Raw genomic sequence first — 57,671 nt, 5'->3', positions numbered from 1 at the left:
ATCACTGCCTTCATTGGTCTCACAGTATTCGTGTACATCATGCCAGGAATTAAACCAGGCCAGTTCAGGTACATCAACCACACGTTTGCCCTGTTTCAGCATCGCAGCGGCATCAACAAAACGGTTTAATTTGACATGATCGGCTTGCAGGCTGACTTTATCGCCACGTACTAAACCGGCAAGTAATAGTTCCATAGCACGCGCATTGGTCCGGCATAGAATCGCATCGCGTAATTTAGTGTGCGGTTTATTGACGACTTTGGAGTTTAAGTGCGGATTACCGAGTAGGGGCACGGTTTCATTCAATGCTCCCAAAATCGCATTGGCATTTAACGCAATTTCAGGCCCGAAACGGAATGAAGTGGTCAGACGAGATTCGGGTAGCGGCAGCTGCTGCATGGCATTCACTGCGCCACGCCAGGCATAAATCTGCTGATGCGCATCGCCGACATAGATGACCTGAGTGCTACGCTGTTTCAGCAAAATTCCTAGCATCAGTGGGTCGGCATCCTGTGCTTCATCAAACAGCACATAGTCGGCAGGAATATTGGGCTCAGACAATGCCCAAAGTTTCAGGTAAATATCATGCCCAATCCCGGCCTGATGATTGGGATCAATTGACTCTAACCAACGCCGTTCAACTGCTGGATAAAGTTTCTTTTGCAATGCTTCAATATCATCTGGGTGTAGCCAGCTCGGTGCCTGAATATGTCGCGGGGCGGGATATTGCGAACTGGTTGAGCAGAAATAGCCAACTGCATTCGCGACCAGACTGGCCAGACGCGAAGGCATCAGTACATATTTTTCATAACGTCCGCCCATCATCCGGCGCAAGGTCATCGGTTCAAGGCGATATTCTTTGGCAATAAAGCTTGGACTTAAACGCGGTAGGCGTAGTTTATCCGTGACTCCACGTGGAACACTGCGAAAAGCCAGGGAGTGGAAAGTACGGCAGTCCACACCCCGATGAAACTTGTTTTGTGCTTCTGAGGCAATGGATTTATTAAACGCCAGATACATGCCGCGCCGTTCCGGCATGGCATCACTGATCATTTGCAGGGTCGTGGTTTTACCTGTGCCCGCATAGGCAATGACTTTAAAAGATTTTCCCAGACGTGCGTTATCAATGGCAGTGGCCTGCTCATAGGTTGCTTTGGGTTTTTGCAGATCAGACACAGGTAGATTCATTCACGACTTAATGTTGACGATTGGCTTTTTCAACCAGACCGGATAGACCCTGACGGCGTGCCAGTTCATTCAGGACCAGTTGTGGATCAAGGTCAAAATAACCAAGCATGACAATGGTATGGAACCACAGATCAGCTACTTCATAGATCAGGTCATTCTTGTTGTCTTCAGAGGCTTCAGTTTTGAAATCTTTAGCCGCGATCACGGTTTCGAAGCTTTCTTCACCGACTTTTTCCAGAATCTTGTTGAGGCCTTTATGGTACAGCTTGGCCACATAAGAGGATTCCGGATCGGCTTTCTTACGCTCTGCCATCATCTCGCCCAAGTATGATAATACTTCAACCTGTTCAGACTGAGCAGTTGAGGCATTCATAGCAAGGGTATGTGGATTTGTTGATTTTTCACCGTAAATTGCTGCTGGATCTTTAATTTGTACATCCACAATTTCCCAGCCATTCGGTGTCAGTTTACGATAGAAACATGATTCACGGCCGGTATGGCAGGCAATACCACCATGCTGTTCAATCTGTAAAATAATCACGTCCGCATCACAGTCCAGACGGATTTCATGCACAGTCTGGAAATGACCAGATTCTTCACCCTTATGCCATAACTTGTTACGTGAACGGGAGAAATATACCGCCTGATTTTTTTCAGCAGTTAAAGCCAGCGCTTCACGGTTCATCCAGGCGACCATCAATACACGACCAGTTTGATGGTGCTGGGCAATGGCAGGGATCAGACCTTGTTCGTTAAATTTTACTTCATCGAGCCATTGCACGTTGTTCATAAGGGTTTCCATTAATTGAATCAGAATATAAAAAGATGGATAGGAAATATCCGTCCATAGTGTACGTGATCTCGACGCATTTGCGGCAAAAATCTGTGCCTGAAAAGACAGGATGTGTCGTTAGGCGCATTCAGATTATAAACCTGAGCGGTTGAATCTCTAAAGTGCAGAAATAAAATAGCCGCCCTTAGGCGGCCAGAATATTGTTGAAGAAATTACCAGTGCTCGCCCGGGAAGATCCGCGCATAGGCCTTTTGTACCCAGTTCAGTTTTTGCGGCTGACCCACTGATGCTGAAGAGCTTGGGAACAGGTTATAACCGATCGACATCAGGACATTGTTGATGTCTGGTGCAATCGCATAGGTAATCGAAGCCAGACGTCCCAAATTGGTTGCGACTTTCTTCGGACGTTTCACAATCGCATAAGCAACCAGTTCAGCTGCCTGTTCCGGAGACAGGGTAGGCACATATTTATAGATCTTGGTCGGTGCAATCATTGGCGTACGAACCAAAGGCATATAAATCGAAGTGATCGCAATTTTATGTGAATGGACTTCTGCAGACAGACAGCGGCTGAAAGCATCCAGTGCCGCTTTAGATGCGACATAAGCCGAGAAGCGGGTGGCATTCGCCAATACACCAATCGAGCTGATATTGATGATATGACCTGCACGGCGAATCATCATTTGCGGCAGGATATTCATCACCAGACGTACTGCACCAAAATAATTTAGCTGCATGGTACGTTCAAAATCATGAAAACGATCCACTGATTCATGCACCGCACGGCGAATCGAGCGACCCGCATTGTTAATCAGGATATCGATATGGTCGACTGAAGCAATAATCTGTTTGGACACTTCATCAATGGATTCCATATTGTTGAGATCACATGGAAATACTGAAGCTTTACCGCCTTTGGATTCAATTTCTTTTTTTACTTGTTCTAGGGTGTCTTTGGTACGTGCGACCAGTAAAACATGTGCGCCAGCATCTGCCAGCTGATGTGCCGTCGTTAAACCTATACCACTGGATGCGCCTGTTATGAGAACAGTTTTACCTGCAATACGTTTTTCCAATTGTCTCTGTAGTCTAGTTTTCACGTTTGTTATCCCTAATTTGAAGACTGCGTTCAAATTATTTTTATTAAAAAATCAAAGATGGCTCTAACAAAGATAAGAGCGAAGATGAGTACTAATATGATAACTAATTATTTAAGAAAATCTATACATTAAACTATTGAAAATAAAATAAAAATTAGAGTAATTGCTCTATTTGTGTTCGCCGTTTCAATTGATTTTTATCATGAAAATAAATCACAAAGCAAGTGATTGTATTCAAAAAATAAATAAAAAAACTCCAGCATTTTTGCTGGAGTTTTCTGCTTTAAAATGGCGCTTAAACTGCTGCAAGAGATTGTTCCAGATCCGCAATCAGGTCATCAATGTGTTCAATTCCAATCGATAAGCGAACCATATCTTCACTCACACCTGCTGATTTGAGCTCTTCAGGATTGAGCTGGCGGTGGGTGGTGGTTGCAGGATGACAGGCGAGACTCTTAGCATCCCCAATATTGACCAGACGGGTGAACAGTTGCAGGGCATCGATAAAACGGGCACCGCCTTCACGGCCACCTTCTACACCAAAAGTCAGAATGGCAGACGGTTTACCTTTCACATATTTTTGTGCCAAAGCATGCTGCGGGTGATCTTTCAGACCGGCATAATTGACCCATTTTACTTTTGGATGTTGTTGCAAATATTCTGCAACCTTCAGCGCATTTTCGGTATGACGTTCCATACGCAGGCTCAAAGTTTCCAAGCCTTGCAGAATTAAAAATACATTTTGCGGGCTGATCGCTGCCCCGGTATTACGCAGAGGTACGACACGAGCACGCGCGATATAGGCAGCTTCACCTAAAGCTTCGACATAATTGACACCGTGATAGCTTGGATCAGGTGTATTCAGAGCAGGGAAACGCTCGGCATGTTGCCCCCATGGGAACTTGCCACTATCCACGATAATACCGCCGATCGAATTACCATGACCGCCAATGTATTTGGTGAGTGAATGCACCACGATGTCGGCACCGAAATCAAAAGATTTTTGTAGGACTGGGGTGGCAACCGTATTATCAACGATGACTGGTACGCCATATTCATGCGCAATCTTGGAAATCGCTTCGAGGTCAATAATATTGCCCAGTGGGTTTCCAATTGATTCCACAAAAACCAGTTTGGTCTTGTCATCAATTAGGCCACGTAATGCTTCCGGGTCTTGATAATCAAAGAAGCGAACTTCGATCCCTTGTTTAGGCAGCGTATGCGCAAACAGGTTATAGGTGCCACCATATAAAGTGGACACCGAAGCAATATTGTCACCCGCTTCAGCAATGGTCTGAATCGCATAGGTAATCGCAGCCATACCCGAAGCTAAAGCCAGCGCACCAATACCACCTTCCAGAGCTGCAATACGTTGTTCTAGCACCGCTGTGGTAGGGTTCATAATGCGGGTATAAATATTGCCCTGAACTTTCAGGTCAAACAGATCGGCACCGTGCTGAGTATTGTCAAAGGCATATGAGGTGGTTTGATAAATTGGCACTGCCACAGCTTTAGTAGTAGGTTCCGGGCTATAGCCTGCGTGAATCGCTAAAGTTTCTGCTTTATGAGTCATGATCGTTGGTCTTCTTGTGTTTTTAGCTGTAATGAAACTGCTCAAATATTAGCACTTGAAATATGAAGAAAAGTGCATATTTATTCAAATGAATATCTTAATTAACGATATAGCATCAATAAAATAATGCAAGTTTAGGTGTCAGAAATGCTGTTTGAAAAATAAACAGGATTAAACTTGTAACAAGGCATTAACTTCACGTGAATGGCTTATGTTTTGAAGACTTTCTGCGTATAATAGCCGATTATTTTTTCGCTCATGATTGAGCAGGGGGAGTTTGTTTCTTCCCCCATTTGGTTTTTCAATTGAGGAGTCCTACGTGGCCCAATATATTTATACGATGAACCGAGTGTCCAAGATGGTTCCGCCAAAGCGCGAAATCCTCAAGGATATCTCCTTATCATTTTTCCCAGGCGCAAAAATTGGTGTGCTTGGTCTGAACGGTGCAGGTAAATCTACTTTGCTTCGTATTATGGCGGGCGTAGATAAAGATTTCTCTGGTGAAGCACGTGCGCAACCGGGTATCAAAATTGGTTACCTCGAGCAAGAACCACCACTTGATCCAACCAAAGACGTTCGTGGCAACGTTGAAGACGGCGTACGTGAAGCACTTGATGCATTAGAGCGCCTTGATCAGGTATTTGCAGACTATGCAGATCCAGATGCAGACTTCGATGCACTAGCAAAAGAGCAGGAAAAACTGGAAGCAATTATCCAGACTTGGGATGCGCATAACCTGAATAACCAGCTGGAACAGGCTGCAGCAGCATTAAATCTGCCTGCATGGGATGCAGATGTAACCATGCTTTCAGGTGGTGAACGCCGTCGTGTTGCATTGTGCCGTTTACTGCTGTCTAAACCAGACATGCTGCTTCTCGACGAACCAACTAACCACTTGGATGCAGAGTCTGTATCTTGGCTGGAACGCTTCCTGAAAGACTTCCCGGGCACCATCGTAGCGATTACGCACGACCGTTACTTCCTTGATAACGTGGCCGAGTGGATTCTGGAGCTTGACCGTGGACATGGTATTCCTTACCAAGGTAACTATTCTTCTTGGCTGGAACAGAAAAATGCGCGTTTAGAACAAGAGAACAAGCAGGAAGAATCGTTTGCTAAAGCATTGAAAAAAGAACTTGAATGGGTTCGTTCAAATGCGAAAGGCCAGCAGAAGAAAAACAAAGCACGTATGGAGCGTTTCGAAGAGCTTAACTCTCGTGAATTCCAGCAACGTAACGAAACATCTGAAATCTATATTCCACCTGGTCCGCGTCTGGGCAACAAGGTGGTTGAAGTTGAAGGGATTAGCAAATCGTTTGGTGACAAACTGCTGTATAAAGACTTGTCTTTCACAGTACCACCAACAGCGATTGTCGGTATCGTAGGTCCAAACGGTGCAGGTAAAACTACATTGTTCCGTATGATGACGGGCGAACAGCAACCCGATACTGGTACAGTGACTTTGGGTGATTCTGTAAAAGTTGCTTATGTGGGTCAGATTCGTGACACCCTGGATGACAATAAAACCGTTTGGGAAGAAGTGTCTGGCGGTCTGGATATCCTGAAAGTGGGTGATTACGAAATTGCATCTCGTGCTTATATTGGGCGCTTTAACTTTAAAGGCCAAGATCAGCAAAAACGTGTAGGTGAATTGTCAGGTGGTGAGCGTAACCGTTTACAACTTGCGAAAATCCTGCAACAAGGTGCGAACGTAATCCTGCTCGATGAACCATCAAACGACTTGGACGTAGAAACTTTACGTGCGTTAGAAGATGCGATTTTGGTCTTCCCGGGCTGTGTGATGGTGGTATCGCATGACCGTTGGTTCCTGGACCGTATTGCGACTCACATCTTGTCATTTGAAGATGAGACTCCAGAATTCTTCACCGGTAACTATACCGAGTTTGAAGAGTATCGCCGTAAGAAATATGGCGATGATCTGGCAGCGAAGCGTCAGAAATATCGCAAAATTGGTGCTTAATCAAAGCGCATAAAAAAACCAGCTTTCGGGCTGGTTTTTTTCTTTAATATTGGACACTCATTTGGCTATAAGTATTTGATAACAGTTGTGCAGCTTTTAAATGACCTTGCTGTTTAGCCTTATTCAGCCATTCCTCAGCATGAAAATAATTCTGATCTAAACCTAGACTACCTTTAAGAAAGTGTTTACCCAGTCTATATTGCGCTTCGGCGTGACCACGTGTTGCTGCACTTAAGTAGTTCCAGAAAGCATTGCGTTGATAATTTTCTTGCTGCTCTAGCTGCGTAATTTGAAATTGTTCAGCTTGGCGTTGCTTTAAAATATGGCAAAGCTTTTCAAACTGTACAGCTTCCAGATAATAGGTGTCTGCTTCAGAAATATAATTTTCCATTTCTGAACCTGTTGGCTCATCATGAGAAAACAGAAAATGTATGACTTTTTTAAGTTTAAGCATTTTTATTCCTCACCTTTGCCATTATTAACAATTAATTAAACTATCCACTAAAGACTACAATATAAAGCGGTTTTATTTCGGTAATGAATTACATGCTTTTAGTCTCATGTTGATATTTTTGTGTATTTAATGAGCAAAAACAAGCAGTAGAAATAAAAAAACTTCATTTTAAAAGTGAAGCAAATTGGAAGAAATATGAATTTGTTGTTCTAGTCGACATTTTGATATTAGGGGTTAGAAGATTTAGTTTTACTAATAAAAAAATCTTGCATAAACATGCAAGATTTTTCGGCTTTGAAAATGAGTGAACTCTAGAAATCAGATTTCCCACTCATGATTGCATTCACGGCATTTCCATTTCTTTTGGCTTTGCATGAAAGCCTGCATGGAAATTTTAAAATCAGGCAAATCTTTATAGAACATGAAGCCTGCGATCAGACAGATAATAAACACGATCACAGTAGCGGTCTGTAAAGTCGTACCTGCACCATCTCCAAAAATCCACATCGCGATGCTAATGATGACCAGCAGCAATAATACAAACAGGGCAGGCACCAGCATGATCAGGCTTTTAGGCACGACTGGGCGCGCCGCCGGTTGACCTGGCTGAGCAACGGGCATGATTTTTGGGCTTTGACATTTAGGGCAACGATATTGCATTACTACTCCAAAATTCTAAATTACTGATTATTTTATCGGAAGATACGCAAAAACCGAAATACCGCCAATATAAAACAGACAGACAATAAAAAACCCAAGTCACAATGCTTGGGTTTTTTATTAAGATGTTGCCATCTTGAATATGGCGTCCCTACGGGGATTCGAACCCCGGTTACCGCCGTGAAAGGGCGATGTCCTAGGCCTCTAGACGATAGGGACAAATGAGGCAAATACACAGGTAAAGCAAGACTTATTTGGTGGAGTCAAGGAGGATCGAACTCCTGACCTCTACAATGCCATTGTAGCGCTCTACCAACTGAGCTATGACCCCAGTCTGTGTGAGCGCTATATTATGGATATAACGCTTAGACGTCAACTAAAAAATAAATTAAGCTTGATCAACTGCTTCATTTTTCGGCAGTTTCAGACTCTCATTCAGTTTTTCCCAAGCTTTTACTTCTTTCTTGCTAGGAGCACCGACCACTTCCAGCGCGTGGCGCAGACGGGCAAAAGTTAGATCCGGACCAATAGTGACCATGGTCTGCATGACTGGGGTAGAAGCGGTTGAACCGGCAATCGCAATAAAGAACGCTGGCATAAAGTCACGTAATTTAATGCTCATCTGATTCGCCAGATCCATCAACGTTTGGCTAACAGTGTCATTGTTCCAGGTGAACAGGCTTTCTAGACGCCAGATCGCAAATTGCAGGCTTTGACGCACTTGTTCTTCAGAAAGTTTTTTGCTTTCGAACTGTTCTTTAGTCAAAGTCGGGAAATGGTTGAAATAGTGCGCTGACCAGTTCACTGCTTCAGACAGCAGATTGATCCGTGGTTGAATTGCAGCAGCGATTTCTTCCAGTTTGGCACGGTCTGCTTTCCAAGCCAGTAAGGTATCTAACAGTTCAGCAGGAGAGAGAGCTTTAATCCATTGGCCATTTAACCAGTTGAGTTTCTCAATATCGAAGATAGGACCACCCAGAGAGACACGGTTAATGTCAAAGTGTTCAATCATTTCAGCCAAAGTGAATTTTTCACGCTCATCTGGCATTGACCAGCCCATACGGCCTAGATAGTTCAGCAATGCTTCTGGCAATACGCCGATATCTTTGTAGTAGTTAATTGAGGTCGGGTTCTTACGTTTAGACAGTTTTGATTTGTCTGGGTTACGCAGTAGAGGCATGTGGCACAGGACTGGCATGTCCCAACCAAAGTATTTGTACAGCAACTGATGTTTCGGTGCAGATGGAATCCATTCTTCACCACGAATCACATGCGTAATTTGCATCAGGTGATCATCAACCACGTTTGCCAAATGGTAAGTTGGCAGACCATCCGTTTTTAGCAGAATTTGCATGTCGACTTGCGCCCATGGAATTTCTACTTCACCACGGAGCATGTCATTAAAGGTACATACCCCTTCAGTCGGCACTTTCATACGGATCACGTGCGGTTCACCAGCTGCCAGACGACGTGCCACTTCTTCTTTAGACAGTTTTAGACCGCGGCCATCATAGCGTGGAGTTTCGCCACGAGCCTGCTGTTCAGCACGCATTTCATCCAGTTCTTGCGCTGTTGCGAAGCAGTAGAAGGCATGACCTTTATCTACCAGTTCTTCTGCGTATTTTTTATAGATGCTCATGCGTTCTGACTGACGGTACGGTGCATGTGGACCACTGACATCTGGACCTTCTGACCAGTTCAGGCCTAACCAGCGTAGGGAGTCCAGAATCATTTTTTCAGATTCAGGAGTAGAACGCAGCTGATCCGTATCTTCAATACGAAGAATGAATTCGCCACCGTGCTGTTTGGCAAAACACAGGTTGAACAGGGCAATATAGGCAGTTCCCACATGCGGGAAACCGGTAGGAGAAGGTGCAATACGAGTACGAACAGTCATAACCGGATCTAATCTTAAATATAAAATTGCAGCTATTATAACGAAAAAGCCACATCACTTAATGCTTTATTCAACATTGAATGATGCGGCTTTTCAGGATGAGCAAAATATAACGAATGTGGAGAACTAAAACTAAGTCTTATGAATTGCTCGGAGAAAAGATACTTTGCACAAAGCGGGTAAAGCGCAAGTTTTGAGCTGCAAAAAAGCTTTGAGTCGGATTTGATTTGAACGCAGTCAGCGCTTTAAGTTCATCCTCAGTATGAAAAGCATTTTTATCAGCTTTATGTTGCTGAATTGCTTTTTCAATTGGTGAGGTTTTCACTTCAATTGCACTTACAGAGGCTTTAGGTAGCTCTGTTTTCACAACTACGGCATGGCCAAGTTGAATCGAGAACAGCGTGATAAGACTTAGGATGCTGGCTGTAAATATTTTAAATTTCATATCCAAACTTCCTCCTTGGCTTTGGTTAATCTTGTTTTGTTAAAAATGTTGTTATAATACTGGCTACAATCTAATCACATTCAGATATGAAAAAGTAGAACCAAGTCACATTTTTTACAAAAAACTAATATTTCTCTGTGGAAAATTACTAAATCTCAGGATTTCCACATTTAAGTTGCCTATTTGTAACAGATAACTGTGTAGAGATCGTGAAGAACTGTCTTATATTGTAGCAGGATATTAAATTTTTAGGGGAAAATGTATCCGAAATGAATTGTGAGCATATATATCAAAAATAGAATATGATTGGATAAAATATTATAAACACATGATTGTTAAGTAATTTTTTTGTTTATATAGTGCTGAGTAAATTAGCAATGAGTGCCCATCATGAAAAAGATAATAACTTCTACTATCTCCAAGTGAAAGAGGACTCCACCCGTCAGTCAGGGTGGAGGTGAATTTCACAAATTTCAACCTTGTTGATTCTGAATATATTGTTTGATTATTTCCAAAGGCGCACCACCACAAGACCCTGCAAAATATGATCTTGACCATAAAACAGGTTTTGTATAATTCCCTCTCAAGTCTAAAAACTCATTTCGCATTCTTCTACTTGTTACAGACTTTAAATTATTAACCAATTTGCTTAACTGTACCGTTGGTGGATACTGAATAAGCATGTGAACATGGTCGGATTCACCATTACATTCCTTTAATTCAGCATCAAAATCTTTACATATTTCAGTTGCACACTCATTGAAATATTTATGATGCAACTCACCTAGTATTTTTTTTCGATATTTCGTTATAAAAACTAAATGAACATGAAGATTAAAGGCTGAATGTCGGTTTTTATATATCTCACTCATTGAAAAAATATACCTAAAATGTTAGAATCAGCACCATATTACCAGATACACACTCATTAATGAAAATCAATAAAGCGTATAAATTTAGGCTTGAGCCTAATGTCGAGCAAGAGGTTATTTTAAATAATCTCGTTGGCTCTGCACGCTTTGTTTGGAATCAAATATTAGCAATTTCATTTGAAATGTTTGCTCAAAATAAACACATTAATGCGGTGAATCTAGTAAAAAAGATAACAGCACTGAAAAAGAATCCTCAGTTTAGCTTTTTAGATGGAAATTCAAATGCTGTGTCACTTCAACAAAAAGTTCGTGATCTTGCATCAGCATGGGGGAAGTTTTTCAACCCTAAAGAACATGCTCGACTAAAAGAAAAAAAGCGCAAACCTAAGAAACCTAAATTTTTTAAATTGGCTGATGGTACTGAGGTTCAGTTGCGCCCACTTATGCCTAGATTTAAGAAAAAATCAGACGGTTATGATTCCATTCGCCTTGTACAATTCGATAAATACTGTTGGGTTAAAGGAAATAAACTCAAACTCCCTAATGGCGTAGGTGTTATTAAATTCAGGAAGTCGCAAGAGATTCTAGGCACAATAAAAAATGTGACGATCAGTAAGGTGTCAGGACGTTGGTACGTTTCATTCTGTACTGAAACAGAACTTACTGAAATGCCGATCCACCCATCAAAATCAGCGATTGGTGTTGATCTTGGTGTTAAGAAATTAATCACTACCTCAAATGGTCAGGTCTTTGACCCGATCAATAGCTTTAAAACCAATCAGATTAAATTAGCTAGACTTCAACGGAAGCAGAGAAAGAAAGTTAAATTTAGTCAAAATTGGAAAAAACTGAATTTTAAAATCAATAAACTACATCATCACATTGCCAATATTCGTCATGACTACTTGCAAAAAATCACTACAACGCTCAGCAAAAACCACGCAATGATTGCTGTTGAGGATTTAAAAGTAGCAAATATGTCGAAGTCAGCAAGTGGCACAATCGAAAATCAAGGAAAGAATGTAAAAGCTAAGTCAGGCTTAAACAAATCAATCCTAGATCAAGGTTGGGGCATGCTCGTTAGTATGTTGGAATATAAGCAACAATGGCGAGGTGGATTACTTGTAAAAGTTGATCCGAAGTACACAAGTCAAACCTGCTGTGAATGTGGTCATGTAGCAAAAGAAAACCGACAAACTCAAGCTAAATTTGAGTGTGTCGGATGCGGTTATGTTGCGAATGCGGATTTAAACGCATCTCGTAATATATTGTCGGCAGGACATGCCGTTTTGTCTGTGGAGGGTGGATGCGGTAAAGGTCGCCCTAAGAAGCAGAAAGCAAGCGAAATCCGTGAGGAAGTCGCCTAAGAGCTTTGCTTTTAGAATCCCCCACTTGAGTGAAAACGAAAGTGGTGGGAGTATGTCAATTATATTCACCAAAAGGGCAGGAGCTGGCAGCGAAATATTACTTCCGTCCACGTGATGCTAAAGCAGCAGCAAAATATGCGGCGCAATTCCCAAAAATCCAGACTTTTACCATTGATAAAGTCTTTGGCGGCTGGGCAAAAGCGCAGAAAACCCATTTTGTGAATGGAGCCATCTACGATCAAATCTCTGCGGAAAACCGTAAATAATTCTAATTACTGAACCATAAGTAGAAAGCGGATAATTTATTATCCGTTTTTTTTATATCTAAAGCATAAAATGCTATAAAAATAGAATAAGCCTTTAATTTAGATATTTTTATTATATAAAACATGAAATTAAAACAAAAAATAACTAAATATTACCCTGTATGCACTTTGTTTGCTCAATTGCGAAAAATAATTTTATTTCATATAGTTATATCTAATGAAGATAATCTCCCGATGCTCTTATGAAAACTCAATTAAAATCACTGGTTAGTGCTGCCTTATTGGCAACAGGTCTGACATTTACTGCAACTGCGAGCCAAGCCGCGGATCGTGAATTCCTGAACGTTTCTTATGATGCGACCCGTGAATTCTATGACGAATTCAACAAATCTTTTGGTGCCTACTGGAAAAAACGAACCGGTATTGATGTGAACTTTAAACAGTCTCACGGCGGTTCAGGTAAACAGGCCCGTTCTGTGGTTGACGGTTTAAAAGGTGATGTGGTGACCTTGGCATTGGCAAACGATATTGAAGAGATCGTAAGATCTGGTCAGATCCAGCCAGGCTGGCAAAAAGAGTTCCCGCACAATTCTGCACCTTATACTTCAACGATTGTCTTCATGGTACGTAAGGATAACCCCAAAGGAATTAAAGACTGGAAAGATCTGACTAAACCGGGTGTAGAAATTATTACACCAAATCCGAAAACTGGTGGCTTGCCACGTTGGGTTTATCTGTCAGCTTGGGGTTATGCAGAGAAACAGCCGGGTGGTAGCAAAGCCAAAGCCCAAGAATTTGTCGGCAAGCTTTATAAAAACGTCAAAGTGATGGACTCTGCTGCACGTGCATCGATGACCACATTTGCTGAACGTAATATTGGTGATGTGTTGTTAACTTGGGAAAATGAAGCCCTAGTAACACAAAAAACTCTCGGTAAAAATAAGTTTGATATCGTTTATCCATCTTTGACCATTCTGACTGAACCCTCTGTAGCCATCGTAGATCGTACCGTAGATAAAAATGGCAATAAATGGTTAGCTAAAGGTTATATCAACTATCTTTACTCTCCACTTGGTCAGGACATGGCAGCACGACATTTCTACCGTCCACGTAATGAGAAAGTATTAGCCAAATATTCATCACAGTTCCCAAAAATTAAAACCTTTACCATTGATGAAGTATTCGGTGGCTGGGCCAATGCACAGAAAACTCACTTTGTGAATGGCGCAATCTTCGACCAGATCTATAACTCGAAGCGTTAATCTGTTGATTAGAAAATAAATTTAAAATATAAAAAAGCTTCCTCGATGGAGGCTTTTTTATCGGCTGTCGAAAAATAAAAACGGTTTTCTCTATAGAAATTAATATTTATCTACAAAAAGTCGTTTGGAGCTTTAGCTAAACAGAGTGATAATGTGCAGTTAAATTTTTCGCCCTATTGATTGAGTTTTTATGTCACATATTTCTGTATTACTTCACGAAACGATTGATGCCTTACTGGCTGGTCGCAATACGGGAATTTATGTGGATGGAACCTTTGGTCGCGGTGGGCATACACGTTTATTACTTTCCAAATTAGATGAAAATGCACGCGTCTATGCTTTCGATAAAGACCCGCAAGCATTGGCTGTTGCCGCAGAACTGGAACAGGGAGATTCACGTTTTAAAATTATCCATGCCAGCTTCGCTGATTTAAAACAGGCATTAGCTGAGCAGGGTATTGAAAGTGTAGATGGTGTGATGGCTGACTTAGGGGTGTCTTCACCGCAGCTGGATCAGGCAGAACGCGGTTTCAGCTTTATGAAAGATGGCCCGCTGGATATGCGTATGGACAACTCGCAAGGTCCGACTGCAGCAGAATGGCTGGTGGATATTGAAGAAGAAGCACTGGCCAATGTGATTTTTCAGTATGGGGAAGAGCGTTATAGTCGTCGTATAGCCAAAGCGATCAAGGCTGCCGGATATATTGATACCACAGCCAAACTGGCGGAAATTGTGAAAGTTGCCCATCCAAAATGGGAAAAAAATAAACATGCTGCCACCCGAACTTTCCAGGCAATTCGTATTGCTATTAATAAAGAATTAGAAGATATTGAAACTTTCCTCCCTCAAGCGGTTGAAATTTTAAAACCAGAGGGACGTTTGGCTGTGATCAGCTTTCATTCATTAGAAGACCGGTTGATTAAACAGTTTATTCAAAAAGAATCAACGCTTGAAGAAGATTCAGGCTGGGGAATGCCGCAACAACAAAAGGATACGCGACGTTTAAAGAAAATCGCCCGGGTCAAGGCAAGTGATGAGGAAGTTAAAGCCAATCCTCGTTCACGTAGCGCATGGCTGCGCGTGGCAGAACGTTTAGCTTAATAGGCACATCATGAAAACTGAAGTGGTTGATAAAAAAACAGAAAAGTTATGGCTGAAAAAAGTCATTATTTACCTCATATTGATATTGATGGTCTTCATCAGTGCGGTATTTGTCGTCTTCCAAGTCTTTGAATACCGTCAGGATAACCGCAAACTAAGTACCTATCTGCGCGAACGGGATGACCTGAATGCAGAGTGGGGACGTTTGCTGATTGAACAGCAGACTTTCGGTGCGACCGCGCAGATTGGTACCCGTGCAGTGACCCAGTTAAGGATGTATTCACCTCCGATTTCACAGAGTGTCGTGATTTCCTTACCACAACCTTCAGATGAGAAAAAATAAGGCTAGCGCTCGAACATGGTAGACAAGAGAAAGAAGCAACCGGTACGTAAAAAGCAGTCCGTCACCGAGAAAAATGCCTTAAATGTTTATATCAACCGTTTTTACATCATGTGGGCCGTGGTGCTGCTGTGTTTTGTGACACTAATCGGCCGAGCTTTCTATGTGCAGATTATTAATAAGGATTTTCTGCAAAATAAAGCCAATGCCAATATTTTACGAACCAATACCATCAAGGCCATGCGTGGCGTAATTTATGATCGTAATGGTATTCCACTGGCGATCAGTACGCCGATTATGAAAATCGTGATTGACCCACGTGACTATTTTGATAATAAAAGACTCTATGATGAAACCATGCTGGCGCTACAGAAAGAGCCGAATAGCCGTAAACTAAAACGCCAGCTCCCAGATAAAAACCTGAATCTGGATGAGCTGGCTGATGCAGTGGGCATGGATCGTGCTGAATTGCGCAAAAAGATGGAAGAGCGTCCACGTTCACGTTATCTGATCCTGAAAAAAGAAGTGCCGCCACAACAGGCGGAACTGATCATGAAGCGTAATTTCCAAGGTGTGTATACCGAGAAAAACTATAAGCGCTATTATCCTCAGCCCCAGCCAAACTCCCAGATTATTGGTCTGACCAATAGTGAGGGAATTGGGATCGAAGGTCTGGAGATGCAGCTGAATACCCGTCTTGCCGGTCAGGATGGTGAACAGCAGATTATCCGTGACAAAAAAGGCAACCGGGTTAAAGAACCGGAAGTGATTAAAGAAGTTGAGCCAGGTGAAAACATTACCCTGAGTATCGACTCACGTTTACAGTACATTATGTATCGTGAACTGACTGCAGCAGGCGTCGCCAATAATGCCCGCTCCGCAACAGCGATTGCAGTCGACGTCAAAACCGGTGAAATTCTGGCAATGTCTTCTTGGCCCTCTTATAACCCGAATGACAAGAATGGCTTATTAAATAAAGACGCAATGCGTAATCGTGGCGCTGTCGATTCCTTCGAGCCGGGTTCAACCATGAAGCCGCTAACTGTGGCGATGGCTCTAGAGAGCGGGAAATATACGGCCAATTCGGTCATCAATACGAGTCCAGGTAGTATGCGGGTCGGAAACCACACTATTCGTGATACGCATAACTATGGTCAGTTGACGTTGGGTGGGATTATCCAGAAATCATCAAACGTCGGGGTAGCTAAATTAGCTCTGTCACTGCCGTATGAAACTTTACCGACTTTCTATAAACGTCTTGGTTTTGGTCAGCGTTCCGCAGTGAAATTTCCGGGTGAAAGTTCCGGTTTGATTCTGCCGCCAAGTAAATGGAATGTATCTGAAGTAGCAACTATGGCCTATGGTTATGGTCTGAATGCGACTGTGCTGCAACTGGCTGATGCCTATGCCATGCTGGCGAACAAAGGTGTGAAAGTGCCTTTAAGCCTGTATAAATTAGAAGAACAGCCACAGGGCGAGCAGATGATTGATCCACAAATCGCAGAACAGGTTCTGCTGATGATGGAAACAGCAACTCTGCCTGGTGGTACAGCAACCCGTGCAACCGTACCTGGTTATCGTGTTGCAGGTAAAACCGGTACTGCGCATAAATTGCGTGCCGACCGTAAAGGCTATTCAACCAGTGAATACCGTGCTTTATTTGCTGGTGTAGCACCCGTGAGTGATCCGCGTATTGCTATGGTGGTGGTCGTGGAAAATCCGCAAGGGTCTTATTATGGTGGTACGGTATCTGCACCTGTCTTTGCCCGTGTGATGCAGGAATCTTTACGCCTGCTAAATGTCCCGTTGGACAAACCTTTAGAATCTCCCAAAGTCCAGTAAATAGGTGATCAATGTCCATTACATTTCAAGATCTCTACGCCGTTCAAGAACCTGCTGAGTGGATGCGACAATCCTTTCAGGGTTTCGAACTGGACAGCCGCAAAGTTAAACTGGGGCAAATTTTTATTGCCCTGACCAGCTTGTCTCAACCTGAAAAAACCGCAGAATATGCCAAAAAAGCCCTGTCATTGGGTGCACTGGCCGTAATTTCAGAACAAGAGCTAGGTGTTACTCCAGCTTTGGTAGTACCCAATGTCCGTCACTTGATGGGCGAGTGGCAAAAGCGCTATCTGCAAGCGACTCAGCCAGTCAAGGCTGCCCGTATTCTGGCCGTAACTGGTACCAATGGTAAAACCACAATTTCCCGTCTGGTTGCTGAGTTGCTGATGCTGCAAGGCAAAGCTTGTGCAGTTATGGGGACTACTGGGAATGGTATTTTGCCGAATCTGGAAGCCTCTTCTCATACCACCCTTGATGCCCTGCAATTGCAAAATGCCTTGCATGCTTATGCACAGGCAGGTGCGGAATTTGCTTCAATTGAGGCGAGTTCGCATGGTCTGGAGCAGGGCCGTCTGAATGGGTGTGCGATTGAAATTGCGGCTTATAGCAATTTAAGCCGTGACCATCTCGACTATCACGGTACGTTGGAAGCTTATGCAGAAGCAAAATCGCGTTTATTCAGTTTTGAATCTCTGAAAGTTGCAGTTATCAATATTGATGACGCACATGCAAAAGTGATGCTGAATGCTGCAAAAGCCAATCCGAATCAGCCGAAAATTCTGACTTATTCTTTGTCACAAGCAGCTGATTATCAGGTTCAGGATATCCAATACAGTATTTCCGGTGCTGAATTTAAATTGATCACTGCACAAGATACATTTACTGTGCATAGTCCTTTGCTGGGTCATTTCAATATCGAAAATCTGGTTGCGAGCCTGGTTGTGGCAGAGCAAGCCGGTTTTGCATTAGCCGATTTAATTGCAACTGTGCCCGAGCTGAAAGGTGCTCCAGGCCGTATGCAGGTGATTCGTGATGATGAACGCCTGTTTGTGGTGGATTATGCGCATACTCCAGATGCCCTGACTCAGGTCTTGCTTACGCTGAAGCGCCATGTCAGCCAAAAACTCTGGGTTGCTTTTGGTTGTGGCGGTGATCGTGATCGTGGCAAACGTCCGCTGATGACTCAGGCGGCCCTCGAAGGTGCTGATATTGCAGTGCTGACTTCGGACAATCCGCGTACTGAAGATCCAAACCAGATTTTCGCTGACATGAAGCAGAGTATCGATTTTTCAGGCAAAAGCTATCATGAAATTCATGACCGTCGTGAAGCAATCCGCTTTGTAGTCGACCAGGCGCAGCCAGGTGACATTGTGGTGATTGCCGGTAAGGGACACGAAAATTATCAGGAGATTGATGGGGTGCGACATTGGTTTGATGATGTGGTCGAGGTACAGGCCGCGATTGATGCCCAGCATCATAACCGTGATTTAGCATTTCCAGCGCATTAGGATTTCACATGCATACTTCAACAACAAGTACCGTGCCTCTAGAGTCATGGACAATTGAACAGTTACAGCAAGCCACTCAGGGTTATTGGCTGAATGATAAAAAACCTGAAGGCCAGATTAAGCGGATTTTAACTGATTCCCGTCATGCCGAAGCAGGTGATGCTTTTCTGGCATTGAAAGGTGAGCGTTTTGATGCGCATGACTTTATCGCCCAAGTGGCTGAGAAGGGCTGTGGCGTCGCAATTGTCAGCCAACCTGTTGATGCAGAGATTTGCCAGCTAGTAGTTGAAGACACTCGTCTGGCACTGGGTCATCTTGGCGCTTATCGTCGTCAGCAAAACTCACAGCTTAAAGTCATTGCTTTGACAGGCAGTAGCGGTAAAACCACGACCAAGGAAATGCTGGGCAGTATCCTGTCACGTCTGGCACCGACTTTAGTCACTCGCGGTAACCTGAATAATGATTTGGGTGTCCCAATGATGTTGCTGGAACTGCGTGCTGAACATCAGTATGCGGTGATGGAGCTGGGTGCGAGCCATCAGGGTGAAATTGATTACACTTCCAATCTGGTACAGCCGCATGTGGCCGGTATCATTAATATCGGTACTGCACACTTAGGTGAGTTTGGTGGCCGTGATGGGATTTGTCGCGCTAAATCTGAAATCTATTCACATATTTCTGAAACTTCGATTGTGCCTGCAGCGGATGATTATGCCGAGCAGATTCGTGCAGCCGTCAAAACCGAGAAGACTCTAAGTTTTGGTCAGGGCGGTGACGTCTACGCGACTGACGTAGAACTACATCCGCAATCTGTGACTTTCACGCTAAATACACCGCAAGGCAGTAAAACCGTAAATCTGCCATTTGCTGGTGAACACAATGTGCAAAACGCAACTGCAGCAGTGGCTTTTTCTTTGGCGATTGGTATCAGTCTGAATGATATCGTGGCTGGCCTTGAACAGGCCGTTGGTGCCAAAGGTCGTTTGAACTTTATTCCGCACAAAGAATTTTTATTTATTGATGATACCTACAATGCCAATCCAAGCTCGATGCGTGCAGCGGCTGAAGTTTTAGCGCAGCAGCAGGGTATTCGAGTGATGGTGACCGGTGATATCGGTGAACTGGGTTCATCTGCCGCGATCGAGCATTATAAACTTGGTCGGGATCTGGTATCGGTCAAAGGCATTAATTTTGTGGTGGCTGTGGGTGAATTTGCTCCAGCTGCACAAGAAGGTGCACGTAGTACGCAATATGGTAAGAAGATGCAGGCTTTCCTGAATCAGGAGCAGGCTTTACCATTTTTAATTGATTTGATTGAAACACATCATCCCCAGCCAATGTCTTTTCTATTTAAAGGGTCGCGTTTTACCCATATGGAAACATTAATGGCTGCATTGATGGAGAAACTCTAAATGCTGTTATGGCTATTTGACCAGCTGGCGGGCTTTGATAGCACGTTTCAGGTGGTTCGTTATTTAACTTTACGTGCTTTGCTCAGCGTTTTGACTGCTATGACTATCGGTTTGGTCTTGGGTCCGATCATGATTCGCAAATTGCAGGCACTAAAATATGGTCAGGCAGTAAGTTCGTTTGCTCCTGAGAATCATGCCAAGAAAATGGGCACACCGACCATGGGTGGGGTATTAATCCTGCTCTCGATCGGGATCTCCACCTTACTGTGGGCGGACCTGACGAATCCTTATGTCTGGATTGTGCTCTCGGTGATGGTGATTTTTGGTGCCGTTGGTTGGGCGGATGACTGGATTAAAATCCGTTATAAAGACAATGCCGGTTTACCTGCACGTAAGAAATTCTTCTGGACATCAGTGGGTTCTTTGGGTGCTGGTATTGCGCTGTATGTGATCGCCCAGCAGCAACCGAATCCGGTAGTGACTGCCAATATGCTGGATGTGTTAATTCCATTCTTTAAGGATCACACCATTCCATTGTCTGTGATTCCGCTGGGAATTGGCTTCATTATTTTCACTTACTTCGTGATTAATGGTGCATCCAATGCCGTAAACCTGACTGATGGTCTGGATGGTCTGGCAATTATGCCAATTGTCCTGGTTGCGGCAGGTTTAGGGGTATTTGCTTATCTGGCAGGCGATGTACGTTTCGCTAACTACTTACATATCCCTTATGTAAAATATTCTTCTGAACTGGTAGTGATCTGCGCTGCGATGATTGGTGCCGGTCTGGCATTCCTCTGGTATAACGCTCACCCAGCTCAAGTGTTCATGGGTGATGTAGGGGCGTTATCTTTAGGTGCAATGCTGGGTACGATTGCTGTGATGGTGCGTCAGGAAATCGTGTTTGCGATTATGGCAGGTGTATTCCTGGTGGAAGCAATTTCAGTCTTCCTGCAAATCGGTTCATTAAGAATGCGTAATAAACGGGTATTCCTGATGGCACCTTTGCATCACCATTATGAAAAGAAAGGTTGGCGTGAAACTCAAGTCGTCATCCGTTTCTGGATTATTACGATTATGCTGGTAGTTTTGGGTCTAATGACCTTAAAATTACGCTAAGAAATGCATTTGAAAAAGTCGGCGCATGCCGGCTTTTTTGTTTTGGAGAAATTAAAAAATGAACCTACTGATGTGTCCTGTTTGTCGTGAGCAGTTGCGCTTAAATGAACGTACATGGCGCTGTGACAATCAGCATAGCTATGATGTGGCCAAGCAAGGTTATGTGAACCTGCATGTGGTGCAGCATAAACATAGTAAAAATCCGGGCGATACGCCTGAATCTGTGCAGGCACGCCGTGCATTTCTGAGTGCAGGCCATTATGCGCCTTTGCAACAGGCTGTGGTCAAGAAAATCCGTGAGCTGCGGATTGAAAATCTGCTCGATATTGGTTGTGGCGAAGGCTATTACACCAATGCCATGCAGGCTGAAGTCATGCAATGTGTCGGCGTAGATATTGCCAAAAATGCAGTTCAGGTTGCAGCTAAACTGAATAAAGAAATTACCTGGGTGGTAGGGACAGGGGCAACCTTGCCGGTATTGGATCAATTCATTGATCTGTGTACCAGTTTATTTAGCCCGATTCCGAAACAGGAAATCTTGCGGGTATTAAAGCCAAAATCTTATTTGATGGTAGTGACGCCTGCACCACAACATTTGTACGCGATGCGTGAAGCCTTATTTGAGGAAGTGAAAGCACACGAGCCACAGAAATTTGTTGAGCAGTTGCAGGATGTATTTAATCTGGTAAGTGAACAGGTGATTGATGCGCCAATGACTTTGCCTCAAGCGGATTTAAAAAACCTGATTGCTATGACTCCCTATGCTTATAAAGCCAAACCTGAACGCCGTTTGGCACTTGAGCAGCAGGATCAATTCAATTTAATGGCCCAATTCCAGATTTATGTATTTCAGAAGAAATAAATTTAAAATCTAGAAATAAAAAAATCCCTCAATAATGAGGGATTTTTTATTGGTTCAGATTATTCAAGTTCTTCAATCAAGTTTTCCAAAGGATCCACCACCACCCGATTTGGTTGTAGTGGCTGGTCTCTTGGTGCCACTCTTTCATCATCCGGTATGCGGATTTCCTGATCAGGCAAATCTTCAAAATCATTGCTTTGTCGCTTAGGTGCTACAACGGGGGCAGGGCGATACAGAGGCGTCGCTAAAGGTGGAGAAGACGGATCATGCTGTTCCTGCTCACCTTGCACTACTTTATTACGGTTAATAGGTGCTTTAGCATTACGATCCAGGCGAACCCAAGCTTCTGGTGTACCTTTTAAGGCATTACCCATAAAGTCGGTCCAGATTGGTAAGGCTGCCACGCCACCGTATTCACGGCGACCTAAAGTTTTTGGCTGGTCGAAACCGACCCAGGCAACGGTGACCAGCTTGCCATTAAAACCTGCAAACCAGGCATCTTTGGCATCATTAGTGGTACCGGTTTTACCCCCAATATCGCTACGACCAATTCTTAAAGCAGCACGTCCCGTACCATGCTGAATCACATCACGCAGGATATTGGCCATATCATAAGCAGAACTAGATTTTAAAATACGTTCTGCCTGACGGTAATTACTGTCTTCAGCCGAGATTTTTGGTGTCTCTGGTTTTTGCGCTAGGGTCTTGTTATTGATTTCAATTGCTTCATCATCAGGAGTGAGTGCGCCTGTTGGTTGAGGACTTTCTTCCTGAGCATTAATACACGAGATGCAGGCATATTCAGGCTTAGCCTCAAAAATAGTCTTGCCATAGGCATCTTCGATCCGCGTAATAAAATGTGGCTGAATCCGATAACCGCCATTGGCGAACGTAGCATAACCAGTAGCCATTTGGATTGGTAAAACCTGAGGTGTACCTAGAGCAATGGTATAGTTCCGTGGAATCTGGTTATCCTGCAAGCCAAAATCCATAAATAACTGACGGGTACGTTCAATACCGACGGTTTGTAATAGACGAACTGAAACCGTGTTACGTGACAGATATAAAGCACGACGTAAAGGAATCATCCCTAAATAACGGCCATCCGAATTACGCGGACTCCATTTACCAATAGTAATCGGTGCATCATTGACCATAGTGTGTGGAGTCATACCACGTTCTAAAGCCAGAGCATAAACAAAAGGCTTAATGGTTGAACCCGGTTGACGCCAGCCTTGAGTCGCGCGGTTAAATTTGGATTGATAAAAATTATAACCACCGACAATGGCTTCAATCGCACCATTATTCGGGTTCAAGGCAATTAATTGGCCCTGTACCTGAGGCGTTTGTACCAGTGCCCAGGAACTTTTATTCTCATTAGGCCTTAAACGAACAATATCTTTAACTTTGACAATCTGTGATGCTCTGCTTGGTGCGGCACCTACACTATCTGCACTACGATAAGGACGGGCCCAGGACATGCCTGACCAAGGCACAGTTACGGTTGTACCATCCTGCATCAACGCTTCAAAGCTATTATTATTGACCTTGGTCACTTCAGCAGGGTAAGTGTTGGCATAGACACGGAAATTTTGCAGGGGCTGATCATGAGCCTCAGCACCTCGCCAGCCATGACGACGATCATAAGCTTCTAAACCGTCCTGTACCGCCTGTTCAGCATAAGCCTGACGTTCACTATGGATCGTCGTGTAGACTTTATAACCTGAATCTATGGCCTGTTCACCAAAATTTTCTACCAGTTCGGAGCGAACCATTTCACCGACGTAGGGAAATTTGTTACGCGTACTGCGGTCAGGCATATCCAGGTTAATCGGTTCAGCAATGGCTTCCTGATATTGGCTTTGATTCAGATACCCCAATTGCAGCATGCGACCTAAAATCCAGTTACGGCGTTCTAATGCACGTTTAGGGTTGGCCACCGGATTATAACGAGAAGGTGCTTTAGGTAGGCCAGCAATCATTGCCATTTGCGCAATCGAAAGCTCATCTAAACTTTTGTTGTAATAGATTTTCGCTGCTGCCGCAATGCCGTAAGCATTTTTCCCCAAGAAAATTTTATTGACATATAAAGTCAGAATTTCTTCTTTACTTAAATTCTGTTCTATTTTACGTGCCAGGAAAATTTCAGTCAGCTTACGCTTTAAAGTACGTTCGGGACTTAAATAGTAGTTTTTGGCGACCTGCATGGTAATGGTCGAACCGCCAGTCTGTACATCAGAGCCGGTAATAGTTTCACTGACTGCACGTCCTAAGCCTTTAAAGCTGATCCCGCTGTGTTCGAAGAAACTAGAATCTTCTGCAGCGAGGAAGGCGTGAATAAATTCTTTCGGAATCTGTTCATAATTCACAGGAACAGAAAGCTTGCCACCATACTCTGCAATGAGCTCATTATCTGAGCTAAAAACTTGTAAAGGCTTTAATAAAGGTGCCTTTTTAAGCGTAGACATTTCAGGCAAAGATGGGGCAATATAGAGATACATGCCATAGAAACCCATCGGAATTGAGATCAAAATAATGATAATGATCAAAAAAAATGGATGAACAAGGCCTGAACAAGATAGCTTTTTCATAACAAGTAAGTTTTAATAAGAGCTAATGGCAAACTAATTACCGGTCAGTATATCCTTTAGATATACATATTGTTAGATGAGTTATTGTATCTGTATAAAATTATAGGCCGGCACAGATTGGTGAGTTTGTTTTTATTGGGGATAAAAAAATAATAGGAATTGTATTGTGCGCAGGTTATATCGTAAGCCAAATAAGGGGTTAATAGGAGTCGATATTAGTTCGACTTCTGTTAAAGTTTTAGAGCTCTCTGTAAAGAACGGTCGGTACTGGGTAGAAAGTTATGCTTTAGTCCCATTACCAGAAAGTAGTGTCGTTGAAAAAAATATTTTAAATCCAGAAGCGGTGGGTGATGCGTTGGGGCGTGCGATTAATTTGGCCAATACCCAGTCCAGTCAGTCAGCCTTTGCGATTCCAACTTCTATGGTCATCACCAAGATCATCGAAATGGATGCCGATATGTCGGATGATGAACGTGAAATTCAGATTCGTGAAGATGCCGAACAATATATTCCTTTCCCACTTGATGAAGCCAGTCTGGACTTTGAAGTTCTGCCAGACCGTTTAACCAATCCGAACCGGGTCAATGTCCTGTTAGTAGCGACCCGAATCGAAAATGTTGAAGCGCGTTCTGAAGTACTGCAAATTGCCAACCTCAATCCAAAAATTGCAGATGTCGAAAGTTTTGCATTAGAAAATGCATTCAAGGTGTTTTCGGATACCTTACCGATGGGGGTAAATACTGTCGGGATCCTGGATATTGGTCATAGTATGACGACCTTATCCGTCATGCAAAATAACAAGATCATTTATACCCGTGAGCAGGTTTTTGGTGGCAAACAGCTGACTCAGGAAATCCAGAACCGTTATGGATTATCTTTTGAGGAAGCAGGGCGTGCTAAAAAAACCCGTGCCTTACCGGATGATTATGACATCGAAGTGCTGGAACCTTTCCTGGATGCAGTCGTGCAGCAGGCAGCGCGTTCATTACAGTTCTTCTTCTCTTCATCTCAGTTTAACGAGATTGACCATATTTTATTGGCAGGGGGGAATGCCAATATTCCAGGTCTGGCAAAACTATTACAGCAAAAACTCGGCTACCGGGTCACAATTGCCAATCCATTCCTGCAAATGGGCTTTTCTCCTCAAATTGATATTAAAAAAATTGAAAATGACGCGTCCTCACTCATGGTTGCATGTGGTTTGGCATTGAGGAGTTTTGATTAATGGCAAAGATTAACTTACTCCCTTGGCGCGATGAGCTAAGAATTAAAAGAAATAATGAATTTGTAGCGATTTGCGCAGGGGCACTTTTTCTAGGATTGGCAGCAGCAGGTTCAACCTGGTTCTACTATGATCAAAAACTTCAGGATCAGGAACAGGCCAACCAGCTGGTGGTCAGTACTAACCAGAATCTGGATGTACAGCTGAAAGCATTGGATGGTTTACAAGACCAGCGTAATGCAATTGTTGAACGTATGAAGCTGATTCAGGGTCTACAGACTCAACGACCGATCGCAGTTCACCTGATTGATGAAATTGTACGGGTCACACCAAGCAATATGTATATTACCAAATTCCAGCGTACCGGCGATAAATTCACCATTGAAGGTAAGGCAGAAAGTCCGAATACAGTGGCTGAATTGCTACGTAATCTGGAAGCTTCCACCTGGTATCGTAATGCATTTATGAATGCTTTTCTGGTTGCTGAAGAGCCAAAAGATAAAGCGCCATCCTCAGTGATTCCTCGAGTAGAAGAATCTTATGGCAGCTTTACGGTCACGGTTGATCTGGATCAAATTGCTGAGCCAACACTTAAAGAAGGACAAACACCAGCCACAACTACAGCGGAGGCATCATCATGAGTAATGACGGATTCGATGAATTAAGCCAAGACGTAGTGGCTGTTCCTAGAAAAAAAATGACAGTTGAGAAATTCTTTCAACAATTCAATACACTAGATCCAAATAATTATGGTAGCTGGCCATTATCAGTCAAAATTACCTGCTGGATCTTTATTGTTATTCTGGTTTTTATGCTGGGGTATTTCGGGTTTATTCGCGGCAAGATAGAAGCAATTTCACAAGCCAGTGCTCAAGAACAAAACCTGTTAAATGAATTCCGGGAAAAGGAATCCAAGCTGCGTAATTTACAGCAGTATCAGATTCAGTTGCAGGAGATGGAAGCACGTTTTAATCAGCAATTGGAACAATTGCCGAAAGAAACTGAAATTCCAGGTCTGGTGGAAGATATTAACCTGAGTGGAGTGAACTCTGGACTGAAATTCAAGAATATTCGTCTTGAACCTGAAATCAAGCAGGAATTCTTTATTGAACAGCCAATCGCGATTGAAGCCACTGGGGATTATCATGCCTTTGGTTCTTTTGTGAGCAGTATTGCAGGGCTTTCGCGCATCGTTACACTGCATGATTTCACCATTACAGGAACTGAAAATAAAGAAAAGAAATCTGAAATTCCTGTTATTGATTATGTAGTGAAAGCGAAAACCTACCGTTATGTAGGCAATGCAGATGCTTCATCTACTTCAGCTACAACTGATACGCAGGGAGCTCAGTAATGAATATCATTAAAATTACTTCAGCTTTAACGCTCGGATTTTTATTGGTGGGTTGCGAATCAAGAATTGATGCAGTCAATCAGGAAATGGCCAATATTCGTAATCAACCACCATTACCAATTGAACCGGCGCCGGATTTTATTCCGACAGAAATGTTTAATTATGCAGCTCATCAGCTGAAAAGTCCTTTCCTGCCAAGCTCTTTAGCAGCCGAATTGAAAATTATGGCAGGTAAGCGGGTTTATCCAAACTTGTCACGCCAATTACAGCCTTTAGAGAGTTATCCACTGGAAACTTTAAGCATGAAAGGCAGTATGCGGAATCAGGCGGGGCAGATTCTGGCTTTGATTCAAACGCCTGATGGGGAAATTGAACGGATACAACGTGGCAGCTATATGGGACTTAATCACGGTCGTGTAACGAGAATTACGCCGACACAGATTGACTTGATTGAGATTATTCCAGATGGCCGTGAGGGATATGTGGAACGTCCACGAAGTCTGGTTTTGATTGGGCCAGCGCCATAAGTTTTAAGGAATAAAAATGAATAAGAGTATTAAAGAATTTATTTTTGGGGATGCTAATACAATGAATCATGTGTTTCGTCAGTTTTCTATGGGGGCTGTCGCGATTGCTGTGATGCAAGCAGCGAGTGCGCAAGTTTCAATGACCAATGTGGTGCCAATGCAGATTCCTGGACAGGGAACTGAAATCCGGGTGATGTTTAACGGTCTGCCACCTCAGCCTCAAGCTTATCAGCTTGAATCTCCATCACGCCTGATTCTGGATTTTAATGAGGCACAACAAAATCTAAAACAGTCTAGTATTCCAGTCGCAACTGCTGAAGCCAGTTCAGTGGATGTTAGCTCGGATGCACAGCGTTCTCGTTTGACAGTGAATCTTGCTAATGCAGGTGCATTTACGACGCGTGTGGAAGGCAATACCTTTATTTTAAAAATTAATTCTGCCACTCCAGTCGCTATTGCTCAGCCTGTACAACAGCAGGTCGCTCAGGGGATTACTAATATTGGTTTCCAGCGGGGTGCGCAAGGTGAAGGACTGGTGGTAATTGATCTGGCAGGTCAGAACACACCAGTCGATGTACAGCAGCAGGGAACCAAAGTGATTGTGCGGACTCTGGGCTCCAAGATTCCGGCACATTTGACCCGACGTTTGAATGTGAATGATTTTGCCACGCCTGTTTCAACCGTAGATGCAGTCAATCAAAATGGTTCAGGTGTAATTACTATTCAGTCTGCAGAAAGTTATGAATATATGGCTTTCCAGACGGATAATAAGCTGACGATTAGTTTGAAGCGTCCAGAAGTTAAGGGTCCATTACGTCCTAAATCAGTCGCTTATACAGGCAAGAAAATTTCCCTCGATTTCCAAGATATTGAAGTTCGTCGAGTTCTACAATTATTAGCCGATTTTACCGATATCAATATGGTTGCTGCAGATAGCGTACAGGGTAATATTACCTTACGCCTCAAAGAAGTGCCTTGGGATCAGGCTTTAGATATCGTGTTAAAAACCAAAAATCTAGATAAGCGCCGTAATGGTAATGTCATCTGGATTGCACCAGTAACAGAGCTGATTAAGGCTGAAGAAGAAGAAGCTAAGGCTTTAAAACAAAGCGTTGCGCTTGCACCAATTCAAACTGAATATATGCAACTCAGTTATGCAAAAGCAGCAGATATTGAAAAACTGATTACTCAAAATAAAAGTGCATCAGGATCAGGTAATTCAAGTAATAGTACTAATAACGATGATAAAGAAAGTTTATTAAGTTCACGTGGCTCTATCTCTATTGATGCTCGTACCAATACCATTATTGTGAATGATACCCAGCCATTTATTGATAAAATTCGCAATATGGTCGATCTACTTGATGTGCAAGTGAAGCAGGTGATGGTAGAGGCGCGTATTGTCCGTGCAACCACTGACTTTACCAAAGAAATGGGGGTGAAGTGGGGAATCCTATCTCAAGGGATTACCAATAATAATCACCTTCTTGTAGGGGGGAGTGACACTACTCTATGGGATTTGAGAGATCCTCAAGAAAGTGATTTAGGGGGATTTACCTATGATATTCAACGCCCGGATAACCTAAATGTAGACTTAGGGGTAACCAGTCAAGGAGCAAGCCGTATTGCTTTTGGCTTAATCAGCCTTTCAGATTTTATGCTGGATCTTGAACTTTCTGCACTACAGGCAGACGGTTATGGTGAAGTGATTTCTACGCCGAAAGTGCTCACTGCTGATAAGCAAAAAGCAACTGTGGCTTCTGGTTCGCAAATTCCATATCAGTCCGCAGAAGGTGGTGGTGCTAATGCAGTTTCAACTACTGAATTTATTGATGCAACTTTAAGTCTGGACGTTACACCAAGTATTACCCCAGATGGCAAGGTACAGATGGAGTTGAATATTACCAGTGACTCACCAGGAAATCCGACACCCACTGGACAGTTAACGATAAATAAAAACCAGATCAATACTAATGTACTGGTTGATAATGGTGAAACAGTAGTGTTAGGGGGTATTTTTGAGCAAGAAACTCGAAATGCACAAACTAAGGTGCCTTTCCTGGGCGATCTACCTTATTTAGGCCGTTTATTCCGTAAAGATGTAAAATCAGATAACAAGCGTGAGTTACTGATTTTTGTTACGCCTCGAATTGTTAATGACAGTGTTTCAAGAAATCATTAATATATTTTGAATTTAACAAAATGAATAGGTGACTCCTTGCCAAGCAAAGAGTTTGAAACCCTGCCAAATATCTATTTGGTAGGGCCGATGGGGGCCGGTAAAACAACAGTAGGACGACATTTAGCAGAACTGTTAGGACGAGAATTTCTGGACAGCGATCATGAAATTGAGCGGAAAACAGGAGCTACAATTCCCTGGATCTTCGAAAAAGAGGGTGAAAAGGGTTTTCGTCATCGTGAAACTGTTGTCATTGATGAGTTAACCTCACGTCCACAGCTGGTGCTTGCGACTGGTGGTGGCGCAATTACTCAGGCTCCTAATCGGGATTATTTAAAGCAGCGAGGCATCGTTGTTTATCTTTACACTCCAGTTGAAATTCAGCTTCAGCGAACCTATCGCGACAAAAACCGTCCCTTGTTACAAGTTGAAAATCCTGAACAGAAACTTAGAGATCTGCTTGCAGTGCGGGATCCGTTGTACCGGGAAGTCGCACATTACATTATTGAGACCAATCAGGGAGCTGCACGAGATCTGGCGCAGCGTATTCTGAATCTCATCCTTCCAAAAAAATAAGTTCAGTTGAAAAAGTGGTCATTCCCTCATGAAAACCTTATATGTCGAACTCGGTGAACGTCGTTACCCTATTTTTATTGGCAGTAACTTGAATCCTCAGGAATTGCTTGAGCCCTATATTCATGGCAAGCAGGTGATGATTGTCAGTAATGATACGGTGGCACCACTCTATCTGGATCGCTATAAGGCTGCATTGGAAAATCTGGGTAAAACTGTGGCGACCTGTATTTTACCGGATGGCGAGAAATACAAAAATATTGAGCATCTAAACCTGATTTTTGATGCATTGCTTGAGGCGGGTTTTAACCGCGATTGTACAGTTCTGGCACTCGGTGGTGGTGTTATTGGAGATATGGCCGGCTTTGCTTCTGCCTGTTTCCAGCGTGGTGTCTATTTTATTCAGGTGCCAACGACGTTACTCTCTCAAGTGGATTCCAGTGTGGGGGGTAAAACCGGCATTAATCATCCACTGGGTAAAAATATGATTGGTGCTTTCCAGCAGCCACAAGTGGTGCTGGCAGATATGTCACAACTTGCAACTTTGCCGGATCGTGAACTGTCTGCGGGTCTGGCTGAAGTGATCAAATATGCCTTACTCGGAGATGAAGATTTTCTGGTCTGGTTAGAAGCCAATATGGAAGGTCTTATTGCCCGTGATGAGCAATTGCTGGCCGAAGCGGTTTATCGTTCTTGTGCACATAAAGCTCGTATTGTAGCCAATGATGAAAAAGAGCAGGGTGAGCGTGCTTTACTTAATCTCGGTCATACATTCGGTCATGCGATTGAGTCTTATCTGGGTTATGGTGAATGGCTGCACGGAGAAGCGGTAGCAACCGGTATGGTGATGGCAGCAGATTTATCCCATCGCATGGGCTGGATTTCATTAGAAGACCTTGAGCGTACAAAAAAAATCATTTCTCGTGCGCAATTACCTATTGTTTGTCCTAAAATCCCACTTGACGATTTCTTGGCTTATATGGCTCACGACAAGAAAGTTTTAAATGGGCAGCTTCGTCTTGTATTATTGCAGCAACTTGGAAAAGCAGTCATTACTCGAGACTTTGATGTCGAGTTGATGCAACAGGCGATTTTAGCTCATCAGGCATAGGTTTAAATTTTTATGACAGCATTACGTACCCCTTGGCAAAAGATTCAGCATTATTTCTGGCTGGTCTGTGGCGTATGCTGTCTATTTGCTGCCTTGGTTTTTTGGGCTATTACCGATACAGATGAAGTGGTAGAAGTAGAGAAGAAGCCGGAAACGGAAGTTGAATTACAGATTCAACCAGAAAAAGTGGCCTCAATGACCCATCTTGGTGCACTTTCTGATGAGGTTAAGCCTCTTGCTCTCAATACTCGGATTGTTGTCAATGTTAGTCATGAGCCTGAATTCCGCGGAACCAAATATATTGGTGAAGTAAAGAAACAGCATGCGATTGAGCTATTTCGTGTAGGTAATGAAGCCATTCTAAAAACCTTCCTGAAAAAGCAGCAGGATCGTAAGCCTTTTGTTTATTTAAGGCTTTCGGGTGAGAACCAGCCTGAACAATATGTATTGTTATATGGTCTGTATAAAACCGCAGCAGAAGCTCAACAGGCTTTATCAGTGCTCAATCTGAATCTGCCTAAATCCGTCCAGCCTAAAGTTGTGGCCATGCAACAATATGCCAGTCTAGTCAACAGTATGGGTTCGGAAGAACTGGCAAGTAATCAAAAACTTTATGAAATTCAGTTGAAAAATGTACCTTTACCGAAAGTCGATGAATCCGTACAGATAAGACCGAAAGCTCAACCTTCAGCACCTGTGGTCACCCCTAAAGAAAGCACCACGAGTACCACGATTGTTCGACGTGATCAGGAAGGTAATGTAGTAGATGTACAGAAATCTCAAAGTCATGTCGAAGGAAGTCCGCGCTCATCAAATGGCAATTCTCGACCTCAAGAAAACGAGATTAGTGATCCATTTAACTAGGCCGGTCTAAAATAGCGCACGGACACTTTATCTTTATTATAAATGTGCGCTTTTGGTGCAAAAAATACGCACCATAAATAATCATAATTTTCCTTTTGTAGGCTAAATCTTTGTCATTTGTGTTGTTTTGATTTTTGCTCCTTAAGTTGGCATGAAATTTGCTTTATTGGTGCATGAATTGAATTAATCTCCCTGTTTTGGCGCGAAAATGATTCGATGAATAGGCGTAATTGTCATCTTTGTTGCTTATTTTTATCTTATCCATCAGCAAAATGAATGTTATTTTTCATGCATTCCGTCTGAAAAAGGATTATGTTGAAAAGATACTCAATGATATTTTGCTCTATAAAGCTGCTTAGCTTGCCGAGTAAATCAGACAGTCACGCACAGCAGAATTTAGATTGTTTAATAGCCTATCGGGCTTAGTGAAAAGAAGGGTACGCTATGCACATGCCATCGCCTAATAATGTAGCTCCCGCTCAAGGTTTATACCAACCGGATGAGTTTAAAGATAACTGTGGTTTCGGTTTGATCGCCCATATGCAGGGTGATGCCAGTCATGATCTGGTCAAGACCGCAATTCATAGTCTAAGTTGTATGACCCACCGTGGCGGTATTGCTGCTGATGGCAAGACCGGTGATGGTTGTGGTCTATTGCTGGCAATGCCTAAAGAATTCTTCCGTGAAGAGGCCAAACGCTTAAGCGACATTACCTTAAGTGAGATTTTTGCTGTGGGTACAGTATTCCTGAATCTGGATCCAGCATTAGCCGCACATGCAAAACAAGTCCTGACGAAAGAAATTGAAGAAGAAGGCTGTCGCGTTATCGCATGGCGTGTTGTACCGACGAATAATGATGCGCTCGGTGAGATTGCAATGCAGTCTTTGCCGGCTTTTGAGCAGGTCATCGTGAACTGCCCAATCGGTGTGACTGAAGTTGAATTCAACCGTAAATTGTTCCTTGCGCGTCGTCGTGCTGAACAGCAGTTAACCAGTGATTCATACTTCTATGTGACGACCTTATGCTCAACTGTAATCAGCTATAAAGGTCTGATGATGCCAGCAGCTATTGCTGACTTCTATACTGACTTGGCTGATGAGCGTCTGGCATCACATATCGTGGTCTTCCACCAACGTTTCTCTACCAATACATTGCCACGCTGGCCATTGGCTCAGCCATTCCGTTACCTGGCACATAATGGTGAGATCAATACCATTACGGCTAACCGTAACTGGGCAATGGCGCGTACGCCTAAATTTGAAAACCCGTTACTGCCAGGTCTGACTGAGCTGAGTCCAATCGTAAACCGTACTGGTTCAGATTCATCTAGTCTGGATAATATGCTGGAAATCCTCGTGGGTGGTGGTATGGATTTGTTCCGTGCGCTACGTATGCTGGTTCCACCTGCTTGGCAGAACGTTGAAACGCTTGATGCTGATTTACGTGCATTCTATGAGTTCAACTCTAAACATATGGAAGCATGGGATGGCCCTGCTGGTTTAGTTATCCAAGACGGTCGTCATGCGATCTGTATGCTGGATCGTAACGGCTTGCGTCCGGCACGTTGGGTCATCACTAAAAATGGCTACATCACACTGGCGTCAGAAATCGGTGTATGGGGTTATGAACCTGAAGATGTCATTTCTAAAGGACGTGTGGGTCCTGGCCAAATGCTGGTGATCGATACTTATACCGGTAAAGTATTAGATACTCAGGATGTGAATAATCACCTGAAACGTATGCGTCCGTACCGTGAATGGTTACGTGAAAATGCTGTACGTCTACAAGGTAGCCCTGAGCTGGAAGAATATCTATGTGAGCGAGGCTTGAAAGGTGACAACCTGAAAGCGGCACAGAAAATGTTCATGGTGACTTTCGAGGAACGTGACCAGTTACTGCGTCCAATCGCTGAAAGCGGTCAGGAAGCTGTGGGTTCTATGGGTGATGATACCCCGATGGCGGTTCTGTCACGTCAGGTACGTCATGTATCAGACTATTTCCGTCAGCAGTTCGCACAGGTAACGAATCCGCCAATCGATCCATTACGTGAATCGATTGTAATGTCACTAGAAACCTGTTTAGGTCGTGAACAAAACGTTTTCGAACAGGGTCCAGAACATGCAGACCGTCTGATTATTTCAAGTCCGGTCCTGTCTAATTCAAAAATGCATCAGATCCGTACGCTAGGTCGTACAGGTTATGAGATTGCGGATATTGATCTGAACTATGCTGAAACTGAAGGCCTAGAAGCTGCGATTGCTCGTATTTGCGAAGAATCAGCGCAAGCGATTCGTGACGGCAAAACTTTATTGGTACTTTCAGACAAGAAAATCCGTGAAGGTTTCTTGCCAGCCAATGCTGTGATGGTTACTGGTGCAGTACACCATCATCTGATCAATACTGGCCTGCGTACTGATGCGAATTTGATTGTTGAAACCGGTTTCGCCCGTGATCCACATCAATTTGCCGTTCTGCTTGGCTTTGGCGCGACAGCAATTTATCCATACCTGGCATATGACGTGATCAATGATCTGGTGGCTAAAGGTGAATTGCTAGGTGATCCGGTCTATGCACAAAACAATTTCCGTAAGGGGATTGAAAAAGGTCTGCTGAAAGTCCTGTCTAAGATGGGTATTTCAACTGTGGCTTCTTACCGTGGCGGTCAGCTGTTTGAAGCAGTTGGCCTATCCAATGAAGTTGTGGGCAAATGCTTCGTAGGTGTTCCGAGTCGTATTCAGGGTGCAACTTTTGCTGACCTTGAAAATGACCAGAAACAACTGGCAGATTTGGCATGGAAAAACCGTAAGCCAATCGATCAGGGTGGTATGCTGAAATTTGTCTTCGGCAAGGAATACCATGCGTTTAACCCGGACGTGATTAACTCACTGCATAAAGCAGTACGTTCTGGTAATTATGCTGACTTTAAAGAATATGCAGAACTGGTGAACAACCGTCCGATCGCAACGATCCGTGACTTATTTAAACTGAAAACAGACAACTCGATTCCAGTCGAACAAGTGGAATCTGTGGAAGAGATCCTGCCTCGCTTTGACTCTGCGGGTATGTCTTTGGGTGCACTATCTCCTGAAGCACATGAAGCGATTGCGATTGCTATGAACACTATCGGTGGTCGTTCTAACTCTGGTGAGGGCGGTGAAGATCCAGCGCGTTATGGCACCATCCGTAACTCGAAAATCAAACAGATTGCATCCGGACGTTTTGGTGTAACTCCAGCGTACTTAACATCAGCAGAAGTACTGCAAATTAAGGTAGCTCAAGGTGCAAAACCAGGTGAAGGTGGTCAGTTGCCAGGTGGTAAAGTGAATGGCTTGATTGCCCGTTTACGTTATTCAGTTCCGGGTGTTACTCTGATTTCACCACCACCGCATCATGATATCTATTCAATCGAAGATTTATCTCAGTTGATCTTTGACTTGAAACAAGTTAATCCACAAGCGATGGTATCGGTGAAACTGGTATCTGAACCGGGTGTAGGTACGATTGCAGCAGGTGTTGCGAAAGCATATGCCGATTTCATTACTATTTCCGGTTATGACGGTGGTACAGCAGCATCTCCATTGTCTTCGATTCACCATGCGGGTTCTCCATGGGAATTAGGTTTAAGTGAAGCGCATCAAGCACTTCGTGTAAACGACCTGCGTGGTAAAGTCCGTGTACAAACCGATGGTGGTTTAAAAACCGGTCTGGACGTTGTGAAAGCAGCAATTCTGGGTGCAGAAAGCTTTGGTTTTGGTTCAACGCCAATGATCGCATTGGGCTGTAAATACCTGCGTATCTGTCACTTGAATAACTGTGCGACCGGTGTTGCAACTCAGCAGGATCATCTGCGCCAAGAGCACTACATCGGCGAACCTCAAATGCTGATCAATTTCTTCACTTTCATTGCTGAAGAAACTCGCGAATGGTTGGCGGCACTTGGCGTATCTAGCCTGAAAGACCTGATTGGTCGTACCGACTTACTGGAAATCCTGCCAGGTGAAACTGACAAACATGCTCACCTTGACCTGAGCAAACTGCTAGAGTCACATCCAGCAGCAGAAGGCAAAGCACAGTACTGTGAAGTACAGGGTAATGAACCATTCGATAAAGGTATTTTGGCTGAGAAAATGGTAGAGGAAATTCTGCCAGCAATCGAAGCAGGTACAGGCGGTGAATACAGCTTTACAGTAGGTAACTGTGACCGTTCGATTGGTGCACGTCTGTCAGGTGAAATTGCCAAACGTTATGGCAACCTGAGTATGGAAGCACATCCAGTTAAAGTAAATCTGACTGGTACAGCGGGTCAGTCACTCGGTGTCTGGAATGCGGGTGGTCTGCATCTGAAACTGGAAGGTGATGCGAACGACTACGTGGGTAAAGGTATGGCAGGTGGCCGTATCTCGATCTTCCCGCCAAAAGGTTCGCCATTCCAGACTCAAAATACTGCAATTATTGGTAATACCTGTCTGTATGGTGCGACTGGTGGTAAATTGTTTGCTGCAGGTACTGCAGGTGAGCGTTTTGCAGTTCGTAACTCCGGTGCCTTCGCCGTGATTGAGGGTGCAGGCGATCACTGCTGTGAATATATGACTGGCGGTATTGTGACTGTCCTAGGTAAAGTAGGTCATAACTTCGGTGCAGGTATGACCGGTGGTTTTGCTTATGTATTGGACCTGGACAATGATTTTGTAGATCATTACAACCACGAGTTGATTGAACTGAACCGTATCTCAACTGAAGCGATGGAAGAACATCAGACCTTCTTGCTTCGCATTTTAGATGAACATATTGCAGAAACAGGTAGTGCTTGGGCGTACAAGATCCGCCATGAGTTTGATTTCTATAGTCGTAAGTTCTGGCTGGTAAAACCAAAAGCAGCTAACTTATTGACCTTGTTGAAAACAACTCAAGCTGATCCACAATAATTCCACTACTGCAGATATAGGCAGACCTAAGGTAATGCGAATAAAGCCTTGGGTCTACCCACGGAGAGAGAGATGGCAGAACGCCTAAATAATGACTTTCAATTCCTGGATGTCGCACGCCAAGATCCAGAGAAAAAAGAGATTGACGTCCGCAAAGCAGAATTTGTGGAAATTTATAAACCTTTCACAACAGAAGTGGCTGCAAATCAGTCACATCGTTGTCTAGGTTGTGGTAACCCGTACTGTGAATGGAAATGTCCGGTTCATAACTACATCCCAAACTGGTTGAAGTTACTGGCAGAAGGCCGTATTTTCCAGGCAGCAGAACTGTGTCACCAAACCAATACTTTGCCAGAAGTCTGTGGTCGTGTTTGTCCTCAAGACCGTCTGTGTGAAGGTGCTTGTACCTTGAATGATGGTTTTGGTGCAGTCACCATTGGTAATGCCGAGAAATATATTAATGACACCGCTTTCGCTTTAGGCTGGCGTCCAGACATGTCTCATGTGAAATGGACTGACAAGAAAGTTGCTATCATTGGGGCAGGTCCTGCCGGTCTAGGCTGTGCTGATATTCTGGTACGTAATGGTGTTAAACCTGTTGTATTTGATAAACGTCCTGAAATTGGTGGTCTGCTGACTTTCGGTATTCCAGAATTCAAGATGGAAAAAGACGTGATGAAACGCCGTCGTGAAATCTTCACGGGTATGGGTGTTGAATTCCGTCTGAATACTGAAATTGGTACAGATGTCACCATTGACCAGTTACTTGCTGACTATGATGCTGTCTTTATGGGTATGGGAACATACACTTATATGAAAGGTGGCTTTGCTGGTGAAGATCTGGATGGCGTCTATGATGCACTGGATTTCCTGATTGCTAACGTGAACCGTTGCCAGGGGTGGGAAAAAGACCCATCCGAATACATCAGCGTTGAAGGCAAAAAAGTGATTGTCTTGGGTGGTGGTGATACCGCGATGGACTGTAACCGTACTTCGATCCGCCAAGGCGCTGAGTCAGTGGTTTGTGCTTATCGTCGTGATGAAGCGAATATGCCGGGTTCACGTCGTGAAGTAAAAAATGCGCGTGAAGAAGGTGTGGAATTCCAGTTCAACCGTCAACCTATCGAAATCGTGGGTGAAAATGGCAAAGTGACTGGCGTCAAAGTGGTAACGACTCAACTGGGTCAACCAGACAGCCGTGGCCGCCGTAGTCCGGAACCAATTCCAGGTTCAGAAGAAATTCTGCCTGCAGATGCGGTATTGCTGGCATTTGGTTTCCGTACCAGCCCAGCAGACTGGTTCACTGATGTAGAAATCAATCTGGATGGTTCTGGTCGCGTACTTGCAGCTGAACAACAGCAATACAAATTCCAGACCTCAAATCCAAAAATCTTTGCTGGTGGCGACATGGTCCGTGGTTCTGACCTGGTGGTGACTGCGATCTGGGAAGGTCGTCAGGCTGCAGAAGGTATTCTCGATTATCTTGATATTTAATCTAATTTAATCATCTATTTAAAAAAAACCCGCTACGGCGGGTTTTTTTATTTTTCTTTGTTTTGAATATTTGGTTAGCTTAATCCTATGAGCTTATAAAATATGAATTTGAACTTATAGATATATCCAATATTAATTCGTAGCTCTGAAGCAAAACAGAAGGAATAAAAACGATATAAGTAAAAAATTATAAAAATTAACAAAAAATGAGAAAAATATGTTTAAAATCAAATTAATTAAATAAATATCAATAAAGAATTGAGGAGAAAAGATGATTCCTGTATTAAAAAAATCTTTCATTGCTCTGATGTTAGCCAGTACCCTGACGCTTACAGGTTGTGGCTATAACACCTTACAAGTTAAGGATGAGGCGGTGACTGCGGCATGGTCTGAAGTACAAAACCAGTATCAGCGTCGTGCTGACTTGGTGCCAAATTTAGTGAATGTTGTCAAAGGCTATGCCGCACATGAAGAGCAGGTATTGACTGAAGTGACTCAGGCACGTGCCAATGTTGCAGGTTTGAAAGTTGATCGTGAAGTGCTGGAAGATCCTGAACTGTTCCAGCGCTATCAGGAAGCACAGGCACAAATGACCAGTGCCTTGTCACGTCTACTGGCAGTAACTGAAAATTATCCTGATCTAAAAGCCAATGAGCAGTTCCGCGATTTACAGGTACAACTTGAGGGTACTGAAAACCGTATTGCGGTAGCGCGTAACCGTTATATTACGACTGTACAAGATTTTAACTCTTATGCACGTCAGTTCCCGCAGGTGATGACGGCCAAAGTCATTGGAATGGATACCAAGCCAAACTTTAGTGCAGAGCAGAGTGCGCAACAGGCACCTAAGGTTTCATTTGACTAAGCTTGATCTTGGGTAATCACTAATAAGGTGGCTGCAATGATGCATATAAGCGCTGTAAAACTTTATATAGGTCTATTTCTCAGCCTCATTATGAGCCTGATGAATCCTGCCTGGAGTGAAACAGCAACAGCAACTGATACAGAAGAAGTGATTGTTGCACGTGAAATTTTGCAGCCTAAAACGAATACTACGGATCAAAATGTAGAATCTGCAGATACAGCACCGCAGCCCCAAATTGTCAATGATATGGCAGAAGGTCAGGTTCAGCGCAACTTGCCCAGCATGAATGAACCGGTGATTGATCAGGCAAATTTATTAACGGCAGCAGAAAAACAGCAACTTAGTCAAAGAATCATTAATCTCTATCAGGCAGGTAAGGCTCAGATCGGCGTAGTGATTGTCCCTACTACGGGCCAGGAAGATATTTTTGACTATTCCATGCGTGTGGCGGATCGCTGGCAATTGGGCTCAAAAGAACATGATAATGGTTTGTTAATGACCATTGCGGTAAATGACCATCGTATCCAGATTTTAACTGGATATGGGTTAGAAGGTGTTTTGCCAGATATTGTGGCTGGACGGATTATTAATAACAAAATTACACCTTTGTTTAAGCAGGGTCAGTATGCGCAAGGGATAGATGCCGGTCTGGCAGAAATCGAGCGTATTCTAAATCTAGATCCTGAGATTGCAGCTCAAGCAGCGGCTGAGCTTAAAGAACGTCAGGAACAGGCTTATAAAGCACAGCAAGCATCTCAAGCGACTTTTGGTTCGGTTATTTTTATTATCGTCGCTGGTGTCATTGGTTCCATGATCTTTGGCAGGAAGTTGAGTGCGGCCACTGCTGCAGTAGCGGGTACCGCAGCCGGGTTAGTCAATGGTATGGGATTGGTCGCTAGCCTATTAATTGGTGCTGGAGTTTTCTTTTTGCTCGTGACCTCACTTGCTCAGTTGATCCTGCATGCTTTCATGGCAGGTGGAGGTCGTGGCGGTGGTAGTGGACGTGGTGGTTTTGGAGGCGGCGGCTTCGGTGGAGGCGGCGGTGGTTTTGGTGGGGGAGGAGCATCAGGCTCATGGTAACAACTACAGATACAACAGATATTGTCACGCAGCCTAAGCTGGAAGAGCATGCTCAACCAAGTTTTAAGCGCTGGCTTAAGCACTTCTTTTATATGCCTGCAACCAAGCGGTTTTTCTCCAAGCAGGATCAGCATGCGATTGCAGTCGCTGTGGAGGAAGCGGAGCATGGGCATGTTGGGGAGATTCAGGTGGTGATCGAAGGATGTTTGCCTTCTCGATCTGCTTATTATCAAGATACGCTTTGTCGTGCCCGACAACTTTTTGCTGAACTCGGTGTGTGGGATACAGAGCATAATAGTGGCGTGCTTTTATATTTAAACCTCTGTGATCATAAAGTTGAAATTGTGATTGATCGGGGAATTAAGAATGCGACGACCCAGCAAGTTTGGGATGAAATATGCCAAAATATTATTCAGCATTTAGTCCAGCAGAAGTTTAAAGAAGGTGTAATTGAAGGCGTGGAACAGATTGGACAGGTTTTAGATCATTACTATGATCGAAAAATAGATGATTTAGAAAATGAATTAGGGAATAAACCGATTATATTGGGGTGATTTTAGTCAACTAACTGACATTTTTTGTCAGTTGGTTACACAAAAGAAAACACAAAAATTACAAAAATAAAAATATTTTTTTAAAGTGCTGTTTTTTCTCTCAATTTTATTATAATAAAACTTGGCATACTTAGTGCTAAATATAAAATTAAGCTAAATGAGCTTTTCTTTAGGCTTATAAATAAACAAAAACATTTGTGGAGAATGTTATGAATACAGTACAAAAGGGTTTTACCCTGATTGATACTCCATAAGTGTCCATATAAAATGAACAATCCATAAGTAAGTCAATATGGACATAAAAATAATAAATTAGATATGAAGAATCACTATTATCTTTTTCTACTTTTTTCAATCTCCGTTTTTACTCATGCTCAAGAACTAGACTTCATTCAATATTCAGATATTTCATCAATTCCTCAAATTGTTTTGAATCCAAAAATCCAAACAGAACTTCAAACATTGTTAAAGCATGATTATCTAAAATTTCAATCTAATTTTGACAATTACTCAGCGCCATATTTACTGAAAACAGATGAGGCGCTGTATTATGAAGGTCGGTCTGGAAGCACTTTAGATGCTTCATCCGCGATTGTGTTTAAAGATGGGCGATTGTTTGCTGCAATATATTTTTCCAATACCAAGACTTTAAAATACTTTAGCAACGATGCTAGTTGCTCAGAACAGTTACATCCTGCGATTCAAGTTTTTGCTCAGCAGCGTGAAATTCAAGGTATTGAATATGCAACAGCTAGAGCCAATACCGCTTTAAAATATAATTTTGGCCTCGCTTCAAAATGTGAAACCTATTTTAAAAAAATAGGAAGATAGCTGTGTTAGCGGCAGTGTAAAAATGCCCACCTTGGTTAATATAGTGGTCGATTTATTGTTCGTGTTCCATCATTGTTCATCAAAAACTTGCCTTGGAAGCAGCATGGCGTGGTGTAAGTATGAATCATCAGGTGTCGGCAAAATTAGCTTATGTGACTATTTCTGGTCGTCTAACAAGTAAGAATAACCGGTATGCTACGAACAGGAATAGGTGATCGTTTTATCTAGAAATTTGTATGATATTGTTAGATTTAAGGCTTGATCAGTAAAATTAGAGCTTGAGGTGATGCTATGACGTTATTGGAACAGCAGGTAGTACCAGCAGCTGTATTGGGAAAGTCAGTACTTAGGGCTGCTAAACTACTTTCCCTTAGTCAGTCTCAGCTCGCAATAGTGCTAGATATGGATGTTGAGGCAATCACTCAATTGCAAAACCAACCTGAATTAGATCCAAATTCTAAACAGGGGAAATTAGCACTGTTGCTGATTCGTCTATACCAGGCTTTACATGCTTTGACAGGTGGTGATCAGGCTGCGATGAAGATTTTTTTAACGTCCGAAAATAGAGTCACTAGCGGTATCCCAATTCATCAAATAGAAACGATGAGTGGCTTGATTTCTGTTCTTAATTTTGTTGAAGCCCTTGAGTGACAATATACTCCTATGGACTAACTTACAATCAACTTTCACAAATTATGTTGTGTAACGCATGTAACAAGTTGGAATTATTTAAAAAAGGATAACTAAAAATGCAACCGACTGAATTAAAACAATTACCAGACTGGCTGTTAGAACAGTTACCCCAAATAACTGAACCAGCAATTTTATCACTGCGAGATACGAAACTTGTCGTCACTTACCCTGATCGTATGGAAGCAATTCATGAAAGCTTAAAAGACGTACAACACCAGATCCATCATGTCAAACCTACAGATTTACAGATTTTACCAGAGGTTTATCAATATTTTGGTAAGGATAAAGAGAGTGGAGGCTTATTTTTTAAAACCTCTGAGTATCTTTCTAGTAGTTTGTTTTCCTACACCGATAAAAATAAATTTGAGCATTTACAATCTGCTTTACAGACTGCCTTTGAAAATGAGCAAGCATATCTCGCAAATCCAACAGACTTTTTAACTGCCTATCATTTTATTGATACACACCCAGCTTTTTGGACGGTTATTGGTGATGTACCATCATGGCACTGGAATACATGGGGGCACTGCCAAAATGTTTATCACGGTGCATATAATGATGAAGATAATGGGCAATTAGTGATTTATTTAGAAACTGGCTCACATCTCAATAAAGTAGAAGATGGTGGTAAATTATACCAAGAGCATTATCATGATTATCGTTTAGATGTTTGGGCAAATACGTTTGAACAGGCGTTTATCAAGTTGGCGGCAAAGGTGTATAAGTTTTTTGACCATCAAGGTGTTGAGCGCCTAAATGTGCCACATATAAAACCAGCATGGACGAGGGAGCTTGAAGAACGAATTGCAGAATTTAAAAAATGGAAAGATGAGGAGCTGTGAGTATTCACTATTAGGTGGCGTCCACGAGTTGTTAAAGTATGTCGCTTAAAACTTCTGCCAATGTTTGACCATTTTGACGATTGATCAATCTAGCAGACATACCAAATGCTGTCGGCCCTGTAAAATCTGCAAGTGCTGTATCCCCAATAAATAGGACTTCTGAAGCTTGGCAACCTAGTTGGTTAATGAGTGACTGATAGATTTTCGACTCAGGTTTAATTGCAGCAACTTCATAACTCCGAGCATAAGCATCAAGGGGCGGTAATAATGGAGAAACAATTTTTCCATATGGCATAGCTAAATTTGAGCATAATGCCAATTCAATCCCTAATTTCTTTAATTCTTCCAAAGTTGATAAGGTATCTTCATACAGTGTAATAGAGCGTAACTCTTTATCTAAATCATGCTCAAGTTCTTGCAAAATTGGTCTGGAATATTTACTGCTAATCGCTTTGCAAGCTCTGCCAAATTTAAATTGTGGGACATAATAAATTTGGCATCATCAGGTTTTGGTTGTCGTCCATGTTCTTTTAGCCATTTCATTAATTTTCTATATGGGGAACGTCTTTCCCCTATTTTTACAAGTGTACCAAACACGTCAAAAGCAATGACCGATGGCTCAATATGACTTGCTTTTATCGATGAATCCATATTTTTACAACCAATTAAATTAAGTTTCACTTTTAATCGAGATTATAATAAGAAGGTCAGTTAAAAATTAAGAGAGATATTTGATATCTCCCTTTGTTTATTTTATTCACTAAAGTTTGTAAACATAATTTTAGGAAAATTTTTCATAAAGTGGCGTCTAACAAGATTGAAATCACTGATATCATTTTGATTTTTTTCAAAATAATTCACCCACGCTAAAGTCGCATCTTGGTCATTTAAGTTGGGATTAACATTCAGAAACAAAGCTAAATCAAATGTACGGTCAATATTAAACTCTTTGATTAGTGCAACAGCAGTTGAACGAACTTCCTCAGAAACAGAGAATTTTGGAGAAAAGTAGTTATTCATAGTTGAACTTCCTTAAAAAACTATATAATGAAATTTAGAACGGCTAATTTGTTTTTTAATAAAACAATATAACCTGCTGTAGGTTAAATTAGCATGATGAAAGTTGTTTATCAAGTTAAATTAACTTGCTATAGGTTAATTTTTTAATTTAAAGGTTGTTATGATTAGTTGTAGGTTGTCAAATTTGATGGGTGAGCGAAAAATTTTAAAGCTAAGTGAGGTAGCTCAAGCGACTGGTATCAATCGTAATACGCTAACAAGTCTTTACTATGATCGTGCAGTACGAATTGAGCTTTCAGTCGCTGATACCTTATGTGAATATTTTAATTGTAATATGCAGGATTTATTTGAATATACCAATGAGTCTAGAAAAAGGGATGGCACTTAAGTAAAATTTCATCCCTTTTTTAAAACTCAATAGGATGCTTTAAATACAACTCGGGATCATTCCAAATTTCCTGAATGTATTCTTTCGCTGCAAAGTCTCGTAGTATTCTTGCTCTTAACGTATCAAAACCATCCCAATAATCTAAATTTTTATTTGGGAGTCTATCCGCTAAATCATCAACCCAAGGAATATGATGTAATTTTTCTGCAATTGTTAAGGGATGAACTGTTCCAGTCAAAATAAGTTTAAACTGCTCTTCTGAAAGCAGATGACTATATACATTCACCTTAGATTTATAATATCGCAACAGTACTTTGGTCAATAAACAAAAATATAACAATGAGTTATATCCACCAACACCATTTACGTCACTGATATGATATGGGGGATAAAAAGTCTCAACTGCGTAATTTTCATAAATTTTAAGAATAATTAACTGCCCTGTTTCTGATAATTCGCGAATAAATTTTATTTCTTTCACTTTTGATGCAGATAAATATTCATTACTAGGGTCTGAACCTAAAAGCAGCTTTATATCTTGATCTAAATATTCATTTAAACGTATGTGCTGAATATCATAGGGAGTCTGTTTACCAAAGAGTAACCAGTTTGGATTCACTGAAGTATGTTGCGCTATTTTTTCCAATTGTCCGAAGGTGGGTTCTAATTCTGCTCTAAACCATGCTTCAGCCTCATCAGCCGTATCTTCATTGATCTCAAAAGCTAATTCAGCAATTGTAAATTCATTGAAATGATAAATTTTTTTCAATTCACTTAATACAAAATTTAAACGTTCAGCTACCACTTTTTTTCGCTCTGTCGGAGATCGAGCTCGAAGAAAGTTTTCAACGATTTTTGCTGCTTCAACTTGAATATTGTCATTCATGACGAATGAATCGTAAAGTCGAGAGGTCGCTTCTGCATTGATAGAGCGTTGATTCGCTTTCGCTGCAGCATCAATTTTAGCTTTTAGCTCTTCAGGAATACGAAGATTAAATTGGATATCTTTCTTACTCATACATTTTTAAGTCGGTAAAAAATAGCACTAGCATTATGCTATAAAAAAAGAGTTGACATAAGTGTTAGCATATTGCTATGTTAGCAATATGCTAACAATTGGTGTGATGCACATGAAACAGACGAATCTTCGTTTACCCATAGATTTAGTTTCTTGGGTCAAACAAATGGCAAAGCAAAGACATCAGTCAATGAATGCTTTTTTTATTACAGAATTGGAACGATTAAGAAAAGAGGAACAGAGAGAATTGACAAAAAAGTAATTATTTTCATTCGGCAAAAAGTATAAAAGCCCATGCGGGAACATGAGCTTTTATGAATGTCTTGATTGGCGTCTAGACACTTCGATTTTGATGGATAGGGGCATTTTTGTCAATCCTATCCCAAGGTCACTTTTTGCCTGTTTTTTAATAAACAGGAGGCTCAAAATGAGCACTAAACTTAAAAATGGTCAGTCACGCTACCAATCAAAAGCCAAAGTCGTGACCATTAAAAAATTTCAGTTATTGACGTTGGTTAATGCAACCCGTTATTTAAATGATGCAGCGTTTGAAAAACATGGTGATGCTTACCTTGAATTCCCTGTAATTGTTCAAGGAGATGGTAGCCCTTCTGACGTTTTTAATCTGTATTTGCTGAAAAAACTTGAGCAAACAATACAGTATGATTTTAAAACATTTGCATCTATTGCCAATCAGTTGGTTGATTTTCAGCGTTTTTTAGAAGATGAGCAACTGGACTGTTTGAAATTCCACAAACTAAAACAGTCAAATGCGATTTTTAAATATCGCACTCGTCTTATTGAGCAAGCGAATGCAGGTCTAATTTCAGCTCGCTCTGCGAGTAATCGAATTAATGCGGTAGTGAATTTTTATCGATTTCTTGTCACAAAAGACTTAGTTGATCATCAGCGCTATGGCATACCGTTTAAAGATGTCTACAAATATATTGCCGTGGATAATGAGTTTGGCGCACGTCGAAAAATGGCAATTAAGTCGCATGATCTTGCGATACATGTTCCAGCCAAGGCTCCGAATTCTGAAGCCATTATTGACGGTGGTGAATTAAGCCCACTTACTGTTGAAGAGCAGGCTGTTATATTAAAAGCACTGCAAAAATCATCACGTGAATATCAATTGATGTTTTATCTTGCATTGTTTACAGGTGCTCGTTTACAAACGATTTGTACTTTGCGAATCAAAAACTTAATTGGTTGTGAGCTTGATAGTCATGGCTTTATTCGTCTGCCCGTTGGAGCGGGTACAGGTGTGGACACTAAATTTCAAAAGCCGATGACACTTTTGATTCCAAATTGGTTAGTACAAGATCTTAAAATCTATATCAATAGTGAGAAAGCGCGTCTGCGTAGACAGAAATCAAATTATGGCGACTCGGATGAAAACTATGTGTTTCTCACCAAGCTTGGTACACCTTTCTACACCAGCAAAGCTGAACAGCAGAAGTTAACTGAAAAGATCAAAGCATCTGACTCCTTTGAGACTCGACTGAAAATCTATGAAGGTGAAGCAGTACGTAGTTATTTAAAAATGGTGTTATTGCCTGAAATTCGTCTAATTGATCCACAATTTAAAAGTTTCAAATTCCATGACTTACGTGCCAGTTTTGGGATGAATCTGCTGGAAAGTCAGTTACAGCATCTACCTGCAGAGCATTCTGCTATGACCGCTGTTGAGTATGTGCAAGCTCGGATGGGACATCGCAACATCAGCACGACTTTACAGTATTTGAACTATCAATCACGGTTGCAATGGCGCAGTAAAATTCAGCATGAGTATGAGTCTAGCTTGATGAAATACGTCAAGTCCTCTGTGGATTTAGCAGGAGATTTGTCATGAATTTTATTCGTACCCCGTTGTTTGTACATATCACTGATATTCATAAACAGATTACTGAGCATGAGCATTTAATACTCGTGCTCAAAGATAAAACGGCCTCATTTTCTTTTAGAACTTTAGATATTGGTACATTCTTTTTTGCTAAAAGAGCATGTTCTTTCGATGTATCAGACAATGAGCTTGTCGCTTCTTTTGATGAAAAAAGACGCTATTTTTTAAAATGTTTTACAGATTATCTACTGCAAATGGATGGATCGGACCTATCAAAAGGGTTGTTCTATTGCATCATCAAGATGTTTTTGGATTGGATTGATCAACAAAAGAAAATTTTTGATTTATCCGATAAGGACAGCATTATCGATGCCTATCGTCGCTATAGTAAATCTCTGGTTGATCGGACTTTGCTTGCGGACACTGATGAAGATAACTTGGCTGCGCATACCGCAAAGCAGTATCAGCGTTATGTTGCAAAACTGATAGCATATGTATTTGATTGTCATGAAATTGATATTTCTAGTCAAGCGATGCAAGTACAGTCTCAGCGTTATGATGTGCCTATTTTGCCAATCGCTAAAGAAGATCATGAAAAAACTTATGCAACTTTGTTGAATGTCTTTCTTGAAATTCATCGTATTGTTGTACAAGAAAATGACTTTCCTGCGCATTTTCAATCTGTAGATGAAGAAGATTTTTATTTTTACTCGGGCTTTCATCATCAAATTGAAAAACAGCATATTCAGTTCGATATGCAGAGGTATCTAGCTAAATATACGGCTATTCCATCTTTGTCAAAAATGCTAGCTGATTTTGAGTTAGAAGAAGATAGTGAGCATCGAAAGCGTGTACGTGAAAACCGCAATCAAGCGATTCGTAAACTTGAAGAACGCAACAAAAATAAGCGGCATTTAGAGCGTGAAAGACTTGCATCCTACGGCCTGACCATCGGCATGCTGTTATTTATTGCACAAACTGGAGCAAATCTAGACACTGCTCAACAGTTACACCTTGATACGATGGAAATCCTACCGAGTACACAAGGCCGACGCTTTTCAGGAACGAAAAGCCGTGCAAGAGGCAAGACAGTACGGCCAGAGTTTGGAGTTAAATTTGAGCCGATTTTTAGAAAAATTTTAGAACTTCGCGCTTGGTATATTCAAGATGAGTCATGTGATTTTGTATTTCCGCTACGTAATGAAGTGAGAAAATTAAGCGCAATTGGAAATAATAAACTTCAATTACTTAAAAGATTTTTGCAGCGTATTTTCCCGAAAATGGCTTGGATCACCCCACAAGAGTGGCGCAAGCATGTTAGCAGTCAATATGTTGAATTGAGCGATGGCGATTTATTGCTTGAAGTCGAAAAAATGGGACACTCACTCGATACTGCGAAGAAAAACTACAGTCGAACTTCATTTAAAGATGCAAGCCAACAGATTTCACAATTCTTTTATGAACTGCGAGAAGTTGCAGTTTCACAAACTCGAACCGTTGAGCGTATTCCTGTACAAACGTTAGATGAGACTGCTGATGTTCAAACCTTACCTGTCGGGGCTTGTACGACTATCAGTCTACAACCTGAAAAAGCAACAGGTTTTACCGCGCAAGCCCCTACACCCAATTGTCAGCAATTTGAGCATTGTCTTTTTTGTCAACATTATGCAATCCATGCAGATGACGAAGATGTGCGTAAGCTTTTATCACTGAAAAGCCTGCTCGGCTACGTTAAACAAAAAGCTACGGACTTAATCAAGTGGGAACAGCAGTTTGGGGTTGTACTACACCGAATTGACGAAGTACTCAACGATTTATCAAATACTTATGAAAATTTACGTAATCGTATTTTTTCAATTCAAGAAGAAGTAGAAAGCGGTGATTTAGATGCGTATTGGCTGAATCATTTTGAATTGCTAATTGATTTGGGGTGGATATCATGAGTTCATTTAATTCGTATTTGTATGCCAGTGGCGTTGCTGAGCAGTTTTTACCAGATGAATATCGTTTGGAGAATAATCAGCTGACTGTTCCCACAAGCTTTATTTTATCCCGTATGTCAAATGGCACAACATTATCTCAATTTGGCGATGATGTTTGGGACTTTTCACCCTATCTGCCGAAGTGTCACTGTAAATTAAATTTTAAGAGCTGGTTGAAACATGCTCGTGAGAATGATTTTCTCTTCTGTCAAATACGTGCTGAAATGAAAAAAATCATTTTTACGTTGCTTTATATAAAATCAGGTAAGTCGATTATTAAAAGTGTTGAGCAACGCCATCTTGTCTTGCGACAGTTTGCTGCAATTGCTTACCGCAATGGTTGCACATTGACACAATTATTTAGTGATGCAGGTTATATTGCGAAAGTGCATGAGGCTTATGCTGGTATCAGTTATCAAAGAGCTAATCACATCAAAGCATTTTTAACTGATTGTTTTGCATTACAGCAGCAGTACCCATTGCTCATTCCTGCGTTTAGTATATATAAACCGATTGAGAATTTAGCAAGACTTGCTGCACAAATACGCTTGCGATCAGGTAAAGTCGGCCCGCAAACAAAACTTATTCCTTCACGTATTTATATTGCCTTAATTAATGCTTTAGCAGATTTATTAAACGAGTTTAATCAAAATGCGCCTGCTTTGCTGAAATGGTTTCAACGGATTCAGCAAGATGTAAATTTTGCCCTGATGCCTGTTGAGTTTAGACGTGCTAAACGAGCGATAAGTTTCAACGATGCACGTGATTTGCTGGGGTTAACTCAGCTTTTTGAGAATCATCAGATTCAAAAACATGCCAATCTCACTCGTTATATGACGTTGATTCAAGGCATGGCCAAACTTTGGATTCATCTATTTACAGGTATGCGGGATAATGAAGTTAATCAACTGTCTTATGACTGCTATCAAACGGTTCAGAGCAATGAGCATCTTGTGCATGTGTTAATGGGCTATACCTCCAAGTTACATGGTGGTGGTAATAAGTCCACCTATTGGATCACGTTTGAGGACGTTAAATTTGGCGTGAATGCAGCACAAAGTATTGGTGAAATCTACGCCTTATTTAATCCGCATTACGATTTTTCTAATCCTAGTGAATATCCTTTATTTCCAACACGATATTCACAAAAACATCGGCATAAGAATAATCGAAATATTAAAAATGAAACGGATTTTATTTCCAATTTTTCAGGTGCTCCGACTCGAACACAGTCTAATTTTAATCAGTATTTAAGCCGTATTTCTGTCTTGCTTGGAGATGGGTTGAAAATCACAGAAAGTGATATCGCCGAGCTTGAAGCTTTTGATGGTTTCCGCAATTGGCGAGAAGAAAAAGACTGCCAAGTTGGTGAGTACTGGAATATCTGTACCCATCAATTCAGGCGTTCGCTTGCAGTTTATGGCGCTCGTTCAGGCATGATCGGACTTGGCGCTTTGTCAGTCCAATTTAAGCATCTAACAGAGTCTATGACGTTGTATTACCGTAATAATGCGGTATTTGCACCGAATATTTTAGTGAGTGACAGTCAAAAAGAGTTTCTTCAAGAGTTGGAATATCAACGTTTGGTGCATTCTTATGCACAATTTGAAGATGGTGTAATTAATAGTGCTAGTCGTTTGCTCGGTGGTGCAGGAACCTATTTGCAGCTGCAAAAAGACCGCGAGCAATTACTCACAGTATTTCCGAATCGTGATGAAACCATCAAGCGTATGAAAAAAGCAGAAATTGCTTGCAAGACTAGCCTGTTTGGTGCTTGTACTAATCCTGATTCTTGCGAAAAAATTTCATTTACTGCGATTACCAGTTGTTTGAGTTGTGCCCATGCTGTGTTTGATGCAACAAGTGCTGAAAAAATGCAAAAAGCGGTTCATCGACTACAACGGCAGCGAGATATGCAAGTACAGAACAGTCTGCTATACGGGCAAATGGACAGTGAGATTTTGGCTTTAAACAAAATGATTCAAAAAATTAAAACGATTAATATTGAGGTGTAAAATATGAGTGCACTTAATGATTATTACGCTGCTTTAGAGCGATTAAAAGCCAACAAACCGATTGTTCTACCGAAAGGCTCTGCGATTAATAACGATACGGTTGCAATGGAGGCTGGACGTAAACGAGGCTCGATTAAAAAGAGCCGTCATGCAGCATTAATTGAGGCAATTGAGCAAGCTGCACAGGCAGCAGGGCAAAATCTTCTTTCGCCTGCACAACGGATTGAGCAAGCGAAAACTAAGACAAAAGCTGTGAAAAGTGATTATGAACAGCTTAGGGAAGATTATGAGAAACTGCTAGAAAAGTGCAATTCTCTATTGCTAGAAAATTTTGACTTAAAAGAAACGCATCGAATTTGATGCGTTTCTTTATTAAAAATGAAAATTATTTATAAATTTATTATGCGTAAGTACACGTGCCTACACTGTTTTTCTCAATTAAATCTTTCGCGGCAGCATGAGTTACGTCAGTTGCAACACACCAAGTAATACCTGTATTACCTAATGTTGGAATAAATTTAATTCCTTTACCATCAACACCAGCAGCATTAATACCATCTTCTAATGTGACAGTAATTACACCATCTGTTGTCGCAACAGACTTAACTTCCTGAGTGGCTGTAAAGTCATCATTGGCTGTAACACCATTATCACCAGCATCACAGTTGGCTAAAGCCCCAGTTTCTTGAGCACATAAACCTACTTCCATCTTTAAAGTATTAACAGCTGTTAACGCTTTTCCAACTTTTGCTTTTACAGTGTAATTTTGATACTGAGGAATCGCAACCGCAGCCAAAATACCGATAATAGCGACAACAATCATAAGCTCGATCAACGTAAAGCCTTTTTGAGCGTTCATAACATTCTCCACAAATGTTTTGTTAATTTATTTATAAGCTTTGTAAGCTAGTTTATAGTTTGCACAAAGTGTGCCAAAACATATTACTCAATTATTTCTTGTTAAATCAATACATTGTTCAATATATTAAAAATCTTAGTATGTACATAAGTAAGTTTATGTAACTAAGTGACGAAAAATGTCAGTTTTGTTGGTTTTGAGGAAGATAAATATGGAAGTTATTGGTAGTAGGAATAACTAAATTATTGGCAGCTAAGCAGATGTGTGCTTGTTAGTTGAATTGTTTTGCTTATTTGCTTACTAATTCACTTTGAAATTGAAAAATACTGTCCTATGCTGAATACTTCATATATAGGGAATAATAGAGTGAAACGGCTAAAAGACTTCAAAACTACCGAGCGAATACCTCGTCCAGCTGTAAAAGTTTTTCCCATACAATTTGGTGATGACGAAGAGAGTAGACGTATTGTTCTGCATCATGCAAGACGTGTGATTCTTCAGCATAAAGAAGAAATACAGAAGTTGGCTTATAAATGAGTCTGAATTTTTTACTCTATTTTTAGCTTATCAAAATTTTAAAATATCTCACGACTAGTCTGCTTTTACAAAAAATCATCCTATCACACCAAGTAAAAGCTATTTTCTAATATGGACAAATTGGGAAAATTTGTCTTTTTAAAAGCATGTCCATATGGACATGATGGATAATGAAGTAAAACAAGGTAATTCAATAACTTAATATGTGTCCATATAAAATGACTTATGGAATGTTATATATTAATGATTGTTGTAGCAATTATCGGTATTTTGGCTGCAATTGCACTTCCAGCTTATCAAGATTATACAGCTCGTGCTCAAGCATCTGAAGGCTTTAAAGCAACTTCTGGATTACAGTCTGATATTGGGACATTTGTAGCGGATAGAAATCGTTGGCCTTTACCTACGGATGATGTTGGAGCGGCTGCAGCTTTGTTAGAGGGTAAGTATTTTTCAGCTGGAGGTGTAGTTTTAACTGGTGGAGATGCTATTACAATTACTGAGCCAACGACACCTTCAGTAATTCAAGTTACCTTTGATAATGGGGCTAATAACGGTAAAGTTATGACTTTAACTCCTTCAATAGTCGCTGCAACTGGTCAAATTTCAGGGTGGACTTGTGCCCCTGGTGCTGGTGCTACTGGTATTGAAGCGAAACGCTTACCAACTAGCTGTCAATAATAGTTAGTTTAAAAAAGAGAGCATTAGCTCTCTTTTTTAATTTAGACAGATATAATATTTAAAAAATTTTACTAGGGTGTGTTGACATTTTCTGTTCAAAAAAATAGCGAGAAAGTAAAATTTAATCGCCAAACCAAATTTACTTCTCGCTATGCCCCGTACAATGCTGAATGATCAACACTGGTCTAAGTTACTTTCTATTTTCCGAAATTTTGATATCTATTTCAAATCTAATTTGAGAAATTTTGTCGAAGCAATACTTTATAGAATAAGAACAGGCTGCCCATGGCGTGATTTGCCTAAAGAATTTGGTTCGTATAATTCAATCTTTAAAAAATATAGTCGTTGGTGTAAAAATCATAAGTTAATGAAAATATTTAAATTAATTTCTTCAAATGCAGATATGGAATGGGTTTTTATTGATGGTAGTCATGTTCGGGCACACCAACATTCTGCTGGAATAAAAGATCAGGATATCTCTAAAAGCATTGGTGGAAATAGTTCTAAAATACACTTAGCTGTTGATGCGGATGGCAATCCAATCGAAATTATTATCTCCGATGGAACGATACATGATGTCAAGATTGCTCCCAAAATGATTGAAAAACTTGATTTGAGTGAAACGGAAGTATGTTGTGCAGACAAAGGATATGACTCTGAATCATTAAGAGAACAAATATCTGCGAAAAAAACTAAAGCGAATATTCCAAGAAAATCAAATACTCAGTCAAATAATAATCATATGGATTGGTATTTATATAAAATCAGACACTTAGTTGAGAATGCATTTTGTAGGTTAAAGCAGTTCAGAGGAATAGCAACACGATATGATAAGCTAAAGTGTAGCTATGAAGGGGCAGTTGCATTAGCTTGTATATTTATTTGACTACCTTTATCGGGTAAATTCTATACTTGAAATGTCAACAGACCCTAATACTTAATTTTGAAAGTAGAACAATTTATGTGGTTGAAAAAATTTAAATATTTCTTGGTACATTTATTCTTGTCTATTTGTGTTGCTGTTTGTTTTTTAGGTATAGTTTTTTATGTTTGGCATCCACAACCTTTGGCTAAAGCGGTAGGCGTCACTAATATTTTTTTTATGATGCTTATAATCGATGTAATTTTAGGCCCATTATTAACATTATTCATTGCAAGAAAAGGAAAAAAAACTCTTAAATTTGATTTATTGGTTATTGGTATATTCCAGATCTCTGCATTAGCATATGGTATGTATAATATTATTATTAGTCGTCCTGTTTGGATTGTATTTGACACAATGCGATTTGAACTTATTCAGGCAAATAATATCCCACAACAAATATTAAAAAATGCTCCTGTACCATATAATTATCTAGGCTTTTTAAACCCTAAATGGATTGCTGTTAAAGTTGCAGAAAATGAACAAGAAAAATCTGATCGCACATTTTTTGAATTGCAAACAGGTATTTCACCAAGTATGCAACCTACCCTATATGAGCCAATAATTAAACAATCACAATTGATTCGAAAAAACTCTCATGATTTAAATGAGCTGAAACAATACAATCCAAAAATGGTAGTTGAAAGAATTTTAATAGAATATCCTGAAGCTAATGCTTGGCTTCCTTTAAAAGCAAGTGAAATAGATATGGTTGTTTTAATTAATAAACAAAAAGCTAAAGTTGTGAAAATTGTTGATCTCCGTCCTTGGAACTAAATAAAATTAAAGTATCTAAAAAAGCAGATTACCCTTTAATCTGCTTTTTGTTTATCATGTGCCAAACTTCCACCGCCTGATATTTCCATGAAATTCACGCTTGCCCTCATTGCAGCAATTCTTATCTCCCTTGCCTGGCTAATACCCGTGCACTACCGCCCATGGGTGACTTATACTGGTGAGTTATATGCGTTTTTTGCTTTATTAGCATTAGTAACGCTTTTCTTAAAAGAAAAAATTAAACTGCCAGCGGTAGGTTTACCTTTATTACTACTGTCTTGTGTTCCTCTTATCCAGTTGGTCGTAGATCAAGTGTTTTTCTTTAGCACAGCCATGATGGGATCAATCTATATATTGAGCTTCTGGCTAGCAAGCATGCTGGGCTATAACCTATCTACAGGAAACTATAATCGAGAAGAAACTTTTACTAATTTGAGTTATGTGTTTCTGGCTTCAGGTACAGTCACAGGTTTAATTGCTTTGTGTCAGTGGACTAACTTAGATGCCACCCTACCAGGTATGGTAAATATTAGTGGTAGCCAACGACCTTATGCTAATTTCGCCCAGCCAAACAATATGGCGACTTTTTTAGTCATGGCATTGATGAGCTGTTTATACCTTTATGAAAAGAAAAAAATCCAGACTAAATGGTTATTTGTATGTGCTGCAATTATTGTCATGGGAGTTGCTTTAAGTCAGTCACGTACAGCATGGGTCGCTGGGATCGCGATCATATTGTATTTAGCGTTCTATCAATATAAAGGGATTATTCGCCTGAAATGGTATTACAGCACAGCATGGTTCATCTTTTTTATTTCCTGTATTGTCGCTTTTCCATTGCTAAGTCAATTGGCGACTCAGGTCATGGATGCCCAGGTAGTGCAAAGCCGCGATGTAGTAGCGCGTGCTACAGGGGATATGTCCCGTCTGGCAATCTGGCAGCAAATGCTAACGGCAATTCAGGCACGACCTTGGTTTGGCTACGGCTGGTATCAGACCAGTGCCGCCTTTGTCTCTATTAGTGATACGGTGCAAGGTCCAGTCTGGATTCGCAGTGCACATAACTTTATTATTGATTTCTTACTGTGGAATGGGCTGGTTATTGGTCTGCCTTTCTTAGCCTATTTCGGCTATTTGGGTTATCAAATGCAGCGATGGGTTAAGACCCCTGAGTCGGTCATTGGTATTTTGATGATTGGGGCTTTTCTTACCCATGCCATGTTTGAGTTTCCGCAGCACTATGCCTATTTTCTTTTACCGGTTGGGTTTATTGTTGGTACGGTTCTAGCCCAAAATCCAAATATCAAAATTGTTACTTTGCCCGCTATAGCAATGAAACTTATTTTCGGATTGGGGCTGCTGTTATTGATTGTGATCTATCGGGATTATGATGTTGCTGTGCCAAAACTGGGTCAAAGTATTCGTTATGAGCAACAGCTTGAAAAAATCACCAATCAACAGCCAATCTATTTGCTAACAGAGTTTAATCATCGTATTGACTGGATTCGTCTTAATCCTTATAGCAAAGCATCCCTTGAACAGATTCAAGCAGGTGAACAGATGGTATTAAGTTATCCAACTAAATATAATCTGATTAAATACGCCAAACTACTAGCTTTTAATGGCTATGAAGAGGAAGCTAAGCATCAGCTGCAACGTTTAAAAGTTATTCAAAAAACCGAACTCAGTTATGAGGAATTGATTCAGGATATGCCAAGGTAAATTTCATATAAAAAAGCCAGCAAGAGCTTAATGCCAGTCAGTTAAGCAAATATTAGTAAAATGTAGTAAAAATGAGTGTATGTAAATACGCTCATTTTTTTATGACTTTATCTGAAAATTTAGATTGCACCCTTCAACATTCTTTACCTTCACTT

49 protein-coding genes, 2 tRNA genes and 2 pseudogenes (1 of these 53 running past the window's edge) are annotated in these 57,671 nt (G+C 41.4%); 37 read left to right on the top strand and 16 right to left on the bottom strand.

Features of this window, described 5'->3' with window-relative positions; all coding sequences use genetic code 11:
* The 4 genes from FTU19_RS02420 to FTU19_RS02405 form a co-directional block, all read right to left on the bottom strand.
* On the bottom strand, positions 1-1,176 hold the 5' portion of the coding sequence (locus tag FTU19_RS02420) for an AAA family ATPase (protein ID WP_034590271.1). The gene continues 327 nt to the left of window position 1, outside the view; 1,176 of the gene's 1,503 nt are visible here — the first part of the coding sequence; its start codon is at positions 1,174-1,176; its stop codon lies off the left edge, out of view.
* A gap of 19 nt (positions 1,177-1,195) precedes the next feature.
* On the bottom strand, positions 1,196-1,978 hold the full coding sequence (gene hisIE / locus FTU19_RS02415; protein ID WP_166136369.1) for a bifunctional phosphoribosyl-AMP cyclohydrolase/phosphoribosyl-ATP diphosphatase HisIE: 783 nt from the start codon (positions 1,976-1,978) through the stop codon (positions 1,196-1,198).
* 215 nt (positions 1,979-2,193) lie between these two features.
* On the bottom strand, positions 2,194-3,081 hold the full coding sequence (locus FTU19_RS02410; protein WP_180130046.1) for an SDR family NAD(P)-dependent oxidoreductase: 888 nt from the start codon (positions 3,079-3,081) through the stop codon (positions 2,194-2,196).
* Positions 3,082-3,376: 295 nt separating this feature from the next.
* The gene (locus tag FTU19_RS02405) at positions 3,377-4,654 is read right to left on the bottom strand and encodes a bifunctional O-acetylhomoserine aminocarboxypropyltransferase/cysteine synthase (RefSeq protein WP_180016608.1); all 1,278 of its coding nucleotides are present in this window, start codon (positions 4,652-4,654) and stop codon (positions 3,377-3,379) included.
* A gap of 319 nt (positions 4,655-4,973) precedes the next feature.
* Here FTU19_RS02405 and ettA point away from each other — a divergent pair, with 319 nt between their 5' ends.
* Positions 4,974-6,635, top strand: coding sequence for an energy-dependent translational throttle protein EttA (gene ettA / locus FTU19_RS02400; protein WP_005233568.1), 1,662 nt, complete (start codon positions 4,974-4,976; stop codon positions 6,633-6,635).
* 43 nt (positions 6,636-6,678) lie between these two features.
* Here the strand turns inward: ettA and FTU19_RS02395 are convergent, their stop codons facing one another.
* From FTU19_RS02395 to tnpA, 7 genes are all read right to left on the bottom strand, one after another.
* Entirely contained in the window at positions 6,679-7,089 is a 411-nt protein-coding gene (locus FTU19_RS02395; RefSeq protein ID WP_159122703.1) for an SEL1-like repeat protein, read from the bottom strand.
* A 318-nt stretch (positions 7,090-7,407) separates the two neighbouring features.
* Positions 7,408-7,749 (bottom strand): hypothetical protein, encoded by a 342-nt coding sequence (locus FTU19_RS02390; RefSeq protein ID WP_004787163.1) that lies wholly within the window; start codon positions 7,747-7,749, stop codon positions 7,408-7,410.
* Between the two features lie 143 nt (positions 7,750-7,892).
* A tRNA-Glu gene (locus FTU19_RS02385) sits at positions 7,893-7,968 on the bottom strand.
* Positions 7,969-8,004: 36 nt separating this feature from the next.
* A tRNA-Ala gene (locus FTU19_RS02380) sits at positions 8,005-8,080 on the bottom strand.
* A 57-nt stretch (positions 8,081-8,137) separates the two neighbouring features.
* Positions 8,138-9,646 (bottom strand): glutamate--tRNA ligase, encoded by a 1,509-nt coding sequence (gene gltX, locus FTU19_RS02375; RefSeq protein WP_159122702.1) that lies wholly within the window; start codon positions 9,644-9,646, stop codon positions 8,138-8,140.
* Between the two features lie 139 nt (positions 9,647-9,785).
* Positions 9,786-10,091, bottom strand: a complete 306-nt coding sequence (locus FTU19_RS02370; RefSeq protein WP_159122701.1) for a hypothetical protein — start codon at positions 10,089-10,091, stop codon at positions 9,786-9,788.
* Positions 10,092-10,564: 473 nt separating this feature from the next.
* Positions 10,565-10,963, bottom strand: a complete 399-nt coding sequence (gene tnpA, locus FTU19_RS02365; RefSeq protein WP_004970281.1) for an IS200/IS605 family transposase — start codon at positions 10,961-10,963, stop codon at positions 10,565-10,567.
* 59 nt (positions 10,964-11,022) lie between these two features.
* Here tnpA and FTU19_RS02360 point away from each other — a divergent pair, with 59 nt between their 5' ends.
* The 10 genes and pseudogenes from FTU19_RS02360 to FTU19_RS02315 all read left to right on the top strand — a co-directional run bounded on the left by FTU19_RS02360 (position 11,023) and on the right by FTU19_RS02315 (position 22,043).
* Complete coding sequence (locus FTU19_RS02360) at positions 11,023-12,330, top strand: RNA-guided endonuclease TnpB family protein (protein WP_131260640.1); 1,308 nt, start codon at positions 11,023-11,025, stop codon at positions 12,328-12,330.
* A 59-nt stretch (positions 12,331-12,389) separates the two neighbouring features.
* Positions 12,390-12,596: pseudogene (locus tag FTU19_RS02355) on the top strand (sulfate ABC transporter substrate-binding protein); the annotation flags it as partial.
* A 242-nt stretch (positions 12,597-12,838) separates the two neighbouring features.
* Positions 12,839-13,858, top strand: a complete 1,020-nt coding sequence (locus FTU19_RS02350) for a sulfate ABC transporter substrate-binding protein (protein WP_159122700.1) — start codon at positions 12,839-12,841, stop codon at positions 13,856-13,858.
* A gap of 190 nt (positions 13,859-14,048) precedes the next feature.
* Entirely contained in the window at positions 14,049-14,960 is a 912-nt protein-coding gene (gene rsmH / locus FTU19_RS02345; RefSeq protein ID WP_034702209.1) for a 16S rRNA (cytosine(1402)-N(4))-methyltransferase RsmH, read from the top strand.
* Between the two features lie 10 nt (positions 14,961-14,970).
* Complete coding sequence (ftsL, locus tag FTU19_RS02340; RefSeq protein WP_159122699.1) at positions 14,971-15,303, top strand: cell division protein FtsL; 333 nt, start codon at positions 14,971-14,973, stop codon at positions 15,301-15,303.
* Positions 15,304-15,318: 15 nt separating this feature from the next.
* Positions 15,319-17,142 (top strand): penicillin-binding protein PBP3, encoded by a 1,824-nt coding sequence (gene ftsI, locus FTU19_RS02335; RefSeq protein WP_180033719.1) that lies wholly within the window; start codon positions 15,319-15,321, stop codon positions 17,140-17,142.
* 11 nt (positions 17,143-17,153) lie between these two features.
* Complete coding sequence (locus FTU19_RS02330) at positions 17,154-18,650, top strand: UDP-N-acetylmuramoyl-L-alanyl-D-glutamate--2,6-diaminopimelate ligase (RefSeq protein ID WP_180130043.1); 1,497 nt, start codon at positions 17,154-17,156, stop codon at positions 18,648-18,650.
* A gap of 8 nt (positions 18,651-18,658) precedes the next feature.
* Positions 18,659-20,062, top strand: a complete 1,404-nt coding sequence (gene murF / locus FTU19_RS02325; RefSeq protein ID WP_180130041.1) for a UDP-N-acetylmuramoyl-tripeptide--D-alanyl-D-alanine ligase — start codon at positions 18,659-18,661, stop codon at positions 20,060-20,062.
* Positions 20,063-21,181, top strand: a complete 1,119-nt coding sequence (gene mraY, locus FTU19_RS02320; protein WP_180016598.1) for a phospho-N-acetylmuramoyl-pentapeptide-transferase — start codon at positions 20,063-20,065, stop codon at positions 21,179-21,181.
* 58 nt (positions 21,182-21,239) lie between these two features.
* Positions 21,240-22,043: a putative RNA methyltransferase gene (locus FTU19_RS02315; protein ID WP_034702194.1), complete on the top strand. Its 804-nt coding sequence runs from the start codon at positions 21,240-21,242 to the stop codon at positions 22,041-22,043.
* Positions 22,044-22,102: 59 nt separating this feature from the next.
* Here the strand turns inward: FTU19_RS02315 and ponA are convergent, their stop codons facing one another.
* Complete coding sequence (gene ponA / locus FTU19_RS02310) at positions 22,103-24,634, bottom strand: penicillin-binding protein PBP1a (RefSeq protein ID WP_180130039.1); 2,532 nt, start codon at positions 24,632-24,634, stop codon at positions 22,103-22,105.
* A 166-nt stretch (positions 24,635-24,800) separates the two neighbouring features.
* Between ponA and FTU19_RS02305 the strand changes: the two genes are divergently transcribed.
* The 16 genes from FTU19_RS02305 (at position 24,801) to FTU19_RS02230 (ending at position 43,749) form a co-directional block, all read left to right on the top strand.
* Positions 24,801-25,859, top strand: a complete 1,059-nt coding sequence (locus FTU19_RS02305) for a pilus assembly protein PilM (RefSeq protein WP_180002742.1) — start codon at positions 24,801-24,803, stop codon at positions 25,857-25,859.
* Positions 25,859-26,497 (top strand): PilN domain-containing protein, encoded by a 639-nt coding sequence (locus FTU19_RS02300; protein WP_005233586.1) that lies wholly within the window; start codon positions 25,859-25,861, stop codon positions 26,495-26,497. Before FTU19_RS02305 ends, FTU19_RS02300 begins: the two co-directional genes overlap by 1 nt.
* On the top strand, positions 26,494-27,210 hold the full coding sequence (locus FTU19_RS02295; protein WP_034702183.1) for a type 4a pilus biogenesis protein PilO: 717 nt from the start codon (positions 26,494-26,496) through the stop codon (positions 27,208-27,210). Before FTU19_RS02300 ends, FTU19_RS02295 begins: the two co-directional genes overlap by 4 nt.
* Positions 27,210-27,737 carry a pilus assembly protein PilP gene (locus FTU19_RS02290; RefSeq protein ID WP_034169727.1) on the top strand — a complete coding sequence of 176 codons (528 nt, stop codon included), beginning with the start codon at positions 27,210-27,212 and terminating at the stop codon, positions 27,735-27,737. Before FTU19_RS02295 ends, FTU19_RS02290 begins: the two co-directional genes overlap by 1 nt.
* 16 nt (positions 27,738-27,753) lie before the next feature.
* Positions 27,754-29,919 (top strand): type IV pilus secretin PilQ family protein, encoded by a 2,166-nt coding sequence (gene pilQ, locus FTU19_RS02285; protein WP_180130036.1) that lies wholly within the window; start codon positions 27,754-27,756, stop codon positions 29,917-29,919.
* Positions 29,920-29,955: 36 nt separating this feature from the next.
* Positions 29,956-30,492, top strand: a complete 537-nt coding sequence (aroK, locus tag FTU19_RS02280) for a shikimate kinase AroK (protein ID WP_005233593.1) — start codon at positions 29,956-29,958, stop codon at positions 30,490-30,492.
* A gap of 28 nt (positions 30,493-30,520) precedes the next feature.
* Complete coding sequence (gene aroB / locus FTU19_RS02275) at positions 30,521-31,600, top strand: 3-dehydroquinate synthase (protein WP_180033729.1); 1,080 nt, start codon at positions 30,521-30,523, stop codon at positions 31,598-31,600.
* A gap of 12 nt (positions 31,601-31,612) precedes the next feature.
* Positions 31,613-32,464, top strand: coding sequence for a hypothetical protein (locus FTU19_RS02270; RefSeq protein WP_179992175.1), 852 nt, complete (start codon positions 31,613-31,615; stop codon positions 32,462-32,464).
* A 450-nt stretch (positions 32,465-32,914) separates the two neighbouring features.
* Complete coding sequence (gene gltB, locus FTU19_RS02265) at positions 32,915-37,390, top strand: glutamate synthase large subunit (protein WP_180130033.1); 4,476 nt, start codon at positions 32,915-32,917, stop codon at positions 37,388-37,390.
* Positions 37,391-37,462: 72 nt separating this feature from the next.
* Positions 37,463-38,884, top strand: coding sequence for an FAD-dependent oxidoreductase (locus tag FTU19_RS02260; RefSeq protein ID WP_180025542.1), 1,422 nt, complete (start codon positions 37,463-37,465; stop codon positions 38,882-38,884).
* Between the two features lie 271 nt (positions 38,885-39,155).
* Complete coding sequence (locus FTU19_RS02255) at positions 39,156-39,749, top strand: LemA family protein (RefSeq protein ID WP_004787108.1); 594 nt, start codon at positions 39,156-39,158, stop codon at positions 39,747-39,749.
* Between the two features lie 36 nt (positions 39,750-39,785).
* On the top strand, positions 39,786-40,829 hold the full coding sequence (locus FTU19_RS02250; RefSeq protein ID WP_180130030.1) for a TPM domain-containing protein: 1,044 nt from the start codon (positions 39,786-39,788) through the stop codon (positions 40,827-40,829).
* A complete protein-coding gene (locus FTU19_RS02245; protein WP_180130027.1) occupies positions 40,823-41,383 on the top strand; it encodes a TPM domain-containing protein in 561 nt (186 codons plus the stop codon). The genes FTU19_RS02250 and FTU19_RS02245 overlap by 7 nt, the downstream gene beginning before the upstream one ends.
* Before the next feature lie 318 nt (positions 41,384-41,701).
* Positions 41,702-42,214, top strand: a complete 513-nt coding sequence (locus tag FTU19_RS02240) for a hypothetical protein (protein WP_180130024.1) — start codon at positions 41,702-41,704, stop codon at positions 42,212-42,214.
* Positions 42,215-42,505: 291 nt separating this feature from the next.
* Entirely contained in the window at positions 42,506-42,865 is a 360-nt protein-coding gene (locus FTU19_RS02235) for an antitoxin Xre/MbcA/ParS toxin-binding domain-containing protein (protein WP_005018086.1), read from the top strand.
* A 98-nt stretch (positions 42,866-42,963) separates the two neighbouring features.
* On the top strand, positions 42,964-43,749 hold the full coding sequence (locus tag FTU19_RS02230) for a hypothetical protein (RefSeq protein WP_180130021.1): 786 nt from the start codon (positions 42,964-42,966) through the stop codon (positions 43,747-43,749).
* A gap of 31 nt (positions 43,750-43,780) precedes the next feature.
* Here the strand turns inward: FTU19_RS02230 and FTU19_RS02225 are convergent.
* A pseudogene (locus tag FTU19_RS02225) lies at positions 43,781-44,400 on the bottom strand (HAD family hydrolase).
* 102 nt (positions 44,401-44,502) lie between these two features.
* Positions 44,503-44,769, bottom strand: coding sequence for a hypothetical protein (locus FTU19_RS02220; RefSeq protein ID WP_180130018.1), 267 nt, complete (start codon positions 44,767-44,769; stop codon positions 44,503-44,505).
* Positions 44,770-44,929: 160 nt separating this feature from the next.
* Between FTU19_RS02220 and FTU19_RS02215 the strand changes: the two genes are divergently transcribed.
* Positions 44,930-45,157, top strand: coding sequence for a helix-turn-helix transcriptional regulator (locus FTU19_RS02215; protein WP_180130016.1), 228 nt, complete (start codon positions 44,930-44,932; stop codon positions 45,155-45,157).
* Between the two features lie 19 nt (positions 45,158-45,176).
* Here FTU19_RS02215 and FTU19_RS02210 read toward each other — a convergent pair whose 3' ends face one another.
* Positions 45,177-46,175: an Arc family DNA-binding protein gene (locus FTU19_RS02210; protein WP_039047105.1), complete on the bottom strand. Its 999-nt coding sequence runs from the start codon at positions 46,173-46,175 to the stop codon at positions 45,177-45,179.
* 112 nt (positions 46,176-46,287) lie between these two features.
* Here FTU19_RS02210 and FTU19_RS02205 point away from each other — a divergent pair, with 112 nt between their 5' ends.
* The 5 genes from FTU19_RS02205 to FTU19_RS02185 all read left to right on the top strand — a co-directional run bounded on the left by FTU19_RS02205 (position 46,288) and on the right by FTU19_RS02185 (position 52,378).
* The gene (locus FTU19_RS02205; protein ID WP_228153534.1) at positions 46,288-46,437 is read left to right on the top strand and encodes an Arc family DNA-binding protein; all 150 of its coding nucleotides are present in this window, start codon (positions 46,288-46,290) and stop codon (positions 46,435-46,437) included.
* 165 nt (positions 46,438-46,602) lie between these two features.
* On the top strand, positions 46,603-48,030 hold the full coding sequence (locus FTU19_RS02200) for a site-specific integrase (RefSeq protein WP_180130013.1): 1,428 nt from the start codon (positions 46,603-46,605) through the stop codon (positions 48,028-48,030).
* A complete protein-coding gene (locus tag FTU19_RS02195; protein ID WP_180130011.1) occupies positions 48,027-49,964 on the top strand; it encodes a hypothetical protein in 1,938 nt (645 codons plus the stop codon). Before FTU19_RS02200 ends, FTU19_RS02195 begins: the two co-directional genes overlap by 4 nt.
* Positions 49,961-52,018: a hypothetical protein gene (locus tag FTU19_RS02190; protein WP_180130008.1), complete on the top strand. Its 2,058-nt coding sequence runs from the start codon at positions 49,961-49,963 to the stop codon at positions 52,016-52,018. The genes FTU19_RS02195 and FTU19_RS02190 overlap by 4 nt, the downstream gene beginning before the upstream one ends.
* Before the next feature lie 3 nt (positions 52,019-52,021).
* Positions 52,022-52,378 (top strand): hypothetical protein, encoded by a 357-nt coding sequence (locus tag FTU19_RS02185; RefSeq protein ID WP_180130006.1) that lies wholly within the window; start codon positions 52,022-52,024, stop codon positions 52,376-52,378.
* A gap of 40 nt (positions 52,379-52,418) precedes the next feature.
* Here the strand turns inward: FTU19_RS02185 and FTU19_RS02180 are convergent, their stop codons facing one another.
* A complete protein-coding gene (locus tag FTU19_RS02180) occupies positions 52,419-52,877 on the bottom strand; it encodes a prepilin-type N-terminal cleavage/methylation domain-containing protein (protein WP_180130003.1) in 459 nt (152 codons plus the stop codon).
* A gap of 780 nt (positions 52,878-53,657) precedes the next feature.
* Between FTU19_RS02180 and FTU19_RS02175 the strand changes: the two genes are divergently transcribed.
* The 4 genes from FTU19_RS02175 to FTU19_RS02160 all read left to right on the top strand — a co-directional run bounded on the left by FTU19_RS02175 (position 53,658) and on the right by FTU19_RS02160 (position 57,516).
* Positions 53,658-54,095: a pilin gene (locus FTU19_RS02175; protein WP_180130000.1), complete on the top strand. Its 438-nt coding sequence runs from the start codon at positions 53,658-53,660 to the stop codon at positions 54,093-54,095.
* A 151-nt stretch (positions 54,096-54,246) separates the two neighbouring features.
* Complete coding sequence (locus tag FTU19_RS02170; protein WP_180129998.1) at positions 54,247-54,981, top strand: IS5 family transposase; 735 nt, start codon at positions 54,247-54,249, stop codon at positions 54,979-54,981.
* Positions 54,982-55,056: 75 nt separating this feature from the next.
* Complete coding sequence (gene tfpZ, locus FTU19_RS02165) at positions 55,057-55,794, top strand: TfpX/TfpZ family type IV pilin accessory protein (protein WP_180129995.1); 738 nt, start codon at positions 55,057-55,059, stop codon at positions 55,792-55,794.
* 87 nt (positions 55,795-55,881) lie between these two features.
* Positions 55,882-57,516, top strand: coding sequence for a PglL family O-oligosaccharyltransferase (locus FTU19_RS02160; RefSeq protein WP_180129993.1), 1,635 nt, complete (start codon positions 55,882-55,884; stop codon positions 57,514-57,516).
* Positions 57,517-57,671 lie beyond the last annotated feature (155 nt).

Origin of the sequence: Acinetobacter sp. YH12072 (assembly GCF_013419565.1) — a bacterium.
Lineage (GTDB): Bacteria > Pseudomonadota > Gammaproteobacteria > Pseudomonadales > Moraxellaceae > Acinetobacter.
The sequence above is the reverse complement of the archived record's forward strand: the minus strand, read 5'-3'. Positions and strand labels throughout refer to the sequence as shown.

What these genes read in the sequence shown, in the direction of transcription:
- hisIE (WP_166136369.1), bottom strand. Translation starts at nt 1,978, where the DNA reads ATGAACAACGTGCAATGGCTCGATGAAGTAAAATTTAACGAACAAGGT.
- FTU19_RS02405 (WP_180016608.1), bottom strand. Translation starts at nt 4,654, where the DNA reads ATGACTCATAAAGCAGAAACTTTAGCGATTCACGCAGGCTATAGCCCG.
- FTU19_RS02395 (WP_159122703.1), bottom strand. Translation starts at nt 7,089, where the DNA reads ATGCTTAAACTTAAAAAAGTCATACATTTTCTGTTTTCTCATGATGAG.
- FTU19_RS02390 (WP_004787163.1), bottom strand. Translation starts at nt 7,749, where the DNA reads ATGCAATATCGTTGCCCTAAATGTCAAAGCCCAAAAATCATGCCCGTT.
- gltX (WP_159122702.1), bottom strand. Translation starts at nt 9,646, where the DNA reads ATGACTGTTCGTACTCGTATTGCACCTTCTCCTACCGGTTTCCCGCAT.
- FTU19_RS02370 (WP_159122701.1), bottom strand. Translation starts at nt 10,091, where the DNA reads ATGAAATTTAAAATATTTACAGCCAGCATCCTAAGTCTTATCACGCTG.
- tnpA (WP_004970281.1), bottom strand. Translation starts at nt 10,963, where the DNA reads ATGAGTGAGATATATAAAAACCGACATTCAGCCTTTAATCTTCATGTT.
- FTU19_RS02360 (WP_131260640.1), top strand. Translation starts at nt 11,023, where the DNA reads ATGAAAATCAATAAAGCGTATAAATTTAGGCTTGAGCCTAATGTCGAG.
- FTU19_RS02350 (WP_159122700.1), top strand. Translation starts at nt 12,839, where the DNA reads ATGAAAACTCAATTAAAATCACTGGTTAGTGCTGCCTTATTGGCAACA.
- rsmH (WP_034702209.1), top strand. Translation starts at nt 14,049, where the DNA reads ATGTCACATATTTCTGTATTACTTCACGAAACGATTGATGCCTTACTG.
- ftsL (WP_159122699.1), top strand. Translation starts at nt 14,971, where the DNA reads ATGAAAACTGAAGTGGTTGATAAAAAAACAGAAAAGTTATGGCTGAAA.
- ftsI (WP_180033719.1), top strand. Translation starts at nt 15,319, where the DNA reads ATGGTAGACAAGAGAAAGAAGCAACCGGTACGTAAAAAGCAGTCCGTC.
- FTU19_RS02330 (WP_180130043.1), top strand. Translation starts at nt 17,154, where the DNA reads ATGTCCATTACATTTCAAGATCTCTACGCCGTTCAAGAACCTGCTGAG.
- murF (WP_180130041.1), top strand. Translation starts at nt 18,659, where the DNA reads ATGCATACTTCAACAACAAGTACCGTGCCTCTAGAGTCATGGACAATT.
- mraY (WP_180016598.1), top strand. Translation starts at nt 20,063, where the DNA reads ATGCTGTTATGGCTATTTGACCAGCTGGCGGGCTTTGATAGCACGTTT.
- FTU19_RS02315 (WP_034702194.1), top strand. Translation starts at nt 21,240, where the DNA reads ATGAACCTACTGATGTGTCCTGTTTGTCGTGAGCAGTTGCGCTTAAAT.
- ponA (WP_180130039.1), bottom strand. Translation starts at nt 24,634, where the DNA reads ATGAAAAAGCTATCTTGTTCAGGCCTTGTTCATCCATTTTTTTTGATC.
- FTU19_RS02300 (WP_005233586.1), top strand. Translation starts at nt 25,859, where the DNA reads ATGGCAAAGATTAACTTACTCCCTTGGCGCGATGAGCTAAGAATTAAA.
- FTU19_RS02295 (WP_034702183.1), top strand. Translation starts at nt 26,494, where the DNA reads ATGAGTAATGACGGATTCGATGAATTAAGCCAAGACGTAGTGGCTGTT.
- FTU19_RS02290 (WP_034169727.1), top strand. Translation starts at nt 27,210, where the DNA reads ATGAATATCATTAAAATTACTTCAGCTTTAACGCTCGGATTTTTATTG.
- pilQ (WP_180130036.1), top strand. Translation starts at nt 27,754, where the DNA reads ATGAATAAGAGTATTAAAGAATTTATTTTTGGGGATGCTAATACAATG.
- aroB (WP_180033729.1), top strand. Translation starts at nt 30,521, where the DNA reads ATGAAAACCTTATATGTCGAACTCGGTGAACGTCGTTACCCTATTTTT.
- FTU19_RS02270 (WP_179992175.1), top strand. Translation starts at nt 31,613, where the DNA reads ATGACAGCATTACGTACCCCTTGGCAAAAGATTCAGCATTATTTCTGG.
- gltB (WP_180130033.1), top strand. Translation starts at nt 32,915, where the DNA reads ATGCCATCGCCTAATAATGTAGCTCCCGCTCAAGGTTTATACCAACCG.
- FTU19_RS02260 (WP_180025542.1), top strand. Translation starts at nt 37,463, where the DNA reads ATGGCAGAACGCCTAAATAATGACTTTCAATTCCTGGATGTCGCACGC.
- FTU19_RS02255 (WP_004787108.1), top strand. Translation starts at nt 39,156, where the DNA reads ATGATTCCTGTATTAAAAAAATCTTTCATTGCTCTGATGTTAGCCAGT.
- FTU19_RS02250 (WP_180130030.1), top strand. Translation starts at nt 39,786, where the DNA reads ATGATGCATATAAGCGCTGTAAAACTTTATATAGGTCTATTTCTCAGC.
- FTU19_RS02245 (WP_180130027.1), top strand. Translation starts at nt 40,823, where the DNA reads ATGGTAACAACTACAGATACAACAGATATTGTCACGCAGCCTAAGCTG.
- FTU19_RS02240 (WP_180130024.1), top strand. Translation starts at nt 41,702, where the DNA reads ATGAAGAATCACTATTATCTTTTTCTACTTTTTTCAATCTCCGTTTTT.
- FTU19_RS02235 (WP_005018086.1), top strand. Translation starts at nt 42,506, where the DNA reads ATGACGTTATTGGAACAGCAGGTAGTACCAGCAGCTGTATTGGGAAAG.
- FTU19_RS02230 (WP_180130021.1), top strand. Translation starts at nt 42,964, where the DNA reads ATGCAACCGACTGAATTAAAACAATTACCAGACTGGCTGTTAGAACAG.
- FTU19_RS02220 (WP_180130018.1), bottom strand. Translation starts at nt 44,769, where the DNA reads ATGAATAACTACTTTTCTCCAAAATTCTCTGTTTCTGAGGAAGTTCGT.
- FTU19_RS02215 (WP_180130016.1), top strand. Translation starts at nt 44,930, where the DNA reads ATGATTAGTTGTAGGTTGTCAAATTTGATGGGTGAGCGAAAAATTTTA.
- FTU19_RS02210 (WP_039047105.1), bottom strand. Translation starts at nt 46,175, where the DNA reads ATGAGTAAGAAAGATATCCAATTTAATCTTCGTATTCCTGAAGAGCTA.
- FTU19_RS02205 (WP_228153534.1), top strand. Translation starts at nt 46,288, where the DNA reads ATGAAACAGACGAATCTTCGTTTACCCATAGATTTAGTTTCTTGGGTC.
- FTU19_RS02200 (WP_180130013.1), top strand. Translation starts at nt 46,603, where the DNA reads ATGAGCACTAAACTTAAAAATGGTCAGTCACGCTACCAATCAAAAGCC.
- FTU19_RS02195 (WP_180130011.1), top strand. Translation starts at nt 48,027, where the DNA reads ATGAATTTTATTCGTACCCCGTTGTTTGTACATATCACTGATATTCAT.
- FTU19_RS02190 (WP_180130008.1), top strand. Translation starts at nt 49,961, where the DNA reads ATGAGTTCATTTAATTCGTATTTGTATGCCAGTGGCGTTGCTGAGCAG.
- FTU19_RS02185 (WP_180130006.1), top strand. Translation starts at nt 52,022, where the DNA reads ATGAGTGCACTTAATGATTATTACGCTGCTTTAGAGCGATTAAAAGCC.
- FTU19_RS02180 (WP_180130003.1), bottom strand. Translation starts at nt 52,877, where the DNA reads ATGAACGCTCAAAAAGGCTTTACGTTGATCGAGCTTATGATTGTTGTC.
- FTU19_RS02175 (WP_180130000.1), top strand. Translation starts at nt 53,658, where the DNA reads ATGATTGTTGTAGCAATTATCGGTATTTTGGCTGCAATTGCACTTCCA.
- FTU19_RS02170 (WP_180129998.1), top strand. Translation starts at nt 54,247, where the DNA reads ATGCCCCGTACAATGCTGAATGATCAACACTGGTCTAAGTTACTTTCT.
- tfpZ (WP_180129995.1), top strand. Translation starts at nt 55,057, where the DNA reads ATGTGGTTGAAAAAATTTAAATATTTCTTGGTACATTTATTCTTGTCT.
- FTU19_RS02160 (WP_180129993.1), top strand. Translation starts at nt 55,882, where the DNA reads ATGAAATTCACGCTTGCCCTCATTGCAGCAATTCTTATCTCCCTTGCC.